The 56,192-nt window shown below is 69.2% G+C and carries 38 protein-coding genes (1 of these 38 only partly in view); 27 read left to right on the forward strand and 11 right to left on the reverse strand.

The window, feature by feature from the left end; translation table 11 throughout:
• The 10 genes in view from RM1_RS16045 to RM1_RS16090 are tightly spaced (at most 47 nt apart) and all read left to right on the forward strand, a layout consistent with a single transcriptional unit that may run on beyond the window.
• Positions 1 to 360 carry the 3' end of an MlaE family ABC transporter permease gene (locus tag RM1_RS16045; protein ID WP_072752746.1) on the forward strand. It extends 492 nt beyond the left edge of the window, so only the last 360 of its 852 coding nucleotides appear in the window; its start codon lies off the left edge, out of view; its stop codon occupies positions 358 to 360.
• Between the two features lie 8 nt (positions 361 to 368).
• Positions 369 to 1,538 (forward strand): MCE family protein, encoded by a 1,170-nt coding sequence (locus tag RM1_RS16050; RefSeq protein WP_072752747.1) that lies wholly within the window; start codon positions 369 to 371, stop codon positions 1,536 to 1,538.
• Positions 1,535 to 2,572 (forward strand): MCE family protein, encoded by a 1,038-nt coding sequence (locus RM1_RS16055; RefSeq protein WP_083576758.1) that lies wholly within the window; start codon positions 1,535 to 1,537, stop codon positions 2,570 to 2,572. The genes RM1_RS16050 and RM1_RS16055 overlap by 4 nt, the downstream gene beginning before the upstream one ends.
• Complete coding sequence (locus RM1_RS16060) at positions 2,569 to 3,591, forward strand: MCE family protein (RefSeq protein ID WP_072752778.1); 1,023 nt, start codon at positions 2,569 to 2,571, stop codon at positions 3,589 to 3,591. The genes RM1_RS16055 and RM1_RS16060 overlap by 4 nt, the downstream gene beginning before the upstream one ends.
• Positions 3,591 to 4,850 carry an MCE family protein gene (locus tag RM1_RS16065; RefSeq protein WP_072752749.1) on the forward strand — a complete coding sequence of 420 codons (1,260 nt, stop codon included), beginning with the start codon at positions 3,591 to 3,593 and terminating at the stop codon, positions 4,848 to 4,850. The genes RM1_RS16060 and RM1_RS16065 overlap by 1 nt, the downstream gene beginning before the upstream one ends.
• Complete coding sequence (locus tag RM1_RS16070; RefSeq protein ID WP_218019711.1) at positions 4,847 to 5,953, forward strand: MCE family protein; 1,107 nt, start codon at positions 4,847 to 4,849, stop codon at positions 5,951 to 5,953. Before RM1_RS16065 ends, RM1_RS16070 begins: the two co-directional genes overlap by 4 nt.
• Positions 5,950 to 7,263, forward strand: a complete 1,314-nt coding sequence (locus RM1_RS16075) for an MCE family protein (RefSeq protein WP_072752751.1) — start codon at positions 5,950 to 5,952, stop codon at positions 7,261 to 7,263. Before RM1_RS16070 ends, RM1_RS16075 begins: the two co-directional genes overlap by 4 nt.
• Positions 7,230 to 7,808: an Rv1363c family protein gene (locus RM1_RS16080; protein WP_143069382.1), complete on the forward strand. Its 579-nt coding sequence runs from the start codon at positions 7,230 to 7,232 to the stop codon at positions 7,806 to 7,808. Before RM1_RS16075 ends, RM1_RS16080 begins: the two co-directional genes overlap by 34 nt.
• Positions 7,805 to 8,284 carry a hypothetical protein gene (locus RM1_RS16085; protein WP_245816376.1) on the forward strand — a complete coding sequence of 160 codons (480 nt, stop codon included), beginning with the start codon at positions 7,805 to 7,807 and terminating at the stop codon, positions 8,282 to 8,284. The genes RM1_RS16080 and RM1_RS16085 overlap by 4 nt, the downstream gene beginning before the upstream one ends.
• Before the next feature lie 47 nt (positions 8,285 to 8,331).
• Complete coding sequence (locus RM1_RS16090; RefSeq protein WP_072752752.1) at positions 8,332 to 9,180, forward strand: hypothetical protein; 849 nt, start codon at positions 8,332 to 8,334, stop codon at positions 9,178 to 9,180.
• Positions 9,181 to 9,239: 59 nt separating this feature from the next.
• On the opposite strand, the gene RM1_RS16095 is transcribed toward RM1_RS16090, so the two are convergent.
• The gene (locus RM1_RS16095; RefSeq protein WP_072752753.1) at positions 9,240 to 9,872 is read right to left on the reverse strand and encodes a hypothetical protein; all 633 of its coding nucleotides are present in this window, start codon (positions 9,870 to 9,872) and stop codon (positions 9,240 to 9,242) included.
• 213 nt (positions 9,873 to 10,085) lie between these two features.
• Between RM1_RS16095 and RM1_RS16100 the strand changes: the two genes are divergently transcribed.
• The 3 genes from RM1_RS16100 (at position 10,086) to RM1_RS16110 (ending at position 12,172) form a co-directional block, all read left to right on the forward strand.
• A complete protein-coding gene (locus RM1_RS16100) occupies positions 10,086 to 10,694 on the forward strand; it encodes a TetR/AcrR family transcriptional regulator (RefSeq protein WP_169922331.1) in 609 nt (202 codons plus the stop codon).
• A 69-nt stretch (positions 10,695 to 10,763) separates the two neighbouring features.
• A complete protein-coding gene (locus tag RM1_RS16105) occupies positions 10,764 to 11,168 on the forward strand; it encodes a MerR family transcriptional regulator (protein ID WP_072752755.1) in 405 nt (134 codons plus the stop codon).
• Positions 11,165 to 12,172, forward strand: a complete 1,008-nt coding sequence (locus RM1_RS16110; protein WP_072752756.1) for an alkylmercury lyase family protein — start codon at positions 11,165 to 11,167, stop codon at positions 12,170 to 12,172. Before RM1_RS16105 ends, RM1_RS16110 begins: the two co-directional genes overlap by 4 nt.
• An 8-nt stretch (positions 12,173 to 12,180) precedes the next feature.
• Here the strand turns inward: RM1_RS16110 and RM1_RS16115 are convergent, their stop codons facing one another.
• The 3 genes from RM1_RS16115 to RM1_RS16125 all read right to left on the reverse strand — a co-directional run bounded on the left by RM1_RS16115 (position 12,181) and on the right by RM1_RS16125 (position 14,637).
• The gene (locus RM1_RS16115; protein WP_072752757.1) at positions 12,181 to 13,044 is read right to left on the reverse strand and encodes an RNA polymerase sigma-70 factor; all 864 of its coding nucleotides are present in this window, start codon (positions 13,042 to 13,044) and stop codon (positions 12,181 to 12,183) included.
• Entirely contained in the window at positions 13,041 to 13,613 is a 573-nt protein-coding gene (locus tag RM1_RS16120) for a carboxymuconolactone decarboxylase family protein (protein ID WP_072752782.1), read from the reverse strand. The genes RM1_RS16115 and RM1_RS16120 overlap by 4 nt, the downstream gene beginning before the upstream one ends.
• Before the next feature lie 88 nt (positions 13,614 to 13,701).
• The gene (locus RM1_RS16125) at positions 13,702 to 14,637 is read right to left on the reverse strand and encodes an aldo/keto reductase (RefSeq protein ID WP_072752758.1); all 936 of its coding nucleotides are present in this window, start codon (positions 14,635 to 14,637) and stop codon (positions 13,702 to 13,704) included.
• A 76-nt stretch (positions 14,638 to 14,713) separates the two neighbouring features.
• Between RM1_RS16125 and RM1_RS16130 the strand changes: the two genes are divergently transcribed.
• The 4 genes from RM1_RS16130 to RM1_RS16145 all read left to right on the forward strand — a co-directional run bounded on the left by RM1_RS16130 (position 14,714) and on the right by RM1_RS16145 (position 18,600).
• Positions 14,714 to 15,313 carry a TetR family transcriptional regulator gene (locus RM1_RS16130; protein WP_245816377.1) on the forward strand — a complete coding sequence of 200 codons (600 nt, stop codon included), beginning with the start codon at positions 14,714 to 14,716 and terminating at the stop codon, positions 15,311 to 15,313.
• Between the two features lie 165 nt (positions 15,314 to 15,478).
• The gene (locus tag RM1_RS26185; RefSeq protein ID WP_072752759.1) at positions 15,479 to 15,817 is read left to right on the forward strand and encodes a hypothetical protein; all 339 of its coding nucleotides are present in this window, start codon (positions 15,479 to 15,481) and stop codon (positions 15,815 to 15,817) included.
• On the forward strand, positions 15,784 to 17,397 hold the full coding sequence (locus RM1_RS16140; protein ID WP_143069383.1) for an HNH endonuclease signature motif containing protein: 1,614 nt from the start codon (positions 15,784 to 15,786) through the stop codon (positions 17,395 to 17,397). The genes RM1_RS26185 and RM1_RS16140 overlap by 34 nt, the downstream gene beginning before the upstream one ends.
• Positions 17,398 to 17,631: 234 nt before the next feature.
• Positions 17,632 to 18,600 carry an alpha/beta fold hydrolase gene (locus RM1_RS16145; RefSeq protein WP_072752761.1) on the forward strand — a complete coding sequence of 323 codons (969 nt, stop codon included), beginning with the start codon at positions 17,632 to 17,634 and terminating at the stop codon, positions 18,598 to 18,600.
• Here RM1_RS16145 and RM1_RS16150 read toward each other — a convergent pair whose 3' ends face one another.
• The gene (locus RM1_RS16150) at positions 18,601 to 19,245 is read right to left on the reverse strand and encodes an FHA domain-containing protein (RefSeq protein WP_072752762.1); all 645 of its coding nucleotides are present in this window, start codon (positions 19,243 to 19,245) and stop codon (positions 18,601 to 18,603) included. It lies immediately after the preceding gene.
• A gap of 190 nt (positions 19,246 to 19,435) precedes the next feature.
• Between RM1_RS16150 and RM1_RS26445 the strand changes: the two genes are divergently transcribed.
• The 5 genes from RM1_RS26445 to RM1_RS16165 all read left to right on the forward strand — a co-directional run bounded on the left by RM1_RS26445 (position 19,436) and on the right by RM1_RS16165 (position 47,463).
• Positions 19,436 to 19,597, forward strand: coding sequence for a hypothetical protein (locus tag RM1_RS26445; protein ID WP_169922332.1), 162 nt, complete (start codon positions 19,436 to 19,438; stop codon positions 19,595 to 19,597).
• A gap of 216 nt (positions 19,598 to 19,813) precedes the next feature.
• Positions 19,814 to 19,954 carry a hypothetical protein gene (locus RM1_RS26450; protein ID WP_027499409.1) on the forward strand — a complete coding sequence of 47 codons (141 nt, stop codon included), beginning with the start codon at positions 19,814 to 19,816 and terminating at the stop codon, positions 19,952 to 19,954.
• A gap of 26 nt (positions 19,955 to 19,980) precedes the next feature.
• Positions 19,981 to 20,409, forward strand: a complete 429-nt coding sequence (locus RM1_RS16155; protein WP_072752763.1) for a hypothetical protein — start codon at positions 19,981 to 19,983, stop codon at positions 20,407 to 20,409.
• A gap of 12 nt (positions 20,410 to 20,421) precedes the next feature.
• Positions 20,422 to 47,196 (forward strand): non-ribosomal peptide synthase/polyketide synthase, encoded by a 26,775-nt coding sequence (locus RM1_RS16160; protein ID WP_072752764.1) that lies wholly within the window; start codon positions 20,422 to 20,424, stop codon positions 47,194 to 47,196.
• A 72-nt stretch (positions 47,197 to 47,268) separates the two neighbouring features.
• On the forward strand, positions 47,269 to 47,463 hold the full coding sequence (locus RM1_RS16165) for a hypothetical protein (protein WP_072752765.1): 195 nt from the start codon (positions 47,269 to 47,271) through the stop codon (positions 47,461 to 47,463).
• 75 nt (positions 47,464 to 47,538) lie between these two features.
• Here the strand turns inward: RM1_RS16165 and RM1_RS16170 are convergent, their stop codons facing one another.
• From RM1_RS16170 to RM1_RS16185, 4 genes are all read right to left on the reverse strand, one after another.
• On the reverse strand, positions 47,539 to 48,849 hold the full coding sequence (locus RM1_RS16170) for a condensation domain-containing protein (RefSeq protein ID WP_083576761.1): 1,311 nt from the start codon (positions 48,847 to 48,849) through the stop codon (positions 47,539 to 47,541).
• A 149-nt stretch (positions 48,850 to 48,998) separates the two neighbouring features.
• The gene (locus tag RM1_RS16175) at positions 48,999 to 49,847 is read right to left on the reverse strand and encodes an SDR family NAD(P)-dependent oxidoreductase (RefSeq protein WP_425528664.1); all 849 of its coding nucleotides are present in this window, start codon (positions 49,845 to 49,847) and stop codon (positions 48,999 to 49,001) included.
• The gene (locus RM1_RS16180) at positions 49,844 to 50,344 is read right to left on the reverse strand and encodes a nuclear transport factor 2 family protein (RefSeq protein WP_072752767.1); all 501 of its coding nucleotides are present in this window, start codon (positions 50,342 to 50,344) and stop codon (positions 49,844 to 49,846) included. Before RM1_RS16180 ends, RM1_RS16175 begins: the two co-directional genes overlap by 4 nt.
• A 98-nt stretch (positions 50,345 to 50,442) precedes the next feature.
• Positions 50,443 to 51,123, reverse strand: a complete 681-nt coding sequence (locus tag RM1_RS16185) for a TetR/AcrR family transcriptional regulator (protein WP_072752768.1) — start codon at positions 51,121 to 51,123, stop codon at positions 50,443 to 50,445.
• Between the two features lie 89 nt (positions 51,124 to 51,212).
• Here RM1_RS16185 and RM1_RS16190 point away from each other — a divergent pair, with 89 nt between their 5' ends.
• On the forward strand, positions 51,213 to 52,646 hold the full coding sequence (locus tag RM1_RS16190) for a DHA2 family efflux MFS transporter permease subunit (RefSeq protein WP_072752785.1): 1,434 nt from the start codon (positions 51,213 to 51,215) through the stop codon (positions 52,644 to 52,646).
• Here the strand turns inward: RM1_RS16190 and RM1_RS16195 are convergent.
• Positions 52,643 to 53,107 carry a ferritin-like domain-containing protein gene (locus tag RM1_RS16195; protein ID WP_072752769.1) on the reverse strand — a complete coding sequence of 155 codons (465 nt, stop codon included), beginning with the start codon at positions 53,105 to 53,107 and terminating at the stop codon, positions 52,643 to 52,645. The genes RM1_RS16190 and RM1_RS16195 overlap by 4 nt on opposite strands.
• The gene (locus RM1_RS16200) at positions 53,104 to 53,619 is read right to left on the reverse strand and encodes a hypothetical protein (RefSeq protein ID WP_072752770.1); all 516 of its coding nucleotides are present in this window, start codon (positions 53,617 to 53,619) and stop codon (positions 53,104 to 53,106) included. The genes RM1_RS16195 and RM1_RS16200 overlap by 4 nt, the downstream gene beginning before the upstream one ends.
• A 161-nt stretch (positions 53,620 to 53,780) precedes the next feature.
• Here RM1_RS16200 and rimP point away from each other — a divergent pair, with 161 nt between their 5' ends.
• The 4 genes from rimP to RM1_RS16220 all read left to right on the forward strand — a co-directional run.
• Positions 53,781 to 54,350 carry a ribosome maturation factor RimP gene (gene rimP / locus RM1_RS16205; protein ID WP_072752771.1) on the forward strand — a complete coding sequence of 190 codons (570 nt, stop codon included), beginning with the start codon at positions 53,781 to 53,783 and terminating at the stop codon, positions 54,348 to 54,350.
• Positions 54,351 to 54,354: 4 nt separating this feature from the next.
• A complete protein-coding gene (gene nusA / locus RM1_RS16210) occupies positions 54,355 to 55,386 on the forward strand; it encodes a transcription termination factor NusA (protein WP_072752772.1) in 1,032 nt (343 codons plus the stop codon).
• Positions 55,387 to 55,430: 44 nt separating this feature from the next.
• Positions 55,431 to 55,805 carry a YlxR family protein gene (locus RM1_RS16215; protein WP_081830265.1) on the forward strand — a complete coding sequence of 125 codons (375 nt, stop codon included), beginning with the start codon at positions 55,431 to 55,433 and terminating at the stop codon, positions 55,803 to 55,805.
• Positions 55,806 to 55,874: 69 nt separating this feature from the next.
• The coding region (locus tag RM1_RS16220) for a translation initiation factor IF-2 N-terminal domain-containing protein (RefSeq protein WP_174562958.1) at positions 55,875 to 56,192 on the forward strand (318 nt) is incomplete at its 3' end.

Consider the following 56,192-nt stretch of genomic DNA (forward strand, 5'->3'; position numbering starts at 1 on the left):
GTCGCGGGCATGATCTCGATCCTGCCGCTCTACTCCCTGGCGCTGGTCGCGTCGTTCCTGGCGGGCCGGTTCACCACCGTGGTGCTGTTCGGCCAGTCGTCCGGTCTCTACGACCACTACTTCTCGACCTTCCTGGACCCGATCGATGTGATGTGGTCGTTCGTGCAGGTCCTCGCGATGGCGATGCTGGTCATGCTGATCCACACCTACTACGGCTACCACGCGACGGGTGGGCCCTCCGGGGTCGGCACCGCGGTTGGTCGCGCGGTCCGGCTGTCGCTGATCTGTGTGGTCGCGGTGACCCTGCTCGTCTCGCTTGCCATCTACGGCGGGTCCGGCAACTTCAACCTGTCGGGATAGGGAGGCAGATGCGCACGAACGGGTACAAGCTGGCCGCACTCGCGCTCGTCACGGCAATCGGGGGTGTCGTCGCGCTGGCCGTGGCGATGTTCGATCAGTCCTTCTCCGACCGGGTTCCGGTGACCGTCGTCGCCCAGCGCGCGGGCCTGGTGATGGATCCGGGCGCCAGGGTGAAGATGGCGGGCGTCACCGTCGGCGCCGTCGAGTCGATCACCCAGTCCGGCGAGTCCACCGCGCTCCTGTCGCTGCTGATCGATCCCAATGCACTCGACGCGATCCCGGCGAACGTCGACGTGCAGGTCACGTCGAACACGGCGTTCGGAGCCAAGTACGTCAGCATGTCCGCGCCCGAGCATCCCAGCACGGAGCGGCTCGCCGCGGGTTCGACCATCGATGCCTCGCACGTGACGGTGGAGATGAACACGGTCTTCGAGAACCTGACCGAGGTGCTGCGCACGGTGCAGCCCGAGAAGCTGGACGCCACGCTGGCCGCCCTCTCGTCCGCGCTGCAGGGACGCGGTGACCGGCTCGGTGTCGCACTGGGACAGGCGGACTCGTCGCTGGTCGAGTTCGCGACGGCCAGGGGCGCGCTGGACCAGGTGCTGACCGAGCTGCCGCCGGTGACCGACACCTACGCCGCGATCGCCCCGGACCTGATGCGTTCGCTCGGCGCCCTGACCACCACCGGGAACACCGTGGTGGACCGGCAGGCGGACCTGGACCTGTTACTGCTCGAGGTGACGGGGCTCGCGAACACCGGGGGCGAGGTGTTGACACAGAACAGCAACGCAGCCGTCGACGTGGTCTCGCTGCTGCGCCCGACCGCGGTGCTCCTCGAGGAGTACTCGCCGGTGATCCCCTGCATGTTCACCGGACTGCAGGAGAGCAAGAAGATCGGCGACGGTGCGTACAACGGACAGCCGGGAATCAAGATGTCGATCGGCCTGATCGCGGGCACCGAGCCCTATCACTACCCGGACGACCTGCCCAAGGTCGCGGCGACCGGCGGCCCGCACTGCATGGGACTGCCACTGCGTGACCCGAACGTCAACGCTCCCTTCCTGGTAACCGATATCGGAGTGAATCCCTTTGACCCGCAGCGTCAACCGAATGGCGGCATGCCGAGCGGTGCGACAGCGAACCTGATGACCTACCTGTTCGGAACGGCGGTCCGATGAAGGTGCTGGGACACAGGGTGCGTGGGTACACCGTCAAGTTCGGGATCTTCGTGCTGGTGATGCTGCTGGTGAACGCGGGACTGATCCTCGTGTTCGGCCAGTTGCGTGGCGGCGGCGCGAGCGCGTACGCCGCCGAGTTCACCAGCGTGTCCGGGCTCAAGCCCGGCGACAAGGTGCGGATCGCGGGGGTGCCGGTTGGCGCGGTCAGCTCGGTCGAGCTAGGCGAGAACCGCCGGGCACAGGTGGAGTTCACGGTCGACGCCGGGAACACGGTCACCGTCGTGACCAGGGCCGCGGTGCGATACCAGGACCTGGTCGGCAACCGGTACCTCGAGCTGCTCGACAGTCCGGGCACCTCAGAGCCGCTGGTCGAGGGTGCGACCATCCCGGTCGAACGCACGGCGCCCGCACTGGATCTCGATGCCCTGCTCGGCGGTTTCAAACCGCTCTTCCAGGCCCTGGATCCGGAGCAGGTGAACGCACTGTCGATGTCGCTGCTGGAGGTGTTCCAGGGGCAGTCCGGGACCGTCACGTCGGTGCTCGCGCACACGGGCACGCTCACCAACACCCTGGCGGACCGCGACGAGCTGATCGGTCGGGTGATCGACAATCTCGACGGGGTGCTGAACGAACTGCGCACTCGCGGTGGGCAGTTCAGCGGAACCCTGGACCACCTGCAGCAGCTGGTCAGCGGTCTGGACACGGACCGTCAGTTGATCGGCGATGCGGTCACGAGCGTGAACACCGCCACCGGCACCTTCGCCGACCTGCTCACCGACACGCGGCCGAACATCGCGGGCACCCTGACCGAGCTGAACGCGAGCCTGGATCCGCTGATCGAGCAGCAGGGGGAGCTCAACCGGATCGTGGAATCGATGCCGGCGAACTACCGGCAGCTCATCCGGGTCGGCGCGTACGGCTCGTTCTTCAACTTCTACCTGTGCGGGATCGCGATGAAGGTCGACGGTGCCGACGGCAGGCCGATCACGGTCGACCTGGTCGACCAGAAGACCGGAAGGTGCGCGCCGCGATGAGGAACATGGTGGAGAGCCACGCGGTGCGGGCCGGGGTGATCGGCCTCGCCGTCACCGCGGCGGTTGTACTGACCGCGCTGCAGTATCAGGACCTTCAGTTCCTGAAGTCCGGGGTGGGGTACAGCGCGGTGTTCGACGACGCCAGCGGGCTGGCGGTCGGCGACGAGGTCAACGCCGCGGGGGTGAAGATCGGCACCGTCGAGGAGATCGGTGTCGAGGGCGGGCGCGCCCTGGTGAGCTTCACCCTCGACGGATCGATCGGGATGGGGGAGAGCACCGCCGCCGCCATCACCACCATGTCGCTGCTCGGCAAGCGGGCCGTCACCCTCGACCTGACGGATGACGGCCGGATGCCGGTCGGCGGGCAGATCCCGCTCGAACGCACCCGATCGGCGTACTCGTTGCCGGATGTCCTCGGCGACCTGACGACCACGGTGGAGGACATCGACCTGGACCAGCTGTCGGCCTCGCTGGACGAGGTGGGGAAGGTGATGGCGGACAGCGCCCCGAATCTGCGGCCGGCCCTCGACGGCGTCAGCCGGATCTCCACCAGCCTCAGCAGCCGTGACGAGACCCTGCGGGCGCTGCTCGCCGATGCGAACAACGTGGCAGGCCTGCTCGCCGAGCGCGGCCCACAGGTCAATTCCTTACTCGTGGACGGGAATGCGCTGCTCGGCGAGCTCGTCAGTCGCCAGGGCGCCCTGTCCGAGGTGATCACCAACGTCTCAGCCGTCTCGACCCAGTTGAGCGGGCTGGTGCGCGACAACGAGGCGCAGCTGAGCCCGGTTCTCGACGAGCTCAACACCGTGGTGGGGATCCTGCAGAAGAACCGGGACAACCTGGCACAGGGCATCGACGGGTTGGGGACCTATGTCGGCACCCTCGGCGACACCGTGGCCAGCGGCCCGTTCTACTACGCGTACATCCAGAACCTGATGCCCGCCCAGTACACCCAGCCGCTGATCAATGCGATGTTCGGGCTGCCGCCCGCCCCGCTGCCGATTCCGGAGGTCCGCTGATGATCACCTGGCGCAGGATGGCCGTCGGCGGGGTTGGGCTCGCACTGGCAGTCGCGGTCGCGGTGTCCGGTTACCTTGCGGTGGACCACTTCCGGCACTACCGGGTGACCGCCTACTTCACCTCCGTCACCGGCCTGTACGTCGGTGACGACGTGCGCGTGGTCGGGGTCGACGTCGGCAAGGTGACCGGCATCGACCCGGAAGGCGACCGGATGCGGGTGCGCCTCGAACTGGATCGCTCGGTGCCCGTGGCGGCGGACGCGAAGGCGGTGATCGTCGCGCAGTCCCTCGTCTCCGCGCGGTTCGTCCAGCTGACCCCGGCGGTGACGGAGGACTCGACACCGGCCCTGGCCGACGGTGCCGAGATCGGACTCGATCGCACCGCCGTCCCCGTCGAATGGGATCGGGTCAAGCAGGAACTGGGCCGGGCGGCGGAGGCATTGGGACCGAACGGGGACGATCGCGGTCCCGCGGCGAACCTGCTCGACGGGGCGGGAACGGCGTTGCAGGGCAACGGTGCCGCGTTGGGGGAGTCCGTGGTGGAGCTGTCGCGGGCGATGAGCACCCTCTCCGGCAGCGGCGGTGACCTGTTCGGCACGATCCGAGGTCTGCAGGCTTTCACCACCGCCTTGGCCGCCAGCAACGAGCAGATCGTGCAGTTCCAGGGCCGCCTTGCCACGGTGACGGGGGTACTGGCCGAGAGCCGAACGCAATTGGCGCCCGCGCTGGCACAGCTGGACACCGCGATCGCCGACGTGCAGCGTTTCGTCGCCCAGAACCGGGCCGGTCTGACCGGGCAGGTACGCAAGCTCGCGGACGTGTCGCAGGTGTTGGTGGACAAGAAGGACGGCCTCGAGAAGGTGCTGCACCTGGGGCCGACCGCATTGTCGAACTACTACAACGTCTATCGGCCGGCGCAGGGCGCGATGGTCGGGGTGCCCGCCTTCCAGAACATCGGCAACCCGATCGACCTGATATGCGGCGGCATCGCGGGCCTGGCGAACGAGACGTCCGAGAAGGGCGCGGAACTGTGTGCCCAGTACCTCGGTCCGCTGCTGAACACCGTCCGGGCCAACTACCCGGACCTGAGTCTCAATCCGACGCGTGCGCTCGGCGCCACCCCGGACCAGTTGGTGTACAGCGAACCGCAGTTGAAGCCGGCGGCGGCCGGCACGTCGATGCCTGCGCTGACCATGCCGACGGTTCCGGTGCCGCCGAATCTGGCCGAGCTGATGACACCAGGGAGGTCGACCCGATGACGAAGCGCGCGTGGGGGATCGGCGGCGCGATGGTGGCCGCCGCGACGCTGCTGTCCGGCTGCCAGTGGAGCGGGCTGAACTCGGTGGCCCTGCCCGGCGCCGCGGGCCGGGGCGAGGGGAGCTACACCGTGGTGATCGAGATGCCCGACGTCACCACGATCAGCCCGAATTCGCCGGTGCTCGTCGATGACGTCACGGTCGGCAGCATCAGCGCCATCGAGACACAGAACTGGCATGCGAGAGTGACTGTGTCGCTCGAGGATTCGGTACAGCTACCTGCGAACGCGACCGCGAAGATCGGCCAGACCAGCCTGCTCGGCTCCAAGCACATCGCGTTGGCGGCGCCGACCGATGTCGCACCGGAGGGCAGGCTCGAAGAGGGGTCCGTGATCCCGCTGGCCTCGGCGGGGGTGTATCCGACCACCGAGGAGGCGCTGACCGCGCTGTCCGTCGTCCTCAACGGTGGCGGGCTCGCCCAGGTGCAGACCATCACCACCGAACTGAACAAGGCGCTCGACGGAAGGCAGGCCGCGGTGCGGGACCTGTTGCCGCAGCTGGACTCGCTCACCGAGATCCTGGACCGGCAGCGGGAGGCGATGGTGACCACCATGGCGAACCTTGACCAGTTCGCGGGCGAGATCAGCTCACAGCGAGACGTTCTCGGTCAGGCCCTCGAGACCCTTGACCCGGCGATGGCGGTGCTGGCAGCGCAGCGCGCCGACCTGACGGCCGCCCTCGACGCGGTCGGGAGATTCGGCGCCGTGGGGACGGACCTCGTGAACCGGAGCCGCGAGGATCTCAAGGCCGACCTCGCGGCACTGGAGCCGACCCTGGCCAAGGTCGTCGAGGCGGGGCCGGACCTGATCAACAACCTGGGCAACCTCAGTACCTTCCCGTTCCCGCAGACGGCGATCGACCAGGGCATGCGCGGCGACTACACGAATCTGTGGGCGCTGATGGACCTGACCTCGGATCGATTGCGGACCGGGCTCGGCTTCGGAACGCCGTTCGGTCCGCCGCCGTCCGTGTCCGGCGGCATGCCGACCAACCCGATGACCGCGCCGCTCACGGCCGCGGCAGGCCAGCAGGGGAGCGTTCGATGATCCTGACCCGAATGGTCCGCACGCAGTTGACGATCTTTGCGGTCATAGCGGTGATCGGCATGACCGCGGCCGCGGTCTCCTACCTGAGGGTTCCGACGGCGCTCGGCATCGGCCGGTACACGGTGACCGTGGAACTGCCGAATGCCGGAGGCCTGTACCGCAACGCGAACGTCACCTACCGGGGTGACACCGTCGGCCGGGTGCGGGAGGTGCGACTCGACCCGGACAGCGTGCGCGCCGAGCTGACGTTGGAGAGCGCGGTGCCGGTGCCGAGCAGCGACCTCGAGGTCGCGGTGCGCAGCGTGTCGGCGATCGGCGAGCAGTACCTGGACCTGCAGCCGACCGGTACCGAGGGGCCCTACCTCGCCGACGGTGACGTCATCGCGGCCACCCAGGTGACCGTGCCGCAGGAGATCGGCCCGGTCCTCGACCAGACGAAGGCGATGCTGGAATCGGTTCCGCGGGACAAGTTGCGCTCGGTGATCGACGAATCCGCGGCCGCCTTCGCAGGCCGGGCACCGGATCTCGCGCGGCTGTTGGACTCGACCACCTCGTTCATCGATCAGGCGTCGCAGGCGACCACTCCCGCGACCACGCTGGTGCAGCAGCTCGCCCCGCTGCTCGAGACCCAGGTGGTGACCGGCGATCAGATCCGGCAGTGGGCCACGAATGTGGCGCACCTGAGCGGCCAGCTGGCCACCGCCGACGGGTCGGTGCGCGGCGTCCTCGACAAGGGCCCGGGGTTCGCCGACGAGGCCGACGCGCTGTTCCAGGACCTGCGTCCGACCTTGCCGCTGCTGCTGGCGAACCTGACCAGCACCGAGCAGGTCGCGGTCACCTACAACGCGTCTCTCGAGCAGGTACTGGTGATCCTGCCTCCGCTCATCGCGGCCCAGGAGACGGTGGTGCAGCGCGGCCAGGCCGACGGCGCCGCCAACGTCAACTTCCACCTGGAGGCCCAGGACCCGGCGGCCTGCTCGACCGGGTACCTGCCCGCCTCGGAGCGTCGTGATCCGACCCAGATGAGCGTCCCCGACACGCCCGCGGACCTCTACTGCAAGGTGCCGCAGGACTCGATCTTCGCGGTACGCGGGTCCAGGAACATCCCGTGCACGGAGGTGCCGGGCAAGCGGGCACCCAATCCCCAGATCTGCCGCAGCCCGGAGCCTTTCGTCCCGACCGGGACGAACGCGCCAGACGAGCTGTACACGGGCCCAGCGGGTACCCGTCACAGCGATCTCGCCCCCGCCTCGGCGCCGGCGGAGGGGGCACCGGGATGGCAGCAGCTGCTGACAGGGCCGCGGCCATGACCGAGGTCGACACGGCGGTCCCGGACTCGTCCGTGGCGGACGGCGGCACCCGATCGTCGTGGGGACGTAGCCGAATCCTGTTGTCCGCATTAATCGGAGCGGCGTCGATCGCGTTGGTGGCAGGTGCCGTCGTGGCGACCACCACCTATCTCGGCGATCGCGCGCGTGAGGCACACCGTGAGGCACTGGTGGCGGCCGCCGGTGACGGGGTGCTGGCGCTGATCGACCTGCACACCGGCACCGCGGATGACGACCTGGCGCGGCTGCGCGAGCGGAGCACCGGTGCGTTCGCGAAGGAGCTCGGCGACGGCTCCGACGGCCTCGCGGCGTCGATCAGGGACGCGGCGGTGAACTCGGACGGGCGGATCGACTCGGCCGCGTTGGTGAGCGAGTCGGGGGAATCGGGCGTGGTGATCGTGGCGGCATCGGCTCAGGTCGGCAACGCGGACAGCCCGACCGCGACGCCGCGCAGTTACCGGCTGCGGGTGACGATCGACGAGGTCGAGGGCAGGCTGCTGATGTCGGGCGTGGAGTTCGTGCCGTGAACGGCCGGACGCGTCGGGTCGCGGCGGTCCTGGTGCTTCTCGTGACGCTGCTCGTGACGTCGGCGCTGGTGTGGGCCAACCGGACCACGGCGGACCGGGAGTCGGCCCGCGGCGAGGCGCTGGCCGCGGCACCGGAGCGCATCGAGGCGCTGCTGAGCTACGACGCCGGAACGGTGGATGCCGACCTCGACGACGCGGTGCGCGGCGCCACCGGGACATTCGCGGAGGGGTTCCGCGATTTCGCGGCGAACACCGTCGCCCCGAAATCGAAGAGCGAGGGCATCAGTACAAGGGCGCGGGTCGCGGAGACCGGCTACCTCGGCGGGACCGCGGATCAGGCGCGACTGCTCGCCTTCGTCGACCAGATCACCACCAGCACGCGCTCACCCGCGCCGACCTCGACGTCGAGTCGGGTGACCGTGACGATGGAGCGCGTCGGCGATGATTGGCTGATCGCCGAGATGACCCCGATCTGATCGGTGGGTCGACCGCGTCGCGGCGGCAACGGTGACAGGATCGAGAGGTGGATCTTGACGACGTCGCCGACGAGCTCTACGCCCTCGATCCCGCCGAGTTCGTCGCGCACCGGACGGCGCGCGCCGCCGAGGCTCGCGAGGGCGGGGACCGGGCACTCGCGACCACGATCACGGCCCTGCGGAGGCCGACGACGGTCGGATGGTTGGTGAACCTCTTGGCCCGCGAGTCGCCGGACGAGGTCGCGGCGCTGCTCCGATTGGGTGAGGAGCTGCGCGACGCCCAGCGACAGCTGTCCGGCGAGGACCTTCGGCAGCTGTCCTCGCAGCGTCAGCAGGTCGTCCACGCCCTCGCCCGGCGGGCCGGACGCCTTGCGGCGCAGCGCGGGCGGAAGGTCGGCGAGGGCTCGCTACGTGAGGTCGGGCAGACCCTGCATGCGGCGCTCGCGGATCCCGAGGTCGCGGACCGGGTCCGCGCGGGCCGCGTGGTCGCGGCGGCCAGCTACAGCGGATTCGGGCCGGCCGGGCTGAGCGTCGTCGCCGGGCGGTCTCCGGCGACGACGGCAGCGGAGCCGCCGGACGAAACAGTCGCGTCGGCCGAGGTGGCGGCCGACGTGCTGGCCGGCGCTCGAACCGAGCTCGCCGAGGCAACCGCGGACCTGGAGCAGGCGACCGAGACCGCAGAGCGCACGCGGGCGGACCTCGAACAGGCATCAGAGGGGACGGCGGCGATCGAGGCCCGGATCGCCGCGCTCCGCGGCGAACTCGAACGCGCCGAGCAGGAACGGCAGTTCGCGCGGAGCGCCGAGACGGCGGCGGCAGAGGCCGCGAAGCAGAGCGAGAGCGACCTTCTCGGTGCCCGTCGGCGGGTCGAGGAGGCCGAGCGGCGACTCCGCTAGCTCGGATAGGAGGAATCATCGGTCGCTGCGATCACCGGCAGTCGCGAGGCTGTTCGTTGTCACGACGCCACGGGTGAAGGTCGGTAGCGGAAGAGATAGGCAGTGGCGGGGTGGGTGTAGGCGACGCCGCGACCGTTGCTACGGAGTTGGTCGCGGGTGGGGTGTGGGGGTCGGCGCGGCTGCAGATACCGATCCAGGCCGGTGGTGGTGAGGGCGTAGCGCTCGCGGCGGTGGTCGATGACGGCCGCGAGCAGGTAGTCGGGGTCGAGGTGGGCCAGCCCGGCGTCGGCGTGGCTGTTGTTGACCAGCAGCCAGGACTGGGGATGCAGGCATCGTTTGACGTGTTCGGAAACCTGGCCGGCATAGAGGGAGATCGCCAGATCCCAGGCAGCCGTGGGCAGTTCGAGCAGTGTGTGGGTGTAATCACCATGATGGAAGGCGACCTGTGGTTCGCCGGAATAGCCCTTGCGTGCCCGGGCCGCGTGGGTGGCGGAGGTGCCGGTGAAGGCGCGGTGGGCGCGGGCGTCGGAATCGAGGTAGGTGACGTCGTCCCACACGTAGGAGGGGGCGAGGTCGAGGTAGCTGCCGGGATAGATCACGCGGCGAGCGCCGGTGTGCTCGGCGACGGCGATGTAGAGGCCGGTGCGATCGCCGATGTGGTCGATGTAGTCGGTGAAGGCGCGGGGGTTCATCGCGGTCTCCCGAGTGGGTCGTCGCTGCGGGTCATGGGTGCCTCCAAAATGGACTCGACTGTGAATGACCATTGGTCATACTACTGACCAATGGTCATTCGATCTGCCTGCCCCTGGGGCGCCGAGACGAAGACCACGTCCCATCGGCTGCATGGCACCCTGAAACCAGCACGCTGACCGACCGTCGGACGGCCGTAGAACCAGGAGCGACTCGTGCCAGCCCACATTCCTGCACCCACCCAGCCCGTGGGTCGGTTCCAGCCCCCCGATGTGCGCCGCCGCCAGATCCTCGACGCGGTCGCCGCCCTGTTGCTCGAGGACGGCTACGAGGCGCTGACCGTCAGCAAGGTTGCCGCCCGCGCCGGAGTCGCCAAGGGCACGGTCTACCTCTATTTCGATTCCAAACAAGAACTCCTCGCTGCGCTGCAGGCCCAAATGTGGGAGCGGATGCTCGAACACCCCGCATCGCTCCTCGGCCTGCCGGACCTCAACTGGACCGACCGCCTCGACGGTCTGGTCGCGGCCTGGGTCGCCGCCGAACAGGATCACCACGAGCTCTACCACCGGCTGTTCCACGAAAGGGGTGCCTCTGGAGAGGAACCCCTGACCGCAGCGCGCGACCTCCTCGTCACCATCCTCGCCGCAGGCCACGAAGCGGGTGAATTCGATGTCCCCGACCCGGAACTGACCGCCGACTTCCTCACCCACGCCTACGCCGGCCCATGTCACCATCACGCCGGTACCGATCTCACCCCGGCAATCCAGGCCCTGTTCCGCCGAGTCGTGGCCGCACGAACCAGCACCGAGCACCAGCAGGAATGATTGAGCGCCGTTCCGTAAGGGCAACCGACCCTTGACTCGATAGTCGGGTACAGGGTTGACAATGACGACATGCGGAGCAGTGAGGTCGCCGCCCAGGCTGGGGTCAATGTGCAGACGCTGCGGTACTACGAGCGGCGAGGCCTGCTGGACGAACCGCCCCGATCCGCGTCGGGCTATCGCGCGTACCCGGCCGATGCCGTGGGGGTCGTGCGGTTCGTGAAACGTGCTCAGGAGCACGGGTTCAGCCTCGACGAGATCGAGGAGCTGTTGGACCTTGCCGACGGTGGACCCGATGACTGCCAGACCGCTCGCGAGCTGGCTGAAACGAAGATGGCGCACCTCGCCGAGAGGATCGCGGACCTGCAGCGCATGCAGCGATCGCTCGCCGAGCTCGTGACCACCTGCGAGCTGCCGCGCACCGACCGGTGCTGCCCCCTGATCCAGACATTGCACGACAAAGGAGAGTCTCGATGAAGCTCGAGATCCTGCAGGTCCCCGATTGTCCCAACGTGGTGTTGCTCGAGCGTCGGATCGCGGAGGCCGTGGCCGGCGAACGGGTCGATGTCACGATCACCCACCGTGTGCTCGAAGACCAGGTTGGGGCCGCCGAGGCAGGCATGACGGGATCGCCGACCCTGCTCCTCGACGGCCGAGACCCGTTCGCCGAGCCCGGATTGGTGCCGAGTGTGTCGTGCCGCCTCTACCGGGCGGACGGCGGCGGCATCGATGGTGCGCCGTCTGTCGCTGCGCTTCGCGCCGCGATGAACCTGGCGGCGGGCACGAACACGATCGAGGTGCCCGCGGGCCCCGCGGACTGCTGTGCACCCGCGACGGGAGGCGATTCCCCTGTCGCGGCGCTGGGTGCGTGGCGAAGCGCCGCCCAGCCCGCCGGCCCCGCCGAAGTGGCCGTCCACCACGCCGTCTTGCGGGCGTTCGCGACCCGCGGAGGCCCACCCTCGAACACTGAACTCGAAGAGGTTGCCGCCGAGTTCGATTCGTCCGCGCGGCAGATCCTGGATCGGTTGCACGCCTCGGACGTGATCCGTCTCGATGTGTCGGGGCGAATCGACTCGGTGTATCCGTTCTCCGCCACCCCGACCGCGCATAGCGTTCAGATCGCGGATGGTGCACGGGTTCACGCAATGTGCGCTGTCGACGCGCTCGGCATGTCCGCAATGCTCGGTGGTGTCGAGGTCGTGATCGACTCCGCCGATGCGACCACGGGCGAGCACATCACCGTGAGAGTCCGCGGCGAGGATGCCGCCGCGGATCCCGTCACCACCGTGGTGTTCATCGGGGCGCAGTCGGCGCAGGGTCCGTCGGCGGATACCTGCTGTAACCATCTCAACTTCTTCACCGATCGCCGCGCCGCGGAGGCTTGGGCCACGGCGCACCCACACGTCGACGGGATCGTGGTCGACCTTGCCGAGGCGACCCGGTGCGGAGCCCTGATCTTCGGCACCCTCCTCGACTCCTGACAGAGGGGTCAGCGTCGCAGCTCTGCCTCCTTGTCCAGCCGTTCCAGCTTGTGCGGGTTGCGGATCGCGTACACGCGGGTGATCAGGCCGTCCTCGACCACCACACTCACCGCGGTGGCCTCGCCACCGACGTCGATCCGAATTCCCGGCATGCCGTTGAAGCACGTCGGCGTGGTCATGAAGTCCGGGAACTTTGCCGCGCGGGCCAGGAACGCTGCCACCCGTTCGACCCCGACGATGGGCTTTCGCGCGGCCGTCGCGATGCCCCCGCCGTCCGCGATCACCACCACGTCCGGGGCGATCACCTCCATCAGTCCCTGCACGTCGCCGGTGGAGAGGGCGGCCATGAGTTTCTCGACGGCTGCCTGCTGCTGAGCTCGGTCCACCTGCATCCGAGGCCGCCGCGCGGCGACGTGCTCGCGGGCACGGTGCGCAATCTGCCGGACCGCGGCAGGCGTCTTGCTCACCACCTCGGCGATCTCCTGGTACGGCGTCTCGAACACCTCGTGCAACACGAACACCGCCCGCTCGACCGGACCGAGGGTCTCCAGCACGGTGAGCATCGCGATCGAGACGTTCTCGGCGAGCTCGACGTCCTCGGCCACATCGGGACTGGTGAGCAGCGGCTCGGGCAGCCATTCCCCGATGTACTCCTCGCGGCGACGCGACACCGACCGGAGCCGGTTCAGTGCCTGCCGGGTGACGATCCGGACCAGATATGCACGCGGGTCGTGCACCTCGGCCTTGTCGACCTCGGCCCACCGCAGCCAGGTCTCCTGGACGACGTCCTCGGCGTCGGCGGCGGAGCCGAGCATCTCGTAGGCGACGGTGAAGAGCAGGCTGCGGTGGGTGACGAACGGGTCGTCGGTCATGTCGTCGAGCGTACGGCGAGCGGCTTCAGGCCACACGTGGCCGAGAAGCCCTGCGATTCGATGCCGAAGGCGGTGTTGGTGCGGGTCATGAGGTTTGCCACCGCGATGAACGCAGTCAGCTCCACCAGTGCGGGTGCGCCGAGCTGCTCGAGCAATCGCGCGGACATCTCGTCGGTCACCGTCGGCGGGGTCTGGGTCATCGCCTCGGCGTACTCCATGACGTCGCGCTCGAGCGGCGTGAACACGTCGGACTCGCGCCAGCGCGGCACCTCGCGTGCCTTGACCAGATCGAGTCCCTCGTTGTGGGCGTGGAAGTAGCCGAAGTCCAGGCAGAAGCTGCAGCCGACAAGGCTGGCCACCGCCATGTGGGCGAACGACTTCAGGTTCTCGTCGCACTGGTCCCACTTCTGCGCCTTGCGGCCGACGGTGAAGCTGAAGTTCAGCACCTTCCGGTTGTGCCACGTGACCTCGACCGGCTCGGCCACGTCGCCGAGCATCTTGCGGGACATTCGCTTGACGATCGCGCCGTAGATGCCGGTGAGCTCGGCCTTCGGGATCCTGGTAGCCATCATTCCTCCTCCTGGTATTTGCTCTCGGCATTAAGACACCGGCCAGGAATCGAATGTGACATCCGGGCTGAGCCGCCCAGTGCGGTTCCTACATCCGGCCGCCGATGCCTCCGGTGGGGGCGATCCGCTCGATGGCGGCAAGGTCATCGGGAGTCAGGCTGAGTTCGGTGGCGGTGACGTTCTGGTCGACGCGCTGCGGGCTGCGGGATCCCGGGATCGGGACGATGTAGTCCTTGCGGGTCAGCAGCCATGCCAGCGACAGCTGCGCGAGCGTGGCGTCCTTGCTGTCGGCGAGTGCGGTCAACCCGTCGACGATCGCGATGTTGGCGCCGAAGTTCTCCTGCGCCCACCAGGGGATGTGTCGGCGAAAGTCGTTGGCGTCGTAGTGCTCGCGCGGGGCTACCGCGCCGCCGAGAAAGCCCCGAGCCAGCGGTGAGTAGGCGATGAATCCGATACCGAGCTCCTCGAGGACGGGGAACAGGGGTTCGACGTCACGCGCGAAGATCGAGTACTCGCTCTGCAGCACCGAGATCGGGTGTACCGCGTGCGCGGCGCGGATGGTGGCCCCGTCCGCTTCCGATAGCCCCAGATACTTGACCTTCCCTGCCTCGACGAACTCCTTCATGGTGCCGACCACGTCTTCGATCGGGACGTTCGGGTCGGGACGATGCTGGTAGAGCACATCGATCGTGTCGACGCGGAGATTGCGCAGGCTGGCCTCGACCACCTCGCGGATGTGCTCGGGGCGCGAGTCGGATCCGAAGGAGCGAGTGAGGCCGAATTTCGTGGCGATGACGACGTCGTCGCGGATCGGCGCCAGCGCCTGACCGAGCAACTTCTCGCCTTCGCCCCAGCCGTACATCTCGGCGGTGTCGAACATCGTCACACCGAGCTCATGGGCCTTTCGGATCGCGGCGATCGACTCGGTGTCGTCGGTGGGGCCGTACCCCGTCGCGGTGCCCATCGCCCCGTAGCCGAGAGCGGCGGCGGCCAGGCCCTGCCCGCCGAGAGTGCGAGTGTCCATGATGAAGCCCTTCGTTGGTGTCACAATACGACAATTGTGTCAGTCTCTGACGCATTCGACACTGTACGCTTCCGTCGTGGGAAGCTCATCGAATCCGGGCCTGCGCGACATCACGCGCGAGGCCGTGCGCACACGGATCGCCGAGGTCGCGATCGACCTGTTCGCCCAGCAGGGTTTCGACGCGGTCACCGTCGAGCAGATCGCCGCCGAGGTGGGCATCTCGGCCCGCAGCTTCCACCGCTACTTCCCGGCCAAGGAAGACGCTGTCATCGGCGACCTCGTTCCCTGGGGTGAGTTCGTCCGCGACGCCTTGGCCGCGCGGCCGGCCGACGAACCGGTGTGGGATTCCCTGCATGCGTCCTTTGAAGCCCTACTGGCTCAGCCGAATAGGGACGAACAACGAAGCAAGAGAACCATGCGTGTTCTGACGAGCGCAGCGTCCCTCCGTGCCCGCAACCTCGAAAAGCATCTGCTGTGGGCGAGTCTGCTCACCCCGCTCGTGCAGGAGCGACTCGCCGGTGATCTCGCGGTACTGCGAGCGCAGACGCTGGTGCAGGCGTCGCTGGTCTGCTTCGACGTTGCGCTGACCACCTGGGCCGACCCTGACGAGACCATGGACGCTGTAGAACTTCTCCGTCAATCTTTCGCCACGCTCGCGCCCGGGGATCCGGCGTAGGGCCGACTGCATCGCCCTGCGTCCCGTGAGGCCGGCCCGTCGAGGGGGTTGCTGCCTGGCCTTGCGGGAGGACTTGCCCTCGGTCAATTTTCGCTGGTGGTAGGGGTATCCGTGGCGCCTGGCGCACGCAGTTTCTTGTCGGTGGCCCCGCGTAGGCTAGTACGCATGTTCGATGCCGGGGGGTTTCGGAGTGGCGCCGCAGGTGAGGGTGCCTGCGCCGACGAGGCCGTGGTGGACTTCGAGAATGGGACCGATGCACTGGCTGCGTTGCAGGGGTTTGCGCGGGCGGAGAACATCGCTGCGGCGCGCAAGGTGTTGACGGCGGCGGCGTTTGCGCGGCGGCAGTTCGCGTCCGAGGTGGATTTGTTCGGGGAGGAGTTTGCGTATCGGGCGGGGCGGTCCGCGGAGATGGAGACCGCGCTGGCGTTGGGGGTGAGTGCGTGCACGGCGGAACGGTACGGTTTGTGGCGGTGGGCAATGCGTTGGATCTGCGGTTGCCGCTGATCCATGCGGTGTTCGTGTCGGGTCGGGTGGACTTTTCGCGGGTGTTCGCAATGGTCGAGGCGACCGCCGAGATCTCCGACGCGACCCTTGCCCTGATGGAGCCACATCTCGCCGACGCTGCCTTGTATTTGACCCCGCGGAAGTTGGTGGCGGAGGTGATGCGGGAGTTGATCCGCATCAACCCGGCCGAGGCGGAAGACCTTCGCAAGCGACGCGAACGGCACTCTCGGCGGGTGTCGGTGACCGCGGACCTGCACGGCATGGCCCAGGTGTACGCCACGCTGACCGCGGCGGAGGGAAGGACCCTCGACTCCCTGATCCGGGAGATGGCGGGCACGGTGTGCCGGGAGGACCCCCGGACCGTCGACAGTCTGCGGACGGATGCGTTCATGGCGCTGGTGCACGGCGAGAGCTACCTGCACTGCCAGTGCGGGCGTGATGTTTGCCCGACGGCGCATCTGTCGCGGCCTGAGCGGCCGAAGCCCGAGGTGCACATCCACATCGATCTGGACACGCTGTTGCGGTTGGCCGACAATCCCAGCCACCTCGAGGGCCACGGGTCGATCGATCCGGAGTTGGCGAGGTTGCTGGCGGGTGATGCGACGTGGCAGGCGGTGATCGCCGATGCCCGGCGTATCGACGCGGAACGAAATGCGTTCGGTGGCAACGACGTACCCGAACCGGACGACCCTGAATCGCCCGAAGTCGCCCCTGATCCACCCGACAGCACCGGCGCGGAACCACCTGAACCAGCGGACGGCGATGGTTCAGGGGACAGCCCTGCCCCGACCCCACCGCCCGGCATTCCGGCCCGCTATCGACTGCGCCACAGGCCTTCCGGGCAACTTCCGCCTCGGCAAGACCCGTCGGCACCGTATCCACAGCAACCTGACGCGGCCCCGCGCGAGCCTCGCGTCACCGATGTTCTCGATGCGATCGCCACCAACCCAGCCCTGCTCGACGGCCAGTACCCCGACGGGCACGGCGGCTACGACCACCCGCCCCGCGGCGCGCTGACCTACCGACCCAGCAACGCCGTCCGCGCCGCCGTCTTCGACAAGTACGACACCTGCACCTTCCCTGGCTGCACCGTCAAAGCCCGCGACTGCCAGTTCGACCACATCGTCGAGTTCGACCCCGACAACCCCCATGCAGGCGGCTGGACCGTCGAGAGCAACGGCCAACCCGCCTGCACCCGCCACCACCAGGCCAAGACCGACCGACTCTTCCGCGTCGTCCGCCTCGACGGCGATGCCATCGTCTGGATCGGCGCACACGGCGCCATCGGCGTCACCCTGCCACTCCCGGCCGAACAACGACCCAGCGACCGGACCAAGAAACTCGCACCCAGGCCGGCACCCAAGTCGGCACCGATACCGCCACCGACCGAACCACCCGACCTCGGGATCTACGAGCCGACCTGGTGGGAAACCCACATGCACCCCGACGACCTACCCCCGACGCTCGCCGGCATCACCGACCCCGACCACCTCGCCCGATGCGACCAACTCCGCACCCACCACGCCGAACACCAGGCGATCCTGACCGCCCGCGAGAAACTCCGGCCGCCGCCCTTTTGAGGGTGAGGCTTTTCCGCCCCTGTGGTGATAGTCCGGCGCACCTTGCGCGCGCCATCCTGGAATGGTTCCAGTGAGCAAAAATTTCGAGCGGTGCCACCCCAGGTGTAAGAAACTCCACCCTCAGGTCGATATAGCGAGTACTTGGGTAGCTGGCTCCGTATCACCGCAAATAGCAGATTGGTACGTACCCGCAGAAGAGGGCGGACCAGGTCGAAACCAGGTACGGAGGACGCAATGTTGAGCACACCGAGCGCACGAGATCATTCCGGTCGCCGCATCACCGTGCTCGCCGACGACGGCGTGCCCCTGGCCGTCCAGGAGTTCGGCCGGGTGGATGCCCCGATCACCGCAGTGTTCGTCCACGGTCACTGCCTGCGCACGGAATCGTGGTCCTTCCTCCGCGAATACCTCTCCTACTCCTGGGGTGCCGACGTCCGCATGGTCTTCTACGACCACCGCGGGCACGGCGACTCCGGCCACGCCCCCGTCGACACCTACACGATCGACCAGCTGGGTCGCGACCTGGACGCCGTCATTCGCACCGTGGTTCCCGAGGGCCCGGTGGTGCTCATCGGTCACTCGATGGGTGGGATGACGGCCCTGGCCTACGCGCGGCAGTACCCGGACTCGATCGGCTCGCGGATCGTCGGGATGGCGCTCATCGCCTCGGCCGCCAACGGGCTCACGGAGGCCGGTCTCGGCCGGCTCCTGCACTCCCCGATGGTGTCCGCCTTCCGAAAGGCGGTCCGCCGGGCGCCTCGGGTGATGCAGGGCTCCAAGCAGCTCAGCCGCATGCTCTGCGCCGGCCTCGTCCGAGTGATCGGGTGCGGCAGCCGTCGGGTGGATTCGCGGGTCGTCGCGCTCGCGGCCGCGATGGTCAACGACACCTCGGTGGTGACTATGTCCAGCTTCCTGGAGTCACTGATCGGTTTCGACGAGTCGGAGTCGCTGTCCTCGTTGGTCGGGATCCCCTCGCTGGTCCTGTGCGGCGACGCCGATGTGATGACCCCGTTCGAGCACTCCGCCGCCATCGCCTCCCGTCTGCCTGCCTCCGAGCTGGTGCGCGTCAGTGGGGCCGGTCATTCGGTGATCCTGGAGCGGGCGGCCGAGGTCGCGCACGCGGTGGCAGCGCTCGTCGCCCGCGCGGGCCACGGCGGGTCCGCTACTTCGGCCAACAAGGGCATCCTCGCCGACGCCGGCTGATCACAGGTCGCGTTCGTTGATGATGCCGCTCTGCATGGCCAGCTCGGCCAGCCGCACCCGTTTCTGGTTCTGAGGGAGGTCCTCGACATCGAACTTGGCGAACAATGCGCGCAGATGCGTCTTGATCGCATCGACGCTGAGGAACAGTTCCGCGGCGATCTGCTGGTTCGACGCCGGGTTGGCGAACGTCGCCCCGTGCTTGTACGGCCTGCACAGCCCGGTCAGCACCGCGCGCTGGGTCTCCGTCAACGACCGCACGTTCGGCATGTTCGCGGCGATCATGGTCGCGTCATCGCTCGCACCGCCGAACTCGTTGTAGGTCAGCAGAGTTCCGCCGATTCTGATGCTGTCGCCCTGGCGTAGTCGTCGACGTCCGGTGATCCGTTCACCGTTGACGAAGGTGCCGTTGCGGGACATGCCGTCGTCGACGACGGTCCAGTGGCTGCCCACCCGCTCGACGACCGCGTGCAGCCGCGACACCTCCTCGTCGGAGGTCAACGGCAGCCCGGAGTCGGGTGAGCGCCCGACGGTCAGGCGTGGGTTATCGGGGGAGAGGTCCAGCTTGTGCTGGTGACCTTCCCTGTCCGAGTAGATCAGGCGAGACTCAGTTGCTCGGTCCACGACAACCCCAGGGCACGTTTCCATGGTGCCCTTCGGAAGTGCGCGCAGCAAGATCGAATTCTCGATAGGTGCATTAAGAAACAACCTTGATCGTCTTGACGCCCACCGCGGCCGAGTCGAATACTTTTTCGTGAGGATCGAATCGGGAACTCGCCGCTGACCACGGGTCGGAGCTTCGGCGTATCCTGATAAACCTGCGTCAAAGGTGGTTTTGATGAACGCGTACGTGCAGGGCCGGCAGACCCGCCGGCGCGGCGCCCGCCTATTCGAGCGGCGGGCAGCAGGCGCGCATCAGACGCAGGCAACGGGTGGTTTCTCCGGCTCGCGGATGTTCGCCGCGGCACGCTCACACTCAGGATTTCTGGTGATGATCTGATGACGCCCTGACCAAGGTAGAGGCATCAACTCTCTTGTGGCACAGCCGTTTCAGTCGTTCGGTTCCACCGCACGGGTTTCGGGAAGGGTGGGAGTCCCCACCCCTTGGGTTGGTTTCGGCACCAGCGTCGATGAATCAGGGTTGTAGGTGTTCACAGACAGGGAGTTCGGCACATAGGCGGACTTCCGACACACCAGACGACAATCAGGAGGAATCATGCTCGGACTTGTTATCGGACTCGGCGGCGCTGCGCTCAGTATCGGGCTCGGACTCGGGCTCGGAGCGATCGGGCTCGGGCTCGGGCTATTGCTGAGCGACGCGACGGTCAAGCACGACGTCACCGAACTCACGGACTGAACCGAGGCGATTCGGTGACCGAAGCCATGAAAGCGAGCACCGAGCGCGCGCAGGACGCCCCTGGCCAGTGGGTGGACACCGGCCAGGGGCGAGCGCGTGCGCGCCTGGCCGCCCGAACCCGTCACCCGCTGGCCTGGCTGAACTCGGCCCTGAGCCGCCGGCGCGGGGTCAACACCGACCGGCCGGTGCCCACAGGCGCCGACGACGTGCTGCAACGCCTCGCCGAGATGCCTCTCAGCGTGTGGACCTACGGGTTCGATCACCCGTCGGTCCGCCACATGGGTCCGATGGCACAGGACTTCGCCGCAGCATTCGGGCTGGGCTCCACGGACCGGCGGATCGCCGTCGCCGACGCGAACGGGGTGTGCATGGCCGCCATCCAGGCCCTATACCGCCGCCTCGTCGAACTCGAGACCGAGGTGGCTCAGCTGCGCTCGGCCCGTGAGGAACTCTGAAAGGGGCCCGCGGTGGCTACCAACATCCCGGACGGAGCGTTTCCCCTCTCCGCGGCGCAGCGCGCGATGTGGTTCGCCCAACAACTCACCCCGACGGTTCCGATCACGGTTGCCCAGTACATCGAGCTGCACGGGGAGCTCGATTTCGAGGTACTGCACCAGGCGGCGAAGACCGCGGCACACGAGTTCCAGTCGCCCTACCTCCGGGTGATCGAGGTCGACGGTGAACCGTTCCAGCTCGTCGACGAATCCATCGGTCTACCGCTCGGCTTCGTGGACTTCCGGGACGAGGAGGATCCGGCCGCGGCGGCCGAGGAGTGGATGCATCGGGACTACGCGACCCCGGTGAACCTCGCGACCGATCGCCTCTTCGACATCACGATCCTTCAGATCGGTGACCGGGACTACCTCTGGTACAGCCGGATTCACCACGTCGCGCTCGACGGTTACGGCGGGGCGACCGTGATGAACCGGATCGCCTCGCTGTACACCGCCGCGGTGGAGGGCGGGGACGCCGGCCCGGCCAAGTGCTCTCCGTTGACTGATCTGTACGAGCTCGACGTGAAGTACCGGGCGTCGAGCAGGTTCGAGTCGGACCGCAAGTACTGGGCCGATCGGATCCGTGGAATCGAGGAGGGCTCGAGCCTGGTCGCGGCCGTGGCGCCCGCCGTCGCACGCAGCAGGCTCGCGAGCGCCCCCCTGTCCGACGACGCCGTCCGGCTGCTCGAGGACTCCGACCTCCGGCGGGGCGCGACGGCGGCGGCCGTGGTGATCGCGGGATTCGCGTGCTATCTGTCCCAGATGACCGGCTCCGAGGAGGTCCTGGTCAACATCCCGGTCTCGGCACGGACGACCTCGGTCCTGCACCGATCCGGCGGGATGCTGGTCAATGTCGCGCCGCTGCGCCTCAGCGTGCGACCGGGCGACACGGTCGCCGAGTTGGTCCAACGGGTCAATCTCGAGTTGATGGGCGCGCTGCGGCATCAGCGTTGCAGCCTCGAGGACATCCGCAGGGACGCCGGGCGCAGCGGCGACCGATCGCTGCACGCCCCGATGGTCAACGTGATGCTGTTCAGTCAACAGGTCACGCTCGGCTCTGTCGTCGGCGAGAACCGGATCATGACCTCGGGCCCGGTCGACGACCTGCTGGTCAACATCTACCAGAGCGGAAACCCGCCGAGCACCGTCATCGACTTCCGGGGCAACCCGAACCTGTACGAGGACGACGATCTGCGGTCGCGGCACCACGCCTTCGTCGAGATGCTGGAGGGGTTCGTCGCGGCCGATCCCGACACCAGGCTGATGGAGATCCACGCGCGGAGCTTCCGGATGGGCGCACGAAAGCACAAGGCGTCTTCGCTGCTGGCGCACTGGTCACGGGTCCTCTCCGGGATGCCAGAGGTGCTGTCGCTGCCTGCGGATCGACCGCGCCCGATCGTGCTGTCCGATCGGCGCCATTGCGTCGAGTTCGACATCGGCGCCGACATCCAGGAGCGATTGATCTCGCTGACCAGGGACCGGAGCTCGAGCGTGTTCGCCGCGGTGCACGGGGCGCTGGGGGTGCTGCTGAGCAGGCTCGGCGACACCGACGATGTGGCGATCGGCACCCCGGTCGCGGTGCACGCCGCGGCAGTGGACGGCACCGTCGAGTCCTTCGACAACACGGTGGTCCTGCGGACCCGGGTCGACGGCGGCGACTCGTTCGGCAAACTCCTGCACGAGGCGTCCCTCGGCGAGCTCAGCGCCTTCAACCATGCCGAGCAGTCGTTCGAGCGCCTCGTAGAGACGGTCTGTCCGGTCCGCTCGACGGCCTACGCGCCCCTGGTCCAGGTGCTGCTCGAGGTGCGTAACGCGCGGCGGCCACACCTCGAACTGCCAGGGCTCACAGTTGAATCGGTCGAGGCCGACGGCATCGCCCCCGAGGTTGACCTGTGCCTGACCATCGCCGAGCGGCACGACGCGGACGGCGCCCTTGCCGGCATGTCGGCGGCGTTCACCTACGCCACCGATCTGTTCGATCCGGACACCGTCGAGGGTTTCGCGACCCGGTTCGTCCGGATACTCGATGCCGCGACCGCGGATCCGTCGATCGCGGTGGGGGACATCGAACTCCTCGACGCCGACGAACGGGACGCCCTGGCGCCGGTGCTCGGGGGCCCGGAGGTGCCGCCACGCACGTTGCCCGAGCTGTTCGCCGACGCCGCGCACATCGACCCCGACTCCTCGGCACTCGTGTTCCAGGACGTGAGCCTCACGTACCGCGAACTCGACCAGCGCTCGAATCGGCTGGCGCGGCTGCTGATCGATCGGGGCGTAGGCCCGGAATCCATAGTGGCGCTGGGGATGGCCCGATCCGTCGAGTCCGTGCTGTCGGTGTGGGCGGTGGCCAAGGCAGGCGCCGCGTTCGTCCCCGTCGACCCGAACTATCCGGCCGAGCGCATCGAGCACATGCTCACCGATTCCGGCGCCGCCCTCGGTCTGACCGTCGGCGAGCGGGCGAGTCGACTTCCCGGCGCAGTGCCGTGGCTGGTCCTCGACGCACCCGACCTGGCGGCGGACCTCGAGCGCTACTCCCCGGCGCAGGTCACGGACGAGGATCGTCGCGCTCCGCTGCTGCTGACGCATCCGGCCTACCTGATCTACACCTCCGGCTCGACCGGCGTGCCCAAGGGCGTTGTGCTCACCCATCGTGGCCTGGCCAGCCTCGCGGCCGAGGAACGCGACCGTTTCGCCGTCACCCCGGCGTCGCGGACCCTGCACTTCTCGTCGCCGAGTTTCGACGCGTCGGTCCTCGAGCTGCTGATGGCGTTCGGTACGGGTGCCACGATGGTGGTCGCCCCGCCGACCGTCTACGGCGGCGCGGAACTCGCCGAACTACTGGGCCGACGTCGGGTCACCCATGCCTTCGTCACCCCGGCCGCGCTGGCCTCCGTCGACCCCGCCGGCCTCGACGACATCGAGTGCCTCGTCACCGGCGGCGACACCTGCCCGCCGGAACTCGTGCAGCAGTGGGCGCCCGGCCATCGGATGTTCAATGCGTACGGACCGACCGAGACGACGATCGTCTCGTCCATCAGCCCCCGGATGACCCCCGGTCAACAGGTCACCATCGGCAGGCCACCGCTCGGGTGCGGTGAGATGGTCCTCGACGGCCGGCTGCACCCGGTGCCCGCGGGGGTGCCCGGTGAGCTCTACGTCACCGGCCCCGGCCTCGCCCGCGGCTATCACCGGCGGCCTGTCCCCACCGCGGACCGCTTCGTGGCCAGCCCGTTCGGTGAGCCCGGCACGCGGATGTACCGAACCGGAGACCTCGCGCGGTGGACGACGACCGAGGACGGGCACGGATACACCCTCGAGTACCTCGGACGCAGCGACTTCCAGGTGAAGATCAGAGGTTTCCGGATCGAGCTCGGCGAGATCGACGCGGCCCTGACCACACACCCCGACGTCAGCTTCGCCGCCACCGTCGGTCACCCCGGCCCGTTCGGGGACACGGTGCTGGTGTCGTATGTGCACCCGACCAGCGACGCCGCGATCGCCGCCGCCGAGCTGACCGCGCACCTGGCCGCCCGCCTGCCGGGGCACATGGTGCCGTCGAGCATCGTCCTGCTCGACGAGATCCCGCTGACACCCGCGGGGAAGTTCGACAGGAAGGCGCTGCCCGCACCGGACTTCGTCACCTCGACCGCCGAGTTCCTTGCCCCGGAAACCCACAGCGAGGAGGCGGTCGCCGGGGTCTTCGCGACGGTTCTCAGCGTCGAGCGGATCAGTACCAGGGACAGCTTCTTCGACCTCGGCGGCAATTCGCTGATCGCGACCCGGGTGGTCGCGCGCATCAATGCCGTCCTCGACAGCGACATCGGGGTGCTGGATCTGTTCGAGGCGCCGACGGTCGAGCAGCTCGCCGCGCGTATCGACCGGATGGGCCGCCGGGACCCGGACCGACCCGTGCTCGCGGCGGGGGAGCGGCCCGATCGAGTTCCGGTCTCCCTTGCGCAGCAACGGATGTGGTTCATCAACCGGTTCGACCCGTCCTCACCTGCGTACAACATCCCGATCGCCGTGCGCCTCGCGGGCGAACTGGACCCCGACGCGTTGGCCAGGGCGCTGGCCGATGTCGTCGAACGGCACGAGTCGCTACGGACCGTGTTCCCCGATTCTCCCGACGGTCCGTTCCAGTCGATCCGGCCCGCCTCCGAGGTGGTCCCGGATCTGACGCCGGTGCCGGTGTCCGAGAGCGGCCTGCGCGAGATGGTCACCGGCCTGGCGTCGACCGGCTTCGATGTCACCACCGAGTTCCCGGTGCGGACCGAGCTGCTCCGCCTCGGGCCGACCGAGCACGTGCTGGTCCTGGTCGTCCACCACATCGCCGCCGACGGCTACTCCATGGCACCGCTCGCGCGCGACGTGATGACGGCGTACAACGCCCGCAGGCTCGGCGGTACCCCTGACTGGGCTCCGCTCGAGGTGCAGTACGCGGACTACTCGCTGTGGCAGCGAGAACTGCTCGGTGACGAGCACGACCCCGACAGCCTGATCTCCGGCCAGCTCGACTACTGGACGGCCGCGCTGGCGGGCGCCCCCGACGTGCTCGAGTTGCCCACGGACCGTCCCCGCCCGCCGGAGCAGTCCTTCCGGGGCGCGGTAGAGGAGTTCACGATCTCCGCCGAGCTGCACAACAAGCTGATCTCGCGTGCGGGGCAGTTGGATTCGAGCCTGTTCATGGTGCTGCACGCCGCGCTGGCGGTCCTGCTGGCTCGGCTGAGCGGGTCGTCCGACATCTCCGTCGGAACTCCGATCGCGGGCAGGGGTGAGGCCGCGCTCGACGACCTGGTCGGCATGTTCGTCAACACTCTGGTGCTTCGCACACCCGTCGATCCAGGAGTGACGTTCTCGGAGTTGGTCAAGCAGACGCGCACGGTGGACCTGAACGCGTTCGGCCACACCGACGTCCCGTTCGAGCGGGTCGTGGAGGTGCTCAACCCGACACGGTCCACCGCCTACTCCCCGCTGTTCCAGGTGCTGCTGGTGCTCCAGAACACCGGCCACACGCGACTCGAACTACCCGACCTGATCGTGGACGTGGAGGCGCTGGACAACGGAACCGCCAAGTTCGACCTGCAGCTCACCCTGACCGAGACCTACGACGACCAGGGCGCGCCCGGTCGGATCGCGGCGGCGTTCTCCTATGCCACCGACCTTTTCGACGCGCCGAGCGTCCGCCGGTTCGCGCAGCGATTCGTCCGGCTGCTCGAATCGGTCACCGGGGATGTCGCGGTGACGATCGGCGACGTCGACCTGCTCGACGGCAGCGAGCGTTCGCAGGTGCTGACCGACTGGAACGCCACCGAACGGGAGGTGCCCGCGACCACCCTCGGCGACCTCTTCGATGCGCAGGTCGCGCGCACACCCGACGCGGTCGCCGTCGTGTTCGGCCAGGACCGGCTGACCTACGCCGAGCTCGACGCGGCGGCCAATCGACTGGCCCGCCACCTGATCTCGCTCGGGGTCGGACCGGAGACAACCGTCGGCCTGGCCATGCGACGTTCCATGGAGCTCGTGGTCGGCATGTATGCGGTGGTCAAGGCGGGCGGCGCCTACGTGCCGATCGATCCGGATCACCCCGCGGACCGGACCGCATATGTGCTCGGCAGTGCCAGGCCGGTGTGCGTGCTCACCACTCACACCGATCGCGCCGCGCTTCCCGACTCGTTGGAGGCGTTGGAGATCGACCGGCTCGACCTCAGCGCGCAGGACCCCTCACCGATCGTCGATGCCGACCGGCTCGGCCGTCTTCGCCCAGACGACGTCGCGTACGTGATCTACACCTCCGGTTCGACCGGGAGGCCGAAGGGCGTCGCGGTCACCCACGCCGGGATCGCCAACAGGTTGTCGTGGATGCAAGACCGGTACCCCCTGACGCCCGAGGACGTGGTGCTGCAGAAGACCCCTGCCACCTTCGACGTCTCGGTGTGGGAGTTCTTCTGGCCGCTGCAGACCGGCGCACGGCTCGTGGTCGCTGCCCCCGACGGGCATCGGGACCCGGACTACCTGTCGCGGCTGATCGATACCGAACGCGTCACCACGATGCACTTCGTGCCGTCGATGCTCGCGACCTTCACCGCGGGTGCGCATCCGGCCCGATGCCGGTCGTTGCGCCGGGTGTTCTGCAGCGGCGAGGCGCTCGCGCCGTCGGCGGCAGAGGCGTTCCGTCAGTTCAGCGTCGCGGAGCTGCACAATCTGTACGGACCGACCGAGGCCTCGGTCGACGTGACGTACTGGGCGTGCACCGCCGCGGACGAGGTGGTCGTGCCCATCGGCGCCCCGGTGTGGAACACCCGGGTGTACGTGCTCGACGGCCGGTTGAACCCGGTCCCGGTCGGCGTCGCGGGCGAGCTGTATCTGGGCGGTGTCCAGCTGGCACGCGGCTACGTCGGCCGCGCGGACCTCACCGCGGATCGATTCGTGGCCAACCCCTTCGCGCCGGGCGAGCGGATGTATCGCACCGGCGACCTGGTGCGGTGGAACGAGACCGGGAACATCGAGTACATCGGCCGCACCGACTTCCAGGTCAAGATGCGGGGCCTGCGCATCGAGCTGTCCGAGATCGAGCTGGCACTGCTCGAACACCCTGCGGTGGCTCAGGCGGCGGTGACGATGCACAGCGACGCGCTCACGGGCGATTCGCTGATCGGCTACCTGGTCGCCGAGCGCGGCCAGGAGATCGACACCGACGGCGTGATCGAACGGGCCGCCTCGAGGTTGCCCGGCTACATGGTGCCGGCGCAGCTGATGGTGCTGGAGGAGTTCCCCCTCGGCTCGACCGGCAAGCTCAACCGTTCCGCTCTCCCCGAACCGATATTCGCGGCCAAGACGTCCGAGTTCGTGGCACCGCGGAACCCGATCGAGGAGATCATCGCGTCGATCTTCGCGGACCTGCTCGGGCTCGGCCGGATCGGCGTGTACGACAACTTCTTCGACCTCGGCGGGAACTCACTTGTGGCGACCAGGATGGTGGCAAGGGTCAACGCGGCCGTCGACACCCGGATCGGGGTCCGCGAGCTCTTCGACTCGCCTACGGTGGCCGCGCTCGCCGTGTGCGCGGAGACCCAGAGCGCACGGGCGGTTGAGCGTCCCGCCCTGCTGGCGTCCGCCCGGCCACCGCGGGTGCCCGTCTCGCTCGCGCAGCGCCGGATGTGGTTCATGAACCAGTTCGACACGTCGTCCTCCGCATACAACGTGGCACTGCCCGTCCGGCTCTCCGGCACACTCGACGCGGACGCCATGCGTACGGCCATCCTCGACGTCGTCGACCGGCACGAGGCACTGCGCACGATGTTCCCGCTCGTCGACGGGGAGCCGATGCAGGTGGTCGTCGACGCCGCCGAGGTGGTGGGTGACCTGCGGCCGGTCGGCGTTCCTCAGGATGCGATGCCCGAGGAGCTCGCCCGGTTCGTCGCCGCCGGCTTCGACGTGACCGCGCGGGTTCCGTTGCGGGCGGCTCTGTTCGAACTGAGCGGGACCGAGCACGTCCTGGTCGTCGTCGTGCACCACATCTCGGCCGACGGCTTCTCGCTGGTCCCGCTGGCGCGGGATGTCATGGCGGCCTACAGCTCCCGGATGGCGGGCGAGCTCCCCCAGTGGGCACCGCTGCCGGTGCAGTATGCCGACTACGCGCTCTGGCAGCGCGAGATGCTCGGCTCAGAGGAGGACCCCGAGTCCCTGATCGCGCGGCAGTTGCACTACTGGACGCGGACGCTGTCCGGCCTTCCCGAGGTGCTGGCACTGCCGGTCGACCGGCAACGGCCCGCCGAGCGATCGCTGCGCGGCGACCGGGTGGAGTTCTCGATCGACGCGGACACTCATCGCAGGCTCGTCGCGACCGCGAGGGAGCGCAGTTCGAGCGTGTTCATGGCGATGCACGCCGTCCTGGCGGTACTGCTGAGCCGGCTGTCGGACACCGACGATGTCGCGGTCGGGACGCCGATTGCCGGCCGCGGCGAGGCCGCGCTCGACGACCTCGTCGGCATGTTCGTCAACACCCTCGTCCTGCGTACCCGCGTCGATCGCTCGGCCACCTTCGCCGAGTTGCTGGACTCGGTCCGCGAGGCGGATCTCGGCGCGTTCGGTCACGCCGACCTTCCGTTCGAGCGACTGGTGGACGTCCTCGCCCCGCAACGGTCGACCGCGCATTCCCCGTTGTTCCAGGTGATGCTCGAGTTCAAGAACACCGAACGGGCGCGGCTGGAGCTGCCGGGCCTCGTCATCGAGCCGGTCGAACTCGATACCGTCACAGCGAACTTCGATCTGCAGCTGACCCTCGACGAGCGCTATGACGGGGACGGCGGCCCGGCGGGGGTTGCGGCCGCGTTCACCTTCGCCACGGATCTCTTCGACCAGGCGACGGTGGACGGCCTCGCCGAGCGGTTCGTCCGGGTCCTCGAGGCCGCGACCGCCGATCCATCGATCGCGGTGGGGGACATCGAGTTGCTCGATCAGAGCGAGCGCCGGTCGCTGACGCCGGTCACCGGTCCCGGCGAGGTGCCGCCACGCACCCTGCCCCAGTTGCTCTCGGACGCCGCCGCGATCGATCCCGATGCCGTCGCGGTGATCTGCGAGGACACGAGTCTGACCTACCGCGCGCTGGACGAACGCTCGAACAGGCTGGCGCGGGTGCTCATCGGCCGGGGCATCGGCCCGGAATCGATCGTCGCCCTCGGGATGGCCCGGTCGATCGAGTCGGTGCTCTCGGTGTGGGCGGTGGCCAAGGCGGGAGCCGCCTACGTGCCGGTGGACCCGAGCTATCCGGCCGAGCGCATCGAGCACATGCTGACCGATTCCGGGGCCGCGCTCGGTCTCACGGTGTCGCGGTCGCGTGCGCAGCTGCCGGACACGGCGGACTGGCTGGTCCTCGACGACCCGGGATTCGGTGCCGAGGTCGACGGGCAGCCCGGTGCGGCGGTCACCGACACCGACCGGTGCGCCCCGCTGCTGCTCGGGCACCCCGCCTACCTGATCTACACCTCCGGCTCGACCGGTGTCCCGAAGGGCGTGGTGCTCACCCACCGTGGCCTGGCGAACTTCGCCGCCGACGAACGCACCCGGTTCACCGTCGGCCCGGCGTCGCGGACCCTGCACTTCTCCTCGCCGAGCTTCGACGCGTCCGTGCTGGAGCTGCTGCTGGCCTTCGGTGCGGGTGCCACGATGGTGATCGCGCCGTCGACCTTCTACGGGGGCGCGGAACTGGCCGAACTGCTCGCCCGCGAGCGGGTCACCCACGCCTTCGTCACCCCAGCCGCGCTGGCCTCCGTCGACCCGGCCGGGCTCGATGCCCTCGAGTGCGTGGTGACCGGCGGCGACACCTGCCCCCCGGAACTGGTGCGCCAGTGGGCCACAACTGCCACGATGTTCAACGCCTATGGGCCCACCGAGGCCACCGTCGTCGCCAGCGTCAGCGATCCGATGGTCCCCGGCACTGCGGTCGCGATCGGACGCCCGCCGGTCGGGTGCGGCGTGCTGGTCCTCGACGAGCGGCTGCACCCGGTACCGGTCGGTGTAGCGGGTGAGCTCTATGTGATGGGACCCGGACTCGCCCGCGGGTACCACCGGAGGTCGAGGGCGACCGCGGACCGGTTCCTGGCGAACCCCTTCGGAGACCCTGGATCCCGGATGTACCGCACCGGCGACGTGGTGCGCTGGCGCCCCGACGGTCAACTGGCCTACCTGGGCCGCAGCGACTTCCAGGTGAAGGTCCGCGGATTCCGGATCGAACTCGGCGAGGTGGAATCGGCGTTGCGGGACTGCGCCGGGGTGTCCGATGCGGTGGCCACCGTCTCCGGCGACGGCCGCGGCGTTGGGCGGCTGGTCGGCTACGTGGTGCCCGAGGAGGGCGCCGAGCTCGGTGCCGCGGAGGTCCTGGCCTCGGTCGGTGAGGTGCTGGCGCCACACATGGTGCCTGCCGCGCTGGTGGTGCTGGACGAGCTGCCGCTGACGCCTGCGGGCAAGAAAGATCGAAAGGCGTTGCCCGCGCCCGACTTCGGCGCCCGTACGACCGAGAGCCGGGCGCTCGTCACCGAGACCGAGAGACTGCTGGCCGGGCTGTTCGCCGAGGTGCTCGGGGTGGAGGCGATCGGTGCCGACGATTCGTTCTTCGCCCTCGGCGGCGACAGCATCATGTCGATCCAGTTGGTGTCGCGGGCCAAGACGGCGGGTGTGTTCCTCTCGCCGCGGGATGTCTTCGAGCACAAGACCGTCGCCGCGCTCGCCCAGGTCGCTGTCGTCGGTGAGACGGCCGAGGTGCCAACGCTCGACGAGCTCCCAGGAGGTGGGGTCGGCGAGGTACCGCTGACGCCGATCGTGCGCTGGCTGCTCGAGCGCGGCGGCGACTTCGACCGTTACTCGCAGTCCGTGCTGCTCACGCTCCCGCCGGGCATGGACCGCGACATGCTCGAACGCGCTCTGCAGGCCGTGCTGGACCGACACGACATGCTCCGGTCCCGACTGCACGGGGAGCAGGGACACTGGGGACTCGAGGTGCGACCGACAGGAGCCGTGTCGTCGGCGACGGTGCTCCGCCGGATCCCGGTCGACGAGGTCACCGGTCCGGAGTTCACCGCCGCGGTGGCCGACACACTGGCTCAGGCGCAGGGCAGACTCGATCCGTCCGCAGGGACCATGGTGCAGGCGGTGTGGTTCGAGACCCCAGCAGGCGTCGGACGGCTGCTCGTGGTCGCGCATCACCTCGTGGTGGACGGGGTGTCCTGGCGGGTGCTGATACCCGACCTCGCCACCGCATGGGCGCAGCTGGAGGCGGGCGGGCGGCCGGACCTCGCCGCCGTCGGTACCTCGATGCGCCGCTGGGCCCACGCCCTGGCCGATGCCGCGCGGGACAGGTCCGGTGAGCTGGACACCTGGACCCGGATGCTGGCCGAACCGGACCCGCTGCTCGGTTCGAGGCCGCTCGATCCGGCTGTCGACGTCAATGCGACGGTGGCCAGGGTCGAGATCGACCTGCCGCCCTCGGTGACCGAGGCGGTGCTCACCACGCTGCCCTCGGCGTTCCACGGCAGCGTGAACGACGGCCTGCTCACGGCTCTGGCGTTGGCGTTGGCCCGTTGGCGCGAGAACAGGGGCGTGCGCACGAACGGCGCGCTCGTCAACCTCGAGGGTCACGGTCGCGAGGCACAGGTCGTGCCGGGAGCGGACCTGACTCGCACGGTCGGATGGTTCACCGCGGTGTTCCCGGTGCGCCTCGACCTGTCCGGCATCGACCTCGATGACGCCTTCGCAGGCGGACCGGCCGCAGGCGCCGCGATCAAGTCCGTGAAGGAGCAACTGCTGGCCATCCCGGATCACGGCATCGGGTACGGGATGCTGCGCCACCTCGACCACGCGGCCGCCTCGGTCCTCGGCGAGCTGGCCGCACCGCAGATCAGCTTCAACTACCTGGGCCGCTTCACCACCGCCGCGTCCGATCACGGTGACACCGGCTGGCTTCCGGTCGAGGACGCGGGGGACCTCGCGGGCGTAACGGATCCCCGGCTGCCCGTCGCGGCGGCCGTCGACGTCAACGCGATCACCGCGACGACCCCGGACGGCCCCCAGCTGCGGGCCACCTGGGCGTTCCCCACCGGGGTCCTAGCCGAGGACGAGGCCAGGGAGCTCGCCGAGCTGTGGGCGGCGGCGCTCACGGCGCTCGCCGGGCACGCCGAATCCCCTGGTGCAGGAGGCCTGACGCCCTCGGACCTCGGATTGGTGTCCCTGGATCAGGCCGCGATCGACCGGCTCGAGAGCCGGTACCCCGATCTGTCCGACGTCTGGACGATGGCCCCGCTGCAGAAGGGTCTGCTGTTCCACGCGTTGCTGTCGGATCGCTCGGTCGACGCCTACCTCGTCCAACTCGGGCTGGAGCTGGACGGCGTCGTCGACGCGGAGCGGATGCGGCGCGCCGCACAGGCACTACTGGAGCGGCACCCCAATCTGCGTGCCGCCTTCCACCAGGACGGCGATGCCGAGCCGGTTCAGCTGATCGCCGAGCGGGTCGAGGTGCCGTGGGTCGAGCTGGACCTGTCCGAGGAGGATCCGGCCGTGCTAGAGGCGCGGCTCGCGACGATCCTCGCGGCAGACCGCGCCACCAGTTTCGACATGGCCACGCCGCCGCTGATGCGGTTCATGCTGATCAAGACGGGCCCGAACCGCCACCGGATCTACATGACCAACCATCACATCCTGCTCGACGGATGGTCGACGCCCTTGCTGCTCAAGGAGCTGCTCGTCCTCTACGCCACCGACGGTGACACCGGTGTTCTCCCGCGGGTGGCGCCCTACCGGAACTATCTGGAATGGCTCGCGCGCCGGGACATCGCGGATTCGACGAACGCGTGGGTGCGAGCGTTCGCCGACGTCGAGGAACCGACGCTGCTCGTCCCCTCGGAGCCGGGACGAGAACTGAGCGCCGTGCCTGGGGAGGTGTACGCCTCGGTCGGCGAGGAGCAGACCGACGCGCTGCGCGAGGTGGCCCGGACGCACGGGGTCACGCTGAACACCATGGTGCAGGCCGCATGGGGGATCGTGCTCGGGCTGCTCACCGGACGGGACGACGTCGTGTTCGGGGCCACCGTCTCCGGCAGGCCACCGCAGATCGCGGGCGTCGAGACGATGATCGGGTTGTTCATCAACACGCTCCCTGTTCGAATCACCTTGGACCCCAACGAGACTCTCGGTGAGTTGTTGAGCAGGGTCCAGGCCGAACAGGCCGCCCTGCTCGACCACCACCATCTGGGACTGCCGGAGATCGCCACGGCGGTCGGATCCGGGCTCGGCTTCGACACCCTCACCGTGTTCGAGTCGTATCCCGTCGACAGGGCCGGGCTGTCCCAGGTCACCGACATCGCCGGGATGCGGATCGCGGATGTGATCGAGGGCGGCGACGCGACACACTATCCGCTGACCGTGATCGCCTCCGCCGACGCGGAACTGCGGCTTCGGCTCACGTACCTACCCGATCTGCTGGATCGAGCCGATGTGGAATCCATTGCAGGCCGGGTGGTCCGGGTGCTGGCGGCCGTCGCCGCCGATCCCGGCACGGCGCTGGCAGGCCTTGACCTGCTCAGCGCCGCCGAGCGCGATCGGCTCGCACCCGTGCACGGGCCGAGGGGACTGTCCGTCCGGTTGCTTCCGCAGTTGCTCGCAGACGCGGCTGCCCGCCGGGCGGACGCCGTCGCCGTGATCTGCGGCGACGACTCGGTGACCTATCGCGAACTCGACGAACGCTCGAACCGGTTGGCCCGGATCCTGATCGAACGCGGAGCGTGTGCCGAGAGCTTCGTGGCGGTGGCGATATCCCGCTCGATCGAGTCCGTGCTCGCGGTGTGGGCGGTGGCCAAGAGCGGTGCGGCCTTCGTACCGGTTGACCCGAACTACCCATCCGAGCGCATCGTGCACATGCTCACCGACGCGGGCGTGACCGAGGGGCTGACGGTCACGACCGAGCGCGATTCGCTGCCGGGCCGGGTCAATTGGATGGCGATCGACGATCCCGACTTCGTTCGGGACTGTGCGCGCACGTCCGCGGACCCCGTCACCGATGGCGACCGGCGCGCCGCGCTGGGTTTCGACAACCCGGCCTACCTGATCTACACCTCGGGGTCGACGGGCATGCCGAAGGGTGTCGTCGTCACGCATCGGGGGCTGGACAACTTCGCCGCCGAGGAGCGGGCCCGCTGCGGGACCGAGGCGACGTCGCGGGTCCTGCACTTCTCCTCGCCCAGCTTCGACGCCTCGGTCCTCGAGTACCTGCTGGTGTTCGGGCCGGGTGCGACGATGGTGATCGCACCACCGACCGTCTACGGCGGCGCCGAACTCGCGGAACTGCTACGCGCCCAGCACGTCACGCACGGCTTCCTCACCCCGTCCGCGCTGGCCTCGATCGAACCCGACGGCCTGGACGAGTTCACCTCCGTGGTCGTCGGCGGCGAGGCCGTCCCGCGCGAACTGGTCGGACAGTGGGCGGCACCGCCACGGCGGCTGTTCAACGCGTACGGGCCCACCGAGGCCACCGTCGCGACCAACATGAGCGACGCGATGTCGGCGGGCGAGCCCGTCACCATCGGGGGCCCGATCCGTGGCGTCGCCGAGGTCGTCCTCGACTCCCGGCTGCAGCCGGTTCCGGTGGGTGTGCCGGGCGAGTTGTACGTCGCCGGAGCGGGTCTGGCCAGGGGCTACCATCGCCGCGGGCCGCTGACCGCCGGGCGGTTCGTCGCGAGCCCGCATGGTGAGCCCGGCTCGCGGATGTACCGCACCGGCGACCTCGCCCGGTGGACCGACGACGGCAGGCTCGAGTACCTGGGGCGGGCCGACTCCCAGGTGAAGGTACGCGGATTCCGGATCGAGCTCGGCGAGATCGACGCCGTGCTCACCGATCACCCGGATGTCGACTTCGCGACCACGATCGGTCACACCGGCCCGTCCGGGGACACCAGGCTGGTCGCCTATGTGATGCCGGTCCCGGCCGCGGCCGCCTCGAACGGATCCGAGGCGGGCCTTGCCGCCCGGCTCACCGCGCACGCCGCCACCCGGCTGCCGGGACACATGGTGCCGTCCTCGATCGTGATGATCGAGGAGATCCCCCTCACCCCGGTCGGCAAGCTCGATCGAAAGGCGCTGCCCGCGCCGGAGTACGTGCTGTCCACCGCGGAGTTCCGTGCGCCCTCGACACCGGCGGAGGAAGCCATCGCGGACGTGTTCGTCGCGGTCCTCGGTGCCGATCGGATCGGTGTCGACGACGACTTCTTCGAGCTGGGCGGCAATTCGCTGACCGCCACCCGCGTCATCGCCCGGGTCAACGACGCGCTCGGTACGGAGATCGGTGTGCGAACGCTGTTCGAGGCGCCCACCGTGCATCGCCTCGCGGCCGCCATCGAGCACCACACGGCGGACCGGAGGGATCGCCCCGCGCTGTGTCCGGTCTCTCGCCCCGACCGCGTCCCGCTCTCGCTGGCGCAGCAGCGGATGTGGTTCATCAACCAATTCGACACCGCCTCGTCGGCGTACAACATTCCCCTCGCCATCCGGCTTTCCGGACGGCTGGACGTGATCGCCCTGCGCGCCGCGATCCGCGACGTGCTGACCAGGCACGAGTCGCTGCGCACCGAGTTCCCGACCATTGACGGGCAGCCGGTCCAGCGGATCGTGGACGCCGCACAGGCCGGGCCGGATCTGGTACCGGTCGAGGTCGCCGAGGTGGACCTGGCGGACCGGATCGCGTCCTTCGTCTCGGCGGGTTTCGATGTCACGCGTGAGGTCCCGCTGCGCGCCGGCCTTTTCGAACTCGGCGAGACCGAGCACGTCCTGACGGTCGTGGTGCACCACATCGCCGCGGACGGCTTCTCGATGGCGCCGTTGGCCCGCGACGTCATGACCGCGTACAGCTCTCGGGTGGAGGGGCGGGACCCCGAATGGGCCCCGCTGGCCGTGCAGTACGCCGATTTCACGCTCTGGCAGCACGAGCTGCTCGGTTCGGAGGACGACCCCGACTCGGTGATCTCCCAGCAGCTGGCGTACTGGACGTCGAACCTCGCCGGGCTGCCCGATCTGCTGCAGCTACCGGCGGACCGGCCGCGCCCGCTCGCCCGCTCCTTCCGTGGGGAGGTGGTCGATTTCGAGATCGGCCCGCGTATCCACCGGAAGCTGGCGACGATTGCCCGGCAGAACAATTCGACGATGTTCATGGTGGCGCACGCCACCCTCGCGGTGCTGCTCGCCCGTCTGTCCGGCACCGCCGACATCGCCATCGGCACCCCGGTCGCCGGACGCGGCGAGGCGGAGCTCGACGACATGGTCGGGATGTTCGTCAACACTCTCGTCCTGCGCAGCGACATCGAGGCAGCGGCGACCTTCACCGACCTGCTGACCCAGGTCCGGGAGACCGACCTGGCGGCGTTCGGGAACGCGGACCTGCCGTTCGAGCGACTGGTCGACGTGCTGGCACCGGAACGCTCCACCTCGCACTCGCCGCTGTTCCAGGTGTTGATCGAGTACCAGAACAATCTGTCGGCCCACCTCGAGTTGCCGGGACTCGCCGTCGACGCGGTCGACCACGACCTGGGTGTGTCCAAGTTCGACCTGCAGCTGACCATCGGCGAACATCACGACGAGCACGGTGAGCCCGCGGGCATGAGCGCCGGGTTCACCTTCGCCACCGACCTTTTCGATCGGGACACCGCCGCGACCTTCGCCGAGCGGTACCTGCGCATCCTCGATGCGGTCACCGCCGACCCGGACCGCACCATCGGCGACATCGACATCGTCGAACCCGCAGAGCGGGATAGGTTGCTCGTCGGCGAGGAGGGCGTCGCGGTCCCTCCGGTCACCCTCGCGGACCTGTTCGCGCGCATCGCCGCGGAGCACCGAGGAGCCGTCGCGGTCACCTTCGAGAACACCTCCCTGACCTACGCGGAACTCGACGAGAGGGCCAACCGCCTCGCCCGCCACCTGATCTCCCTCGGGGTGGGGCCGGAGGACCTGGTGGCCGTGGCGATGCCACGCTCCGCCGACCTGGTCGTCGCGCTGCTCGCGGTGATCAAGGCAGGCGGCGGCTACCTGCCGGTGGACGTGACCTATCCCGCCGAACGGCTGGCGTTCATGCTCGAGGACTCGCGGCCCGTGTGCGTCCTGACCACGGAGGCGGACGCCGAGTCGGTACCAGGGTCGGCGATCCCGACCGTACGGCTCGACGCGCCGGAGGTGCTCACCCGGCTCGATGCCCTGTCCTCCGAACCGATCACCGACGCGGATCGACGCGGCGTGCTGGAACCGGCGTCGTTGGCGTACGTGATCTACACCTCCGGGTCGACCGGGCGGCCGAAGGGCGTTCTCGTCTCGCATCGGAACGTGGCGACACTGATGGCCAACACCGAGGGCAGGTTCGGATTCGATCACTCGGACGTGTGGACGATGTTCCACTCCTACGCTTTCGACTTCTCGGTGTGGGAGCTGTGGGGCCCGCTGCTGTACGGCGGCACCCTCGTGGTCGTCGACTACTACACCGCCCGCGAACCGGAGATGTTCCTGGAGCTGTTGCGGCGCGAGCGGGTGACGGTGCTGAACCAGACGCCGACCGCGTTCTACCAGTTGGCCGAGGCAGACCGGGTGGCATCGGAGCGCGGCGACCCTGCCGGGCTCAGCCTGCGGTACGTGATCTTCGGCGGCGAGGCGCTCGACCTCGGTCAGCTGGGCCGCTGGTACAGCAGGCACGGCGACACTTCGCCTGCGCTGGTCAACATGTACGGCATCACCGAGACCACGGTGCACGTCAGCCACATCCCCCTGGACCGGGAGTTCGCGGCCGAGGCCTCCGCGTCCGTCATCGGCCGGGGTCTGCCCGGGCTGCGGGTGTACGTTCTCGACGAGCGACTGCACCCGGTACCGCCCGGTGTCTCGGGCGAGATGTACGTCTCGGGTGCCCAGGCCGCCCGCGGCTACCTCGGCAGGGCCGACCTCACGTCCGGTCGTTTCGTGGCCGACCCGTTCCGTGCCGACGGTGCACGGATGTACCGGTCCGGCGACGTGGCCAGGTGGAACACCGACGGTGAGCTGGAATACCTGGGCCGCAGCGACTTCCAGGTGAAGGTCCGCGGGTTCCGGATCGAGCTCGGGGAGATCGAATCCGCGCTGCTGCGCAGCCCCGGCGTCGCGCAGACCGTGGTGCTGGCCCGCGACGACGGCAGCGGTGGTGTCCGCCTCGTCGGGTACCTGGTGCCGGAGGCGGGCACGGTTCTCGATGTCGGTGCCGTCTCCGATTTCGCGGCGGAGACGCTCGCCGCGCACATGGTGCCCGCCGCGTTGGTGGTCCTCGACGAGCTGCCGCTGACCGCGAACGGCAAGCTGGACCGGAAGGCGCTGCCCGCCCCGGACTTCGGGGCGCGGGTGACGGCGAGCCGGGCTCCGGTCAGCGAGGCGGAACGGGTGCTGGCCGAGCTGTTCGCGGAGGCGCTCGGACTCGAGTCGGTCGGCGTCGAGGACTCGTTCTTCGCGCTCGGTGGCGACAGCATCATGTCGATCCAGCTGGTGGCGAGGGCGAAGGCCGCCGGGGTCGTCATCACGCCCCGAGATGTCTTCGAGCGCAAGACGGTTGCCGCACTCGCCGAGGTGGCCCGCGTCGCCGAGGCGGCAGGCGCCGAGGTGCTGGAGGAGCTTCCCGACGGCGGCGTCGGAACGGTTCCACTCACGCCGATCGTGCGCTGGATGCTCGAACGCGGCGGTGAGTTCCACCGCTACGGACAGGCGGCGGTGCTCGCCCTGCCCGCCGGGGTCGACGAGGACTCGTTGCGGCGCGCCGTGCAGGCCGTTGTCGACCACCACGACGCGCTGCGTGCGCGGTTGCGGTCGGACCGCGGTGACTGGTTCCTGGAGGTGCAACCCGTGGGGTCGGAGCACGGGGACCTGATGCTCCGGCGGGTCGCCGTCCCGTCGGTGGTGGGCGAGGAGTTCACCGCGATCGCCGCGGCCGAGCTGGACGCGGCCGCCGATCGGTTGGATCCCGCGGCCGGGATCATGTTGCAGGTCGTCTGGTTCGATCCCCCCGAGGGACAGGGCCGGCTGTTGGTGCTCGCCCACCACGTCGCGATCGACGGGGTGTCCTGGCGCATCCTGGTCCCGGACTTGGCGACGGCCTGGGCGCAGATCGACTCCGGTATCGAGCCCGCGCTCGCGCCCGTCGGGACATCCCTGCGCCGGTGGTCGCACGGACTGGCCGAGGCCGTGCACCGCGAGGAGCGCATCGCCGAGCTGGACCTGTGGCGGGAGATGCTCGAGACCGAGGACCCGGTGCTCGGCAGCAGGCCGCGGGACCGCGCCCTCGATCTCAACTCGACCGTGCAGAAGGTCCAGGTCTCGGTGCCGACCAATGTGACCGAGGCCGTCCTGACCTCGTTGCCGCAGGCGTTCCACGGCAGCGTCAACGATGCCCTGCTCGCCGCGCTGGCGATGGCGATCACCCGGTGGCGGCGCGAGCGGGGCGTGTGGGCCGACGGTGCGCTGGTCAACCTCGAGGGCCACGGCCGCGAGGAACAGGTCGTCCCCGGCGCCGACCTCGCCCGCACCCTCGGCTGGTTCACGACCATATTCCCTGTGCGCCTCGATCTCTCGGGCGTCGACCTCGACGAGGCGTTCGCGGGCGGGCCAGCCGCAGGCGCGGCGGTGAAGGCAGTGAAGGAGCAGCTGCTGGCGATCCCGGACCACGGCATCGGTTTCGGCATGCTGCGGTACCTCGACGACGCTTCGGCGGCCGTCCTGCGCGACCTGCCGGTGCCACAGATCAGCTTCAACTACCTGGGCCGGTTCGCGACGGCCGCGGCAGGCGGTCCCGGTGAGGCGGCATGGTTGCCGGTCGACTACGCGGGGCTGGGTGACCCGCACAACCCGGAGATGCCGGTCGCGGCGGTGCTGGACATCAACGCCATGACCAGGGCCACCGAGAACGGTCCGCAGCTGCGGGCGACGTGGTCGTACCCCGGCGGGGTGCTCACCGCGGCCGAGGTGGAGGAGGTCGCGGAGCTGTGGATCCGCGCGCTGCGGGCCCTGGCGATCCACGCCGCAGGCCCTCGCGCGGGCGGGCTGACCCCGTCGGACCTGGACCTCGTGGACCTCGACCAGCCCGCGATCGACCGGCTCGAGAGCCGGTACCCCGACCTGACGGACATCTGGTCGATGTCGCCGCTCCAATCCGGAATGCTGTTCCACGCCTTGCTGTCCGACGAATCCGTCGACTCCTATCTGGTCCAGCTCGGACTGGAGCTGCGCGGGGCTGTCGACCCACAGCGGATGCGCCGGGCCGGGCAGGCGCTGCTGGACCGGCACGCGAACCTACGGGCGGCCTTCGTCCAGGACGAGGAGGGCCGGTCGGTACAGGTCATCCAGGACCGGGTGACGCTGCCGTGGACCGAGGTCGACCTCTCGGCCCTGGATCCGGTGGTTCGCGAGGCAGAGCTGACGGCGCGACTCGCCGCGGACCGGGTCACCAGCTTCGACATGGCACGGGCGCCACTGCTGCGGTTCACGATGATCAGGACGGCACCGGAGCACTACCGCCTGGTGATGACCAACCACCACATCCTGCTCGACGGCTGGTCCACCCCGCTGATGCTGCGCGAGCTGCTGGTCCTGTACGCGACGGACGGCGACCCGGAGGTCCTGCCGCGCGTTCGCTCGTACCGTGACTACCTCGAATGGCTGTCGGAGCGCGATGCCGCCGAGTCCACCGCGGCATGGACCACCGCCCTCGCCGGGGCGACCGATCCGACCCTGGTCGTCCCGGCCGATCCGGGCCGGGAGGTGTCCACGGTCTCGAACGAGGTGGAGCACTCGCTCACCGAGCAACAGACCGACCGCCTCCGGGCGCTCGCCCGCGAGCGTGGATTGACCCTCAACACCGTCGTGCAGGCCGTGTGGGCCATCGTGCTCGGCGCGCTGACCGGCCGCGACGACGTCGTCTTCGGCGCGACGGTGTCCGGGCGCCCGCCGCAGATCTCCGGTATCGAGTCGATGATCGGGCTGTTCATCAACACGATCCCGGTCCGGGTCCGGCTGCTGCCAGGGGAGACCGTCGGCGAACTGCTCGACCGGGTCCAGACCGAACAGGCAGCCGTACTCGATCACCACTACATGGGCCTGCCCGAGATCAAGCGTGCGGCAGGGGAGGGGCTCGGCTTCGACACGCTGGCGGTGTTCGAGTCCTATCCCGTTGACCGTTCCGGGCTGTCCGAGGAGACGGACATCGCGGGCATGCGGGTGGTCGACGTGGAGGGATCCGACTCCGCGCACTACCCGCTCTGCCTGGTCGCGTCCGTGGACGCCCGCGTACACCTCAAGCTCGAGTACCTCCCCGATCTGTTCGACCGCGACAGCGTCGAGTCGATCCTGCAGCGGGTGCAGCGCGTGCTCGACCACCTGGACCTCGACGTCCCGGTGGCCCGGGTACAGCTGCTCGACGAGCGGGAGCAACGGGAGTTGGCGCCGGTGCGTGGGCATCAAGGAGGGTCGATCCGCACACTGCCGCAGATCTTCTCGGACGCCGCGGCGATGGACCCCGAGGCGATCGCGCTGAGCTTCCAGGGCCGAGAGGTCACCTACCGCGAACTCGACGAGCGCTCGAACCGGATCGCGCGGCGGCTGATCGCACTGGGCGCCGGACCGGAGACCTTTGTCGCCCTCGGCATCCCACGCTCGGTGGAATCGGTTCTCGGGGTCTGGGCGGTGGCCAAGACCGGGGCCGCGTTCGTGCCGGTCGACCCGAACTATCCGGCTGAGCGGATCGAGCACATGCTCACCGATGCGGGCGCAACCGTCGGCCTGACGACGGCGGCCGAACGGCATCGGCTCCCTGCCGCAGCGCACTGGATCGCGCTCGACGACCCCGCGTTCGAGTCGGACTGTGCCGAAACGTCCTGCGCGGACGTGACCGACGCCGACCGGATCTCGCCGATCACGCTCGATTGCGCCGCGTACATCGTCTACACCTCGGGGTCGACCGGCGTGCCGAAGGGGGTTGTCGTCACCCACCGCGGGCTCGACAACTTCGCGGCCATGCAGACCGAGCGGTTCCACGCGACTCCCGCGTCGCGGACCCTGCACTTCTCGTCGCCGAGCTTCGACGGATCGATCTACGAATACCTGCAGGCCTGCGGGGCCGGCGCGACGATGGTGGTGGTTCCCCCGACCGTCTACGGCGGCGTCGAGCTGACCCGCCTGCTGGCGGCGGAACGCGTCACCCACGCGTTCATCACGACCGCGGCGTTCTCCACGATGGATCCCGCCGGTCTCGACGACTTCCAGTTCGTCGTGTTCGGCGGCGAGGCCTGCCCGCCGGACCTGGTGGCCAGGTGGGCGCCGGGGCGCCGCCTGTTCAACGCCTACGGCCCGACCGAGACCACCGTCATGTCGAACATCAGCGCGGCGATGACCCCGGGCGAGCGGATCACCATCGGCGGGCCGCTGCGCGGCGTCGCGGAGCTGGTGCTGGACTCGAGGCTGCAACCGGTGCCCGTCGGCGTCGCGGGCGAGCTGTATCTCGCCGGCGTCGGGCTGGCACGCGGCTACCACCGGCGGGCGGCACTGACCGCCGGCCGCTTCGTGGCCAACCCGTTCGAGCCGGGCGCCCGGATGTACCGGACCGGGGACGTCGTCCGGTGGACAAGGGACGCGAGCGGTGACCTGGCGATCGAGTACGTGGGCCGCAGCGACTTCCAGGTCAAGGTCCGCGGGTTCCGTGTCGAGCTCGGCGAGATCGACACCGCGCTAACCGATCATCCCGACGTCGCCTTCGCCGCGACCATCGGACACACCGGACGGTCGGGCGACACCGTGCTGGTCTCGTACGTGCTGCCGGTCGGCGGCGCGGTGGTGGCGACCCGCGAACTCACCGATCACCTCGCGAGCCGGCTGCCCGCGCACATGGTGCCCTCGGCGGTCACCCTCCTCGACGAGATCCCGTTGAACCCGGTCGGCAAGCTTGACCGAAAGGCGTTGCCGGAACCGGAATTCGTCTTCGCCACCACCGAATTCCGTGCCCCGACGACGCCGATAGAGGAGACCGTCGCGGACATCTTCACCGCGGTCATCGGATGCGATCGCACGGGCCTCGACGACAACTTCTTCGATCTGGGCGGCAACTCGCTGACCGCAACCCGCGTGATGGCCCGCCTGAACGCGGCCCTGCACACCGAGATCGGCGTGCGCGCGCTGTTCGAGGCCCCCACCGTGCGCGAGCTCGCCATCCGCGTCGAGAGGCACGCGGCGGTCGGCACCGCCCGGCCGGCGCTGACCGCGGGCCCGCGGCCGGCGGACATCCCGCTCTCCCTTGCCCAGCAGCGGATGTGGTTCATCAACCAGTTCGACCCGTCGTCGCCCGCGTACAACATCCCACTCGCGGTCCGGCTCTCCGGCAACCTCGACCTGCGGGCGATGCAGGCCGCGCTCGCCGATGTCGTGGCCAGGCACGAGTCGTTGCGCACCACCTTCCCCGAGTCGACCGAGGGACCGCGCCAGGTGATCCACCCGGTGACCGGGGTCGTACCGGATCTCACCCCCATCGATCTCGGCGACGAGACCGATCTGCCGGATCGCCTCGGCCGTTTCATGGCGACCGGATTCGATGTCACCACTGCCGTCCCACACCGCATCGCCCTGTTCCGGCTGGCGCCGGACGAGCACGTGCTGGCGATCGTGGTCCATCACATCTGCGCCGACGGATTCTCGATGGCCCCGTTGGCACGCGACGTCATGACCGCGTACACCTGTCGAATCGACGGCCGCGCGCCGGACTGGGCGCCGCTGGAGATCCAGTACGCCGACTATGCGCTCTGGCAGCACGATCTGCTCGGCTCCGCGGACGATCCGGGCAGCCTGGCGTCGCGCCAGCTCGACTTCTGGACCGAGGCGCTGGCCGGACTTCCCGATGTCCTGCAGTTGCCAGCCGATCGGCCCCGACCCGTTCAGCAGTCCTTCCACGGCGATCGTGTCGACTTCGCCGTCGAGCCCGGCCTGCACGGCCGGGTGGTCGCGCTGGCGCGGGAGAACAACACGAGCGTGTTCATGGTCGTCCACGCGGCGCTCGCACTGTTGCTCAGCAGGCTCGGCGGCACCGAGGACGTCGCGATCGGCACGCCGGTCGCGGGCAGGGGCGAGGCGGAACTCGACGATCTCGTCGGGATGTTCGTCAACACCCTGGTGCTCCGCAGCCGCGTCGACGGGACCGAGTCGTTCACCGAACTGCTCGCACGGGCGCGCGAGATCGACCTGGCGGCTTTCGGCAACGCCGATGTCCCGTTCGAGCGGGTTGTCGAGGCGCTCAACCCGATCCGATCCACCTCGTACTCGCCGATCTTCCAGGTGTCGCTGGAGTTCCAGAACAACCTGCGCCCCCGCCTTGAACTGCCAGGACTGACCGTGTCGGGCGTCGACCTCGAGGTGAACGTGGCGAAGGAGGACCTGGAGCTGCTGCTGTCCGAGGAGTTCGGCACCGATGGCACACCGGCGGGGATGACGGCCGGCTTCGACTTCGCGACGGACCTGTTCGACCCCGGCACGGTGCGGGGATTCGCGGAGCGGTTCCTGCGCATCCTCGAGTCCGTCACCGCGGACCCGGCCAGGCCTGTCGGTGACATCGAGATCCTCGACGCCGGGGAACGGGCCGACCTGGCGCCCGCGTGGGGCCTGCCCGGTGAGCCGCCGCGGACCTGGCCGGAGTTGCTCGCCGACGCGGTCGCGGTCAGGCCCGACTCGGTCGCGCTGACCTTCATGGGGTCCTCGATGACCTACCGCGAGCTGGACGAGCGCTCGAACCGGTTGGCGCGCGCCCTCGTCGACCGGGGCGTCGGGCCCGAGTCGGTGGTGGCGCTCGGACTGCCGAGGTCCATCGAATCGGTTCTCTCGGTGTGGGCCGTGACCAAGGCGGGTGCCGCGTTCGTACCGGTCGACCCCAACCATCCCGCGATGCGAATCGGTCACATGCTCACCGATTCCGGGGCGCTGCTGGGTCTGACGTCGAGCGGCAGCAGGGGGAACCTGCCGGACATCGTGCCGTGGTTGTCGCTCGATGCGGCCGAGGTGCAGGCCTGGGTGCACGGGTACTCGTCGGCGCCGCTGACCGACCGCGACCGGATCTCCGCACTGCGGCACGAGCATCCCGCCTACCTGATCTACACCTCGGGCTCGACCGGCGTGCCCAAGGGGGTCGTGGTCACCCACGGCGGGCTGGCGAACCTCGCGAGGCAGGAGCGCGAGCTGTTCGAGGTGACGCACGAGTCGCGGGTGTCCCACCTGGCGTCGCCCAGTTTCGATGCGTCGGTGTACGAGCTGCTGATGGCGTTCGGGGCGGCCGCGCGCCTGGTGATCGTCCCGCCCACCGTCTTCGGTGGCGTCGAGCTCGCGGACCTGCTGCGCGAGGAGGGCGTCACCCACGCACTGGTCACCCCGACGGCGCTCTCGTCGATCGACCACCGCGGCCTCGAAGGCGTCGAGGTCCTCGTCGTCGCGGGGGAGGCGTGCCCGCCGGAACTCGTCGCTCGCTGGGCACCCGGACGCCGGATGTACAACGGGTACGGTCCCACCGAGACGACGGTGCAGGCAGCCGTCGGCGGTCCGATGCTCTCGGGGAAGGCGGTGGACATCGGCGGGCCCGCAATCGGTTTCGGTGTGGCGGTGCTCGATTCCCGGCTGCGGCCGGTGCCGATGGGGGTGTCCGGCGAGCTGTACGTGTTCGGTCCCGCCCTCGCACGCGGCTATCACGGCAAGGGCGGGTTGACCGCCCAGCGCTTCGTGGCCAACCCGTTCGAACCGAACGGGTCGAGGATGTACCGGACCGGGGATCTCGTGCGATGGCTGCCCGACCACACCCTCGATTACCTCGGCCGCAGCGACTTCCAGGTCAAAGTGCGGGGGTTCCGGATCGAGCTGGGCGAGATCGACGCCGTGCTGACGGGTCTGCAGGGGGTCAGCTTCGCCACGACGATCGGGCATGCCGGGCCCACCGGCGACACCGTCCTGGTGTCCTACGTGCTCCCACACGACGGCGTCACCCTCGAACCGGGGGAGGTCAAGGCGCATGCGGCGGCATTCCTCCCCGCGTACATGGTGCCCTCGTCCATCCGCGTGCTGAGCGAGGTCCCGTTGACGCCGGTCGGAAAGCTCGACCGAAATGCCCTGCCCGCACCCGAGTTCGGTGCGCGGACGGAGGAGTTCCGGGCGCCTGGCAGTCCGCTCGAGGAGGCCGTGGTCGGCGCGTTCGAGGCCATCCTCGGCCTCGACCGGGTCGGCGTCGACGACAGCTTCTTCGACCTCGGCGGGAACTCGCTGGTCGCCACCCGCGTGATGGCGGACCTCCACGAGCGGCTCGGCCGCCCGATCCCGCTGCAGCTGATGTTCTTCGACCCGACGCCCGCCGGTCTCGCCCGGCGCATCGCGGACCTGGACGGCGAGGTCACCGGGGTCGGTGCCTCCGGCCTCGAGGAGGCGCTGTCGGTGGTGATCTCCCTGCGGTCGACCGGCAGCAAGGCCCCGTTGTTCTGTGTGCACCCCGGAATCGGTCTGTCCTGGGGGTATGCCGGACTGGTCGCGCAGCTCGCCGCGGACCGGCCGGTCTACGGGCTGCAGCTCCCGACGATCAGCGAAGGCGTGCACTTCGACTCGGTGGAGCAGCTCGCGCACCGCTATGTCGAGGAGCTGCGGTCGATCCAGCCGCAGGGCCCGTACCACCTGCTCGGCTGGTCGTTGGGCGGGTGTGTGGCGCACGCGATGGCGGTCGAACTCCGCGGCACGGGCAACGAGGTGGCGACACTCGCGCTCATGGACAGCTACGCGGTGACCGGGGAGCCGGTCCAGCCGCGGCTGACTGCCGAGGAACTACTCGCAGGTCTCGGCCTCGAGGTCGAGGCCGCCGGTGATGGCGACCTGACCTACGAGCGGGCGGCGGAGCTGCTCAACGACTCGCTCGGCCAGGACATGGGACTGACCGCTGCGCATCTCGAGCGGATCGCTGACGGCTTCGCCGATTCGGCGGAGAACATGTCCCGGTTCAGCCCCGCGCTCTTCGACGGTGACCTGTTGTTCTTCACCGCTGCGAGATCGGAGAGCGGGCACACCGCGCAGGAATGGCGGCAGGCGATCACCGGCGAGCTTCTGGAGATCGACGTGGACTGCGATCACAATCAGATGATCGAGCCCGAGGCGGTCGCGGTGATCGGGCCTGTGCTGGCGGAGCGGCTGGATGCGCCGGTCGGGGGCGTATTCTGAGGAAGGTCTTCCGGTGATGCCCCTCCCGTACACGCGGGCCCGGAAACCAACCATTCACTGAGGAGATTCGTCATGCTCGGACTCATCATCGGCCTCGGCGGAGCCGCGCTCGGCCTCGGGCTTGGACTCGGTGGAGTCGCGCTCGGCGTCGGACTCGCCCTTGGCGGGGTCGCGCTCGGGCTCGCAGGCGCCGCACTCGGACTCGGATTCGCCCTGCTCATCAGCGACCGAAACATCAAGTACGACATCGAAGAGCTCGCAGCCTGATCCGCCGATCACGGCATGCACCCGGCACCCGGTGGCGTGGCCGAGGTCGCGCTGACCACCCCTCGGTGAACGAGGTCAGGCGACCGCCGACAGCGGGCTGTCCGAGTCAGCGGCGAGGAAGCCCTCGACGAAGGCCAGGAACCGCTGGTGCAGCTGCCGGAGTTCGGTCACGGAGTACAGGTCCCGGTTCGCGAGGAAGTCGATGCGGGTGGCGCCCTCGACCGCTCCCGGGCGGACCCGGACGGTCAGGTCGTCGACCCGGCCCGTGGTCAGGACGTGCAGCGCGCCGTCCAGCGGTCCAAGGGGGATCTCACTGTCGGCGAGCATCAGCTCGATGGTGGGGCCGAAGGAGGCGGCGCGGTCGCCGATCACGCCGACCTCGCGTGCGATGTCCTCCTGGCGGTGACGCTGACGGCTCAGTGCTCCCGCGAGTTCCCGGCCCGCCGCCGTGCTCGCCTCACCGACCGTCATCCCCGCGCCCGCGGACAGGCGCAGCGGGACCACGTTGGCGAGCGATCCGCCCGAGCGGCGCAGGGCCGCATTGCCCCGGGCGGGGGTCGGGAGCGTGACCGTGACCTCGTCCCGCCCGGTGTGCTGTGCCAGGAAGGCCCCGAAGGCGGCGACCACCGTCGGCGCCGACAGGGAGGCTCCCGGGGCAGCGGGCGCCAGCTCGCCGCCGATCACGACGGGCTCGGACTGCGACGGCGCCGCCGTGCCCGCGAAGGTGACCGGGTCCGCGACGCCTGCGAGGTGCTCGGCCCAGGAGTCGCGGTCGCGCTCGAAGCGCTCGGAAGTCCGGTAGCTCGCGTCGGATGCGGCCACTGCCTCGAGGTCGAGGGCCCCGGACGGGCTGGCGGCGGCGCCGACGAACGCATGGGTGTAGAGCTCGGCGGAGCGTTCGATCAGCGTGCGCAGGCCGTGCGCATCGAGGGCGACCTGGTGTGCGCGCACATACCAGAAGGTGTGCTCTTCGCTGATCCGCAGCACGGCCGCGACGATGAGCTGGTCGGCCGACAGGTCGACCGGCCGGGAGTGTTCCTCGCGCATCCATTCCCGTGCGGCGGCAAGGGGGTTCACCCGGCCGCGGAAGTCGACCTGCACGACGAAGTCGTCGTCGGCGGCGGCGAGCGTCTGATACGGGTGTCCGTCGACCTCGAACACGTGCAGGCGTCCCGCCCCGAATTCCCGTCCCGCCCACCGGGCCGAGTCCATGAGCAGGTCGATGTCGAGGGCGCCGCGGATGTCGACGTACTGCGCGACGGAGATCGGTGCGTCACCGGAGACGCGCTGGGAGAACCAGACCGAGTGCGCGGCGGCGGAGAGCGGGAGTACCCGCGCCCGGGCACCGTTACCGGAGATGCTGGTGGGCTGCACTGGCTGGTTCACGAAACTCTCCCTCGACTCGGACCTCGGTGACCGGGAACTGCTCTGGTCTCAAAGTCTCGTCGGAGGGCGGGGGTGCGGACAGTCCCCCAAGCGGTGGGGCGGGCGACACCCAGGGTGATGGATTCACCACCCTGGGTGGGCGTTCGACGTCAGAACAGGGGGCCGCCGCCGAACGCGGTGCGATGCGAGGCCGGCTGGGCGCCGTCCACGTCGGTGATCCCGTACTCGAGGGCGGTCTCCGCGGTGATCTGGGTGCTCCCGCTGAGCTTGCCGAGCTCCGGATCGTTGGCGAGGGCGACGATCACCCGGCCGATGAACTCGGGGGTCTCGGCTTCGGAGAGGGGGAACCCGGCGAAGCTCTCCATCCCGCTCGCCAGCATCGCCTCGTTGCGCACCAGGCCGGGCCAGAAGGACAGCGCGGTGACGCCGGTGCCCTTGAGCTCGACCGCCATGTCGGCGGCCATCTTGTCGAGGCCGGCCTTGGACATCCCGTACAGCACCGAGTGCAGGTAGCCGCGGGTGCCGAACGAGGAGATGTTGCCGATGAGGCCGGAACCCCGCGGGACCATGAGCTTGGCGGCCTCGACGCTGGCGACGTAGTGCGCCCGTAGTCCGATGCCGATCAGCGAGTCCCAGTCGCTGATCGGACGCTTCCAGAACGGGTCGGAGAAGCCCGCGAAACCCTTCGGATGGGCCCAGACGTTGTTGACCAGCAGATCCAGTCGTCCGGACTGCTCGTCGGCGATGCGAGCGAACAGCGCCTCGATCTGCGCGTCGTCGCTGTGGTCGCACTGCACGGCGATCCCGGTGCCGCCGCGCGCGGTGACCTCGGCGGCCGTCGCGTCGAGTGGGCCGTCGGTCCCGACCTCGCCGCGGGCCGTGACGTAGACCGTCCAGCCGTCGGAGCCGAGGGCCAGCGCGATGCCCTTGCCGACGCTACGGCTCGCCCCGGTGACGAGGGCCACCCGCCGCTCACTCGTTGCTTCATGAATACTCACTGCGCCACCCCCGCGAACTGGCCCTCGGACACCACGGCGTCGGGGGAGAGCGGGCGGGTCAGGGACCAGGTCTCGGTGAAGTGGCACTTCGACATGCGCCACTCGCCGTCCTCGAGCACGTACTCGTCGTCGTACTCGCCGGTCGAGACGGTCTCGGTGTTCTCGAGCAGGTTCAGCTGGCGAAAGCGGAGCGTCCACCGCCCCGTCGCGGTGCCTGCACCGGTGATGGTGATGTCGGGGTGCAGGCCGTGGTGCATGTCGAGGATGGCGTGCTTGCCGCCGACCTGGTGCAGCGCGATCTTCTCGAAGATCGCGGCCATCGGCTCGATGTCGTCGAACGCGCCGAGGCGGCCGTAGTCGATGTTCGCACCCGAGCGGATGAAGCAGGCACGGAAGGACTTCGGGTCCTTGCCGTCGCACGCACGCCAGTACCGGTGCTTGAGGTTCTTGATCGCTTCGATCCCTTCGAGGGCGGCGATCCGTTGCTCGAGGTCCAAGGTGAGTCCCGTTCTGTGGTCACTGATCTTCTGTGTCCTGGACCATAGGTGGCCCGGGTCACACCGCGCAGCAATCCTTCCCACAGTGCGGGCAAGGGCTAACCCCGAGCGGCCGCGGCGGCGTTCAGGATGGCCGCCGACCCCGAGATCGCGGCGTCAAGGGTCTGGCCGAAGGCGCACTCGGAGAGTTCGGCGAGCGCCGGGTCCTCGTCGAAATGCTCGGGCGCCTGCATGGCGAGCAGGACGTTGAGGAGCATCCCCTTCGCGATGAACTCCCGCGCCTTCTCCGGGGTGCACCCGGTGCGGGTGCGGATCTGGGTGTAGATCTCCGACATCGCGGCCCTCGCCTGCGCGCCGATCTCGGGGGTTCCGCCCGCGGAGAATCCGTGCATCATCACCAGCAGCAGGTCGCCGTCGGAGATGAGCTCGCCATAGGACGCGCCGAGCACGGTCCAGAAGTCCTCGCTCTCGGGGTCGATGCCGCCGGGCTCGGCCGCGATCCGGTCCAGTTCCCGGTCGAAGGCCGCCACGATGCTCGCCAGCGCCCGTGCGAAGACCTCGCGGAAGAGCTCGGCCTTGGAGCCGAACATCCGCACCACGTAGGGCTGCGAGACCCCGGCCTCCTTGGCGACCGCGTCCGTGCTGGTGCCCGCGTAGCCGCCACGCGCGAAGGCCCGCGAGGCCGCGGCCAGCACGAGCTCGCGACGTTCCGGTGCGCTCATCCGGGTCGCGGGACGGGGGGACTTCGTCGACTCAGCGGAGCCGCCTTGAACTGCCATGTTGACAGGTTATCACTCGATGCCTTAGCGTTTCGATTTAAGTAATCATCTGATGCTTACAAGCCTGATCTCCGCTGCGAGGAGTGGTGATGACCGCAACAACCGATGAACACGATGTCCTGATCGAAAGCCCGCCGCGAACGCAGGCCGGGCGCAGGGTGCCGATCTGGCTGGCGATGCTCGCGGCCTCGCTGCCGATGTTCATGGCAACCCTGGACAACCTGGTGATGACCAGTGCGCTGCCCGTGATCCAGGCGGATCTCGGTGCCTCGGTGGGGCAGCTGCAGTGGTTCATGAACGCGTACACGCTGTGCTTCGCGACGTTGATGCTCTCGGCGGCGACGCTCGGGGACCGGTGGGGCAGGCGGCGCATGTTCCTGTACGGCATCGGGCTGTTCACGGTCGCCTCGATCGCCTCCGCGCTGTCCACGACGCCGGAGTTGCTCATCGCGTCGCGGGCCCTGCAGGGAGCCGGTGCGGCTGCCATCATGCCGCTGTCGCTGACCCTGCTCGCCGGTGCCGTGCCCGCGTCCAAGCGGGCGCTCGCCATCGGTGTCTGGGGCGGGGTGTCCGGCCTCGGCGTCGCGCTCGGCCCTGTGGTCGGCGGCGCCGTGGTCGACGGCGTCTCCTGGCAGGCCATCTTCTGGCTCAACGTCCCGGTCGCGCTGGTCGCGGTGCCACTCGCTCTCTATGCGCTCGGTGAATCCCGCGGCAGGCGTGAGCGACTCGACGTGCTCGGGGTCCTGCTGGCGGGCGCCGGTGTCTTCCTTGGTGTCTGGGGAATCGTGCACGGCAACGACGACGGTTGGACGTCCGCGAGCGTGCTGGGCGCGCTGGCCGCTTCCGTGATCACGCTCGGCGCGTTCGTGTTCCGCGAGGCGCGCACCTCGAACCCGGTGATGCCGCTGCGGCTGTTCCGTTCTCGCAGCTTCTCGATGGCCAACATCATCGGCCTCGCGTTCACGCTCGGCATGTTCGGGGCGGTGTTCCTGCTGGCCCAGTACCTCCAGATCGTGATGGGGTACAGCCCGTTCGAGGCGGGTCTGCGCACCCTGCCGTGGACGGCCGCACCGATGGTGGTGGCACCCATCGCGGGCATCCTGGCGCCGCGGGTTGGCCTGCGGCCGTTGCTGATCGTCGGTCTCGCCCTGCAGGCGGCCGCACTGGTGTGGATGTCCCAGCTGCTCGAGCCGGGCGCCGCCTACGGTGAGATGGTGCCCGCGTTCGTGATGGCGGGCATCGGCATGGGGCTGACCTTCGCCCCCAGCGCGACCGCGGTGCTCGCGGACATGGCGGAGGTGGACCACGCGACGGCCAGTTCGGCGAACTCCACCATCCGCGAGATCGGCGTGGCGCTCGGCATCGCGATCCTCACCGCGGTGTTCCTCGGCAACGGCGGCAGCCTGACCCCTGCCGGATACGCGGAGGGGCTCGAGCCGGCGCTGCTCGTCGGAGCGGGCGCCGTCGGGGTCGCGATCATCGCGGCACTGTTCATGCCGAGCCGACAGACGCAGCAGGTCTAGTCGGAGGGCTCACCTGGGAACGGCACCGTCGGCGGTGCCGTTCCCAGGATCGCGCGCCAATTCGCAGCGCGCAGAGCCGTTTCCGTCAGCGCGTCGACCGCGGCCTGCCGGGTGGGCTCGGACTCGGCCCGCTCGATCACCGATCGCCACGCGACCGCGGTGTCGGCCTCGACCGCTGCCGCCAACTGGATCGCGGAGATCGGATCGACCACGGGGAAGGGCATGGTGTAGCCCGAGTCGGCCCCTGGCGCACGGACCCCGGCGGCGGTGAGCGCATCGATGGTGGCGTCGCGCCTGGCCCGGTGGGCCGCCGCGCTTGCCGAGACGTCGCCGATCCGGGCGGGGTTCGAGAAGGCGGCGATCAGGCCGTATGCGTAGACCGCGGCGTGCTCGGCGCGCAGGGCGTCGGACAGGGCCTGCTGCTCAGGCCCGAGTGACGAGGTGGGGCTTGGCGAGGTCACAGCAGCAACACCGCCTGCTCCGCAGCGACGGCGGCGCTGATCGAACCCAGCAGGCCGGCCCGGTAGCCGGACAGGCGACGGGCCAGGCCCGCGGCGTCGCGTTGGGACGTGGCCAGTTGGGTGCGCAACTCGTCGATGGTCGGTGGGGGCGGCGCAGGCTCGGTGGGGGAGCCGGTCTGGCTCGGCGAGGGCATCGCGGACGGATCGACGCCTGCCGCGCGCGCGACCTCGGCCGAGAGCGCATCGGCGTGGGCGCCGCGCTCGCTCGCGATGACGCTCAGCGCCCCGGCCCGCTCGGGGGCGAGGGCGGTCGCCGCGGTCGCGGCGGCCGCGTCCCGGCGCGCCGATTCCGTCGCGGAGATCAACGGATCGGGTTCGGCTGAGTCCCGGTCGGAGGAGTCGGACGTGCACCCGGCGGACATCGCGAGCGTGGTCAGGCCGACCGTCGCGGCGCCCGCGATCCGGAGGGCCGAACGCCGGGAGATCGGTGACGGGTTGACGGCTACAGGCACCCGACCATCTTGACAGGTGCCCCGTCGATCGCGGCCACCGAGGCTGGTCACGGAGCCGTCAAATGCGCGATATCCTTGATCATCGCGCCGGAACCCATTTCGGGCGCGCACGACTTGTGCACACGACCTGCCGACCACAACTGAACGAGGGAGCTCCACTGATGCCGGTTCCGCCGAAGGAGAGGGTGATCGAGCTTCTCTCCGATCTGGTTCATCGCCAGGGATACGACCTGGAGGATGTGGCGGTCACCCTCGCGGGCAAGCACAGTGTGGTCCGGGTGATGGTCGACAGCGACACCGGACTCGACCTCGACGACGTGGCGGAGCTCAGTCGGGAGATCTCCGAGATCTTCGACGCGGCATCCGAATTCGGGGAGGCTCCCTACACGCTCGAGGTCACCTCGCCCGGGATCGACCGGCCTCTGACGGAGGAACGGCACTGGCGCCGGGCGCGTGGCCGCAAGGTCAGGATCGACCTCGCCGACGAGAGCCTGACCGGTCGTGTCGGCATGCTCGGGGACGGCGTCATCGCGATCGTGCTGCCGGGCAAGGGCGGTCCGTCGGTGCGGGAGATCGCGCTCGCCGACATCGGCAAGGCGGTCGTGCAGGTGGAGTTCTCGCCCGCGAACGAGCGAGAACTCGAACTGGCCGGTGGCGTCGCCGAGGGTCGCGTGGACTCGGCACAGATCGATGAGACAGATTTTCAGGTTGATGAAGAGGTAGAGGGGTAGACAAGTGAATATCGACATTGCCGCGCTGCGCGCGATCGAGGTGGAGAAGGGTATCTCCGCCGGGACCATCATCGCGGCGATCCAGACCGCGCTGCTGACCGCGTACCGGCACACCGAGGGCCACCACGCGCACGCGCGGATCGACGTGGACACCAAGACCGGTGTCGTCCGGGTCATGACCCACGAGGTCGACGCCGACGGGAACATGATCGGTGAAGAGGTCGACGACACCCCGGAGGGCTTCGGGCGGATCGCCGCGACCACCGCTCGGCAGGTGATCCTGCAGCGTCTGCGCGACGCCGAGCACGAGCGCAGCTTCGGCGAATTCTCCACGCACGAAGGCGAAATCGTCGGCGGCGTCATCCAGCGCGACACCAGGGCCAACGCCCGCGGCATGGTGGTCGTGCACATCGGCAGCGAGGCCAGCGGCGCCGAGGGCATCATCCCGGCGGCCGAGCAGGTGCCGGGGGAGAGCTACGAGCACGGCGAGCGGATCAAGTGCTACGTGGTCGGGGTCACCCGCGGCCAACGTGGCCCCCAGATCACCCTGTCCCGGACGCACCCGAATCTGGTCCGGAAGCTGTTCGCGCTCGAGGTGCCGGAGATCGCGGACGGCTCGGTCGAGATCATCGCCGTCGCCAGGGAGGCGGGCCACCGGTCGAAGATCGCGGTTCAGTCGCGGGTCCAGGGCCTCAACGCCAAGGGCGCGTGCATCGGTCCGATGGGCCAGCGGGTCCGCAATGTGATGAGCGAACTCGCGGGCGAGAAGATCGACATCATCGACTACGACCCGGATCCGGCCCGGTTCGTCGGGAACGCCCTCTCCCCGTCGAAAGTGGTGTCGGTCACAGTCGTGGACGCTGATGCGCGTGCCGCCCGGGTTGTCGTCCCCGATTTCCAGTTGTCCCTCGCCATCGGCAAGGAAGGGCAAAATGCCCGCCTGGCAGCGCGGTTGACCGGGTGGCGAATCGACATCCGCAGCGACGCCGAACCCGCCCAGGATCGGCCTGCCGGACCCGCTTCCACGCGTGTCTAGGGGCGGCATGCGGGAAACTGGCCCGAACAGCGGTAGAGTGGTCAATGGCTCGGCGTGAGCTTTCGGTACAGGCGCGTGCGAAACCCGGGAAACCGGTCCGTACGTGCATCGGATGCCGTAAACAAGCGCTGGCCGCTGATCTGCTGAGGATCGTTGCGCGAGAGGTGCAGCCGCAGGGCTGGACGCTGGTGCCCGACCCGCGACGCAGACTCCCGGGGCGAGGTGCCTGGTTGCACCCCGACCCGCAATGTCTGAGTCAGGCCGAGAAGCGCCGAGCATTCGGCAGAGCACTGCGAGTGTCCGGAAGCCTGGACACGGCGGCCCTCGATCAGCTGATCGAATCGCTCCCACAACAGAGCAGTACCTCTCGAGAAGTCAGGCAAACAAATCATGAGCACACCGTGAAGCACCAGCGATGATCGTCCATCGGAGATAACCCGAGGTCGTGCGGGCACCCAGCCGCGCTCGACCTCTCAGTGAGGAGAGCAGTGGCAGGCAAGGCCCGCGTGCACGAGTTGGCAAAAGAACTCGGTGTCACAAGCAAGGAACTACTCGCGAGGCTCAAGGAGCAGGGCGAGTTCGTGAAGTCGGCGTCCTCCACCGTGGAGGCCCCGGTTGCACGGCGCATCAGGGAGTCTTTCCCCGGCGCACAGTCGGCGGATGCCGAGGCAGCAAAGCCCAAGACCCCGTCGCCCAGCGCGGCGAAGCCCGGTGCCCCGCGCCCCGGCCCGAAGCCCGCGGCCCCCGCGCCTGCGGCTCCGGCTCAGCCGGTCGCCCCCGCGGCGCCTGCGGTGCCGACCCCGGCC

This window comes from Rhodococcus maanshanensis NBRC 100610 (assembly GCF_001894865.1).
Taxonomy (GTDB): domain Bacteria; phylum Actinomycetota; class Actinomycetes; order Mycobacteriales; family Mycobacteriaceae; genus Rhodococcus_G; species Rhodococcus_G maanshanensis.

Bases quoted from the DNA above. Each gene is read 5' to 3' on its own strand.
- RM1_RS16060 (WP_072752778.1), top strand. From the start codon at position 2,569: ATGAGGAACATGGTGGAGAGCCACGCGGTGCGGGCCGGGGTGATCGGC.
- RM1_RS16055 (WP_083576758.1), top strand. From the start codon at position 1,535: ATGAAGGTGCTGGGACACAGGGTGCGTGGGTACACCGTCAAGTTCGGG.
- RM1_RS16110 (WP_072752756.1), top strand. From the start codon at position 11,165: ATGAAGCTCGAGATCCTGCAGGTCCCCGATTGTCCCAACGTGGTGTTG.
- RM1_RS26445 (WP_169922332.1), top strand. From the start codon at position 19,436: ATGAACGCGTACGTGCAGGGCCGGCAGACCCGCCGGCGCGGCGCCCGC.
- RM1_RS16075 (WP_072752751.1), top strand. From the start codon at position 5,950: ATGATCCTGACCCGAATGGTCCGCACGCAGTTGACGATCTTTGCGGTC.
- RM1_RS16095 (WP_072752753.1), bottom strand. From the start codon at position 9,872: ATGAACCCCCGCGCCTTCACCGACTACATCGACCACATCGGCGATCGC.
- RM1_RS16150 (WP_072752762.1), bottom strand. From the start codon at position 19,245: ATGGAAACGTGCCCTGGGGTTGTCGTGGACCGAGCAACTGAGTCTCGC.
- RM1_RS16070 (WP_218019711.1), top strand. From the start codon at position 4,847: ATGACGAAGCGCGCGTGGGGGATCGGCGGCGCGATGGTGGCCGCCGCG.
- RM1_RS16105 (WP_072752755.1), top strand. From the start codon at position 10,764: ATGCGGAGCAGTGAGGTCGCCGCCCAGGCTGGGGTCAATGTGCAGACG.
- RM1_RS16125 (WP_072752758.1), bottom strand. From the start codon at position 14,637: ATGGACACTCGCACTCTCGGCGGGCAGGGCCTGGCCGCCGCCGCTCTC.
- RM1_RS16080 (WP_143069382.1), top strand. From the start codon at position 7,230: ATGGCAGCAGCTGCTGACAGGGCCGCGGCCATGACCGAGGTCGACACG.
- rimP (WP_072752771.1), top strand. From the start codon at position 53,781: ATGCCGGTTCCGCCGAAGGAGAGGGTGATCGAGCTTCTCTCCGATCTG.
- RM1_RS26450 (WP_027499409.1), top strand. From the start codon at position 19,814: ATGCTCGGACTTGTTATCGGACTCGGCGGCGCTGCGCTCAGTATCGGG.
- RM1_RS16190 (WP_072752785.1), top strand. From the start codon at position 51,213: ATGACCGCAACAACCGATGAACACGATGTCCTGATCGAAAGCCCGCCG.
- RM1_RS16155 (WP_072752763.1), top strand. From the start codon at position 19,981: ATGAAAGCGAGCACCGAGCGCGCGCAGGACGCCCCTGGCCAGTGGGTG.
- RM1_RS16065 (WP_072752749.1), top strand. From the start codon at position 3,591: ATGATCACCTGGCGCAGGATGGCCGTCGGCGGGGTTGGGCTCGCACTG.
- RM1_RS16120 (WP_072752782.1), bottom strand. From the start codon at position 13,613: ATGGCTACCAGGATCCCGAAGGCCGAGCTCACCGGCATCTACGGCGCG.
- RM1_RS16050 (WP_072752747.1), top strand. From the start codon at position 369: ATGCGCACGAACGGGTACAAGCTGGCCGCACTCGCGCTCGTCACGGCA.
- RM1_RS16185 (WP_072752768.1), bottom strand. From the start codon at position 51,123: ATGGCAGTTCAAGGCGGCTCCGCTGAGTCGACGAAGTCCCCCCGTCCC.
- RM1_RS16165 (WP_072752765.1), top strand. From the start codon at position 47,269: ATGCTCGGACTCATCATCGGCCTCGGCGGAGCCGCGCTCGGCCTCGGG.
- RM1_RS16215 (WP_081830265.1), top strand. From the start codon at position 55,431: ATGGCTCGGCGTGAGCTTTCGGTACAGGCGCGTGCGAAACCCGGGAAA.
- RM1_RS16115 (WP_072752757.1), bottom strand. From the start codon at position 13,044: ATGACCGACGACCCGTTCGTCACCCACCGCAGCCTGCTCTTCACCGTC.
- RM1_RS26185 (WP_072752759.1), top strand. From the start codon at position 15,479: ATGTTCGATGCCGGGGGGTTTCGGAGTGGCGCCGCAGGTGAGGGTGCC.
- RM1_RS16145 (WP_072752761.1), top strand. From the start codon at position 17,632: ATGTTGAGCACACCGAGCGCACGAGATCATTCCGGTCGCCGCATCACC.